Below are 56,871 nucleotides of genomic sequence, written 5' to 3'. Positions count from 1 at the left end.
CGCAGGCCTATCTAGTGTGACGGGCATGCTGGTTCAGACGAGGGGGCTCGGCGTCACGGCGGGTCCGGCGGTGTTTTTCGAGCAGCTGGACCTGGCCGTCGACGCCGGCGAGTGCCTGGTCGTGACGGGCGCGAACGGTTCCGGCAAGTCGACGCTGCTGCGCTGCCTCTACGGTGCGCAGGCGCCGACGTCCGGCACCGTCTCCGTCTGCGGGCGCGCGCCGGACGAACGGTCGGCCCCGTTCCGGCGGCGCGTCTCGGCGGTGCTGGACGACTCGGCGTTGTTCGACGAGCTGACCTCGCGGCAGCACCTGGACCTGGTGGGCCGTTCGTTCGGCGGGCCGTGCGCGGTGCCGCCCTCGCTGGCCTCGCGCGCGGACGTGCCCGCCGGCGACCTTTCCGCGGGCCAGCGCCGGCGGCTGCTGTTGCACGCGGCGGTCGCGCGGCCGCATTCGGTGCTGCTGCTGGACGAACCGGAGCGTGCGCTGGACTCGACGGGGCGCGCCGGGCTGGCCGACCTGGTGTCGACGAGCTTGTCGTCCGGCGCGGCCGTGGTGGTGGCGAGCCACGACGCGGCGTTGGTCGAGGCTGTGGCTGATTACGTGGTCGAGCTGTGAAGAGGTCGGGGGTCCTCGCGCTGGTGACCGGCGTGGCCCAGTGAAACGGTTGGGCTCCCGGCCGCTGCGTGTTGGTGTCCGGCGCGGCAACCTCGCCGCCTCGTTGAAACGGCCCGACGTCCTGCTCGGCCTGTTCATCGCGCTGGGCCTGCTCGGCTCGCCGCTCTACAACACCGCACTCGTGCGGTCGCAACTCATCGGCGACGCGGCGGTCGGGCCGCACGGCAGCGTCGCCGTCCTGTGCGCCGGCCTCGCCCTCGCGTGGCGCGCGACCCTGCGGCGCGGCCACGTGTGGGCCGACCCGGCGTCGCTGACCTGGGCGGACTTCGACGGCGGCCGCTCGCGTGAGCTGCGCCGGCGGGTGGGGGCGGGCTGGGCCACGCGGTTCGCGACGGCTGCGGACCTGGACGGCCACCGCGAACGCGTGCTGCGCCGGCGGCTGCTGGCGGGTTGGGCCACGCGATTCGCGACGACCGCGGACCTCGACTACCGCCGCGAGAACGCGCTGCACCGACGGCTACTGGCCCGCCGGGCCACGCGGTTCGCGACGGTCACCGACTCCGACGGCCGCCGCGAGGGCCCGCTGCACCGACGACTGCTCGCAGGCTGGGCCACACGATTCGCCACGGTCACCGACTCCGACAGCCACCGCGAGCGCGTACTGCGCCGACGGCTACTGGCCGGCTGGGCCACGCGGTTCGCGACGGTCGCGTACTTCTTCGTCGTCGCCGGGGTGCTCATCGGCTTTCCGCCGGACGTGGTGGGACCGCTCGCGCTGTCCGTCGCCGTGGCGGCGCTGGCTCTGGTGACGGCCCGCCGCCGGCCCTTGTGCGGCGAGGCCGTGCTGCCGCTCGCGCCGGCCGTCCTGGGCGTTTTCCCTGACACTCCACTGTGGATATTCGCGGCGGTGGCCGCGGCCGCCGCCTTCCTGCTGGCCTGGTCACCACCCCTTTCCCCGAGGCGCGACACCCTCGTGCGCCACTTCCGCGAACGCCTGGTGCGCCGCACGTCGACGGCGTTCCTCGACGTGTGGGCCCTGCTGCCCGCCGGCCGCCCCGTCCGCTGGCGCCGCGCGTTAGACGGTCGCTTCATCCTCACGCGATACGTCGTGACGGGGACTCTCGCGCGCCGCCACGCGCTGGGCCTGCCGGTGCTCCTGGCACTCGCCGTGACCGCGACCCACACGACGTTCCCGGGCGTGACGTCGGTTTGGCTGCTCGGGCTCGGCTCCTACCTGGCGTTGCTGCCGTTCGCCGCGCCGATCGCGCAGCTGCACCGCGTGCCGGGCCTGCGCCGCTGGCTCGACGCGTCGGAGCCGCGCCTGCGGCTGGTGATGGCTTCGGTGCTGGTCGCGCTGGCGGCCTGCTGGACGGCCGCGGTGACGCTGCTCGGCGTCCCGGTGACACTCGGCTCGCTGGCCGCCGTGGTGGTGGCCGCGTACTCCGTGGTGCGGACCGTCACGCGCGGTCCGCTCGAGTTCTCGTCGATGGGGCTGGTGCTCTACGAGGGCGTCCTCATTCCCACCGGTTTGCTGCGACAGCTCGCCCGTGGCCCTGACCTGCTGATAATTGGGCTGCTGCTCTGCGGGCTGCTGCCTTAGGATTCACGCGGTGAAGCGGCGCGTCCTCGTCCTCGGCCCCTCCGGCAGCGGCAAATCCACCCTCGCCCGGCGCCTCGGCGCGGTGCTGGACGTGCCCGTCACCCACCTCGACCAGCTGTACTGGCGCCCCGGCTGGGTGCCGGCGCCGCCCGAGGAGTTCCGCGCCGCGCAGGCCGCCGCCGTCGCCACGGACGGCTGGATTATCGAGGGCAACTACAGCTCCAGCTTCGACCTGCGCCTGCCGCTGGCCGACACCGTCGTGTTCCTCGACGTTCCCCGCACGACCAGCCTGCGCCGCGTCCTGCTGCGCCATCTGCGCGAACGCGGCCGCGACACCCAGGCCCCCGGCTGCGTCTCGAAGCTCGACGGCGCGTTTGTCAGGTGGATCTGGAACTGGCCGCGTACCCACCGCAGCCGCCTCTTGGCGTCGATGGCCGCGGACGCTCCGCAGGCCCGCCACCACCTGTTGAGTACTCGCGCGGACGTCGCGGCTTTCCTGGCTTCGGCCTAGCCGTCTCGCGGACCGGGAGAAAATCGGACAGCTCGTTCGTTGAGAGGGTATGGCTGTCGCGTTCCTGCTCTACGTCATCGCCGAGGTCGCCGCGATCTGGGCCGTCGGCTCCCTGGTGGGCGTCCTCGGCACGATCGCGCTGCTCATCGCGGGCGCCTTCGTGGGCTCCTGGCTCGCCCGCCGCGAGGGCGGCAAGGCCATGCGCGCCTTCGTCACCAAGGCCCAATCCGGCCGCCCCGCCGACAAAGAACTGACCGACGGCATGCTCATCGCGGTGGGCGGCATCCTGATCATGGTGCCTGGGTTTGTGAGCGACCTGCTGGGGCTGTTCGTGCTGCTGCCGCCGTCGCGGGCGCTCGTGCGCCGGTGGTGGCTGCGTCGGGCTGAGAAGCGCGCGGTTCGGTTCGCCAACCAGCGCCGGGGTCCGGTGATGGTGGTGGACAGCGAAGTTGTGGCGGAGGATCCTCGGCCGACCACCCATCCGGTGATCGAGGGGCGGATCGTCGAGGGCTGACGTACGCGCGAGCCGGCCGGTGCCACAATGGCCGCCGTGGAGAGTCTGAACACCACCTCCGCGGTGCGCGCCCGCATGAGCAAGCAGAAGTCCCGCGACACCGGGATCGAAATCGCCTTGCGCAAGATCCTTCATGCCGCCGGCTACCGCTACCGCGTACACCGCCGTCCGATCACCGGCGTTCGCCGTGAAGCCGACCTGGTGTTCGGCCCCGCCCGCGTCGCGGTCTTCGTGGACGGCTGCTTCTGGCACGGCTGCCCCGACCATGCCACGTGGCCCAAGAACAACGCCGACTTCTGGCGCACGAAAATCGAAACCAACCGCCGCCGCGACGCCGACACCGACAGCCGCCTCCACGACGCCGGCTGGCTCTCCGTCCGCATCTGGGAACACGAAACCGCCGAAAGCGCCGCGGACCGCGTGATCACCACAGTCCGCGACCGGCGCTCGAAGCCTTAGCCCGGTCCTTGGCCAAGCCTTCAACGCCCTTACGGGTTTCCTTCCAACTCTGCTTGACGCACCAATCCAGCACCGCGTCGTCGAGATCCTTGTCCAGCGCGGCCGCAAGAACGTGGGCTGCCAGCCGCGGGGGGATCGCGTTACCGATCTGCTGAGCGACGCCACGCCCCGACCACGGGTAGTCATAGGGGAAGGTCTGCAGCTTGCCTGCTTCGTGATCGGTGAAGCGTTCCGGCAGTCCCTTGCCCCGGCCGACCAGACGGTTGCGTGAGACCTTTCCAGTGACGGTGAAGGCAGGCTGAGTCGACAGCCTCTCCCCCGCAACTTCGGATCGCCGCCTGTCCCGTAGTTGGACACGACTTTGAACTGCTCCGACCAGCCGAGCGCCTCGCCCATGGTCTTCCACTGACGCAGGCGCTGATCGCCTTCCCCGCGGGCTTTGCCCTTGTAAAAGCGCCGGTGGGTGGGCTGGGGCAGTTTCGCCTCGCCGTTCAGCTGCGCGATCATGATCGCCCTGCGACGGGTTTGTGGAACGCCGAACTCCTCGGTGTGAAGGATCCCGCAGGCGACACTGTAGTCGCGTTTCCTCAACACATCGGCGAAAGCCATCCACACGGGCAGCACCGCCGGGACCTGCTCGAGCACGATCGCGTCGTAGGGGACACCGGCATCAAGGGCCCATCTGAGTGGCACCAGGACCAGACCGGTGCGCTCGTCGTCCAATGTTTCGAGCTCGCGAGTCACATCTTTGCCGTCACCGATCTGGCGAACGAACGACAGGACCTGGTCGAGCGCCTTCCGCCCCTTGCCGTTCCCTGCCACGGTGTACGTCTGACAGGGCGGCCCGCCGGTCAACACTCGGGCCTGCGGGTAGTTGGCAGGCTTCGATTCGCGCACGTCGCACTGCTTGGTGAGCAGGCCGGCGCTCTTGCGAGTGGCGCAAGCGTCGTCGTCCCATTCGACGCCGGCCACAGTGACGTTCAACCAGTGCGCGGCTACGTCGAGACCACCAGGACCGGCGAAGAGGTCCACCATCTCGACCTGCTCAGACGAAGGCGAGGGCGGCTGTCCGTCGGTCATGAGACGGAAGTCTATAAGCCGGGTACGACAGTTCGAACGAGTGCCGAACCCGACACGCCGGCCAGTGCTTCACTCCGCGCTCATGCCGGCGTGACACGTTCGTGACCACACGGAGTAACAAAGGCGGCCGCCCGTGCGACGACCCGTCACGGAGCGCGTTGCGTTGCGAAGGGCGCCACCCCTGTCAGGGGTCGCTCTTCGAACATTCCTGACGGGGCCGCCGACAGGTCCTACCGTGGATCAAGTCGGCGCGGACCGTCGGCGCGACCGGACACGCAGATGGAGGATCGGTGACCGACAAGTTCGACCAGCAGTACGCGACGTTCCTCGACCTGGTGGACACGGGCACCCCGGAGAGCGCGCTCAAGAGGATGGAGCTGGTCGGAGCTCCCGAGGACCTCCTGCAGCAGATCGCCGAACGACACGAGCAGGAGACGATCAGAGTCAGGGAGCGGGAAGAACCGCGAAGCGTCGTCGTCGACAACCGGCTTACCTGGTATACGGGTCCGCGGCCGAAGGACCGGTGCTGGCCGGCGCTGGAAGATCTGTTGCGGGACTCGGGCTGGTCGGACAAGAGTCTCGAAGACCTCGACGGCGCCTCGACCAAGGTGGTGTCGCTGCTGAGCCATCCGCGGGAGCGGACGTTTTCGACCAAGGGTCTGGTCGTCGGCTACGTCCAGTCGGGCAAGACCACCAACTTCACCGCCGTTGCGGCGAAAGCGGCTGACCGCGGCTACAAGCTCTTCATTGTCCTCGCCGGCATCCACAACGGTTTGCGCAGGCAGACTCAGCTTCGGCTCGTCGAGCAGCTGGTAAAGCCGAACCCCTCACGGTGGCACCAGCTAACCGACCCGGACAAGGACTTCACGCCACCCGCCAACGCCGCGTCCTACTTGGCCGACAGCAGCAAGCAGTACGTCCTGTGCGTGATCAAGAAGAACCCCCGAGTCCTCGAAAAGTTCTCGGCGTGGCTCGAAACGGCCTCGGAGTACTTGGCCGACTGTCCTGCATTGATCATCGACGACGAGGCCGACCAGGCCACGGTCGCCACCGAAACGATCAACCCGCTCATCATCGAGATCCTCGGCCGGCTACCGAAATCCGCGTACGTGGGCTACACCGCGACTCCGTTCGCGAACCTCCTGATCGATCCGTCGGCCCAGAACCTCTACCCCGAGCACTTCATCGTCAACCTGCCCAAACCGCAGGGACATTTCGGCACCGAGGTGCTGTTCGGCCGAGACGTGATGGACGGGGAAGACCCCGAGGACGTCTTCGACGGGTACGACATGATCCGCGAGGTCCCCGACTCCGAAGTGGACCTGGTGCGCCCGAGCTCGCGCGCCGACGCCGACGGCTTCCACCCGATCATCACAGAATCGCTGCGCACCGCGATCCGCTACTTCTGGCTCAGCACCGCTGCGCGCCGAATTCGCAAGACGGGCAACCCGCACTCCACGATGCTGGTGCACACCAGCGTCAACACCGCGGTCCACAACAGCTTCGAGCGCCCGCTGGCCAAGCTCCGCGACGAGAACGAAACGCTGCTCCGCGGGGGCGACACCCGGCTTCTCGACGAACTGCGCGAGCTCTGGGAGAAGGAAACTTCGAGGGTGCCGGCAGAATTGTTCGGCGAGCAGCAAGTACCGTTCGACGAGCTGGTGCCGCTGCTGCCCGGCGTGCTGCACGACTGCCGGATCATCATGGACAACTCGGGCAGCAAGGACCGTCTGGACTACGAGAACGGCTCGGTCGTCGCGATCGCGGTCGGCGGCAACACCCTCTCCCGAGGCCTCACGCTCGAGGGTCTGACCGTGAGTTTCTTCGTGCGTTCGGTGTCCGCGTACGACACGCTGCTGCAGATGGGGCGGTGGTTCGGCTTCCGCAACGGCTACGCCGATCTACCCCGGATCTGGATGACCGACGAGCTGCGCGACTGGTTCCGCCACATCGCGACGGTCGAGAGCGAGATGCGCCGTGACATCGACGTCTACATGGTCGAGGACAAGACGCCGACGACATTCGCCGTCCGCCTGCGCACTCACCCATCGTTGCGCGTGACGGCTGCCGCCAAGATGACCAACGCGGTGCCGTCCGCGTCGGCGTACGGCGGCAAGCGGGTTCAGACCCGGTACTTCCACACCGACCACGAGTGGCTTGCCACCAACCAGGCGGCAGCTCGTAAGCTGGTCGAGAAGGCCGCGCTGGAGGCCGGCCCCGACACGTCGGTGACCGACGGAAATCATCTTGTCCGCGGAGTTCCACACGACCTTGTGACCGATTTCCTCCGCGAGTACCAGTTCGACGCAAGGTCGCAGGAGTGCGACTCGAAGCTGCTGACCGAGTACATCGCCAAGCGCATCGGCAAGTCGGGGGCGCTGCGAAGGTGGAACATCGCACTGATCGGTGGGTCGGCGGGCAAGGGCTCTACCCCAAAGGCGTTCACTTTTGCCGACCACTTCACCGTTCGCATGGTCACCCGTTCAGCGTTGGAGGGCGACGACCCCACCTCTGTCGACATCAAGACGCTCATGAGCCGTCGAGACGCTGCAATCGATCTTGACACTTCGTCGGTACGTGGTGAGTTGACCGAGCAGATGATTTTTGCGCTCCGACTGCAGCAAAGCCCCGAGACCGCATTGCTGGCGCTCTACGCGATCGACAAGGACTCCCAGCCGAAGGAATCGAAGGCTGAAGCCCGCGTCCCTCGCCGCGCGCTGAACGCGGCGGCCGATGTCATCGGCGTCGGGCTCGTCTTCCCCGCGCCCTCGTCGACGGATTCGACGGTCGAGTGGCAGTACGTGGCCACGAACCTGTCGAAGGTCCGCATCGAAGAGGAAGACCTGAGCGCCCTCGACGCGGTGGACGACTGATGTCCGCACTGTTGCGGAAGGTCGTCGACGACCATTGGGAACACCTCGAAGAGAAGCACGTGTCCGGCCCGGAGCACGTGCGCACATCCGATCTCCCGGTGGCGACGCCGCTGGGCCCGGTACTCGCGGCCGTGGACCACGTGGGAAACCGCCATGTGCTCGTGCCGTTGACCGCGCACCAGCACGTCCGGCCGGACCGAGGTGGAGCTGCGCTGACGGTTCGCGAACGGCCGCTCGAGAACGGCGAAGTCTACGAGCGGTACGCCGATCTCGGTTGCCTCCGCAGGGATCTCGACGAGGTGTTCACCGGCCTCGTCGCCGACATCCTGGCCGCCGTCGAAGAAGCGCCCGAGCGACCGCTGAAAGCGCTCTACACGGTCCTGGCCCGGTGGCGGGCCCTGTTCCAGCATTCGCCGGCACCGCTGACCGCCGACCGGCTGGCAGGGCTATTCGGCGAACTCGTGGTGCTCAACGAGTTGCTCGCCGGAGAGAGCACGGCGGTCGACTTCTGGACGGGCCCCTCCGGCCACCGACACGACTTCCTGGTCGGGACGCAGGGCATCGAGGTGAAGACCTCCACCGCCACGACCGACCGGAAGGTCCGCATCCACGGCGTCGAGCAGCTCCTGCCCCCGCCGCACGGAGACCTCGACCTGGTGTGGGTCCGGCTCGAACGAGTTGCGGAGCAGGGTCGGACGATCGCCGATCTGGTCGAGGATGCGCGCCGGGCCGGCGACGACGACAACGCGCTGCTCTTCAAGCTCGCCGAAGCCGGCTACCGCCCGGCCGACGCGGACCTCTACCGGGAAGTGCACTTCACCGTTCGCGAACAACGCTGGTACGAGGTCGGCGAAGACTTCCCGCGCATTGACCCTTCGTCGGCGCCGGCGGGGATCTCCGATCTCGACTACACCCTCGACCTCGATCAACAGCAGCCGCAGGTCACGGACGACCCCGGCATCCGCGATCGGATCATTCGGATCACCCAGGAGAACAAGTGACCGAACCAGCCTGGCACTCCCAGACGTTCCCGCCCGAAGGCGCGAGCGCAGCCGAGGGGATCCGCAACCAGCTCGGCAGGCCCGAGCTGGACCTGCTGACGATCCTCGTGCGCGAGTCCGCCCAGAACAGCTGGGATGCGCGAACCGGCGACACCACGGTCGACTACCACCTCGACCTGAAGGTCGTGAGCCCGGCGCACGCGCCGGCGTGGCGGGAACTGCTCACCCGACGCGTCCCCGCCCACGAGAACCTGCCGCTCCGGCAGGCGATCTCGAGCCCGGCGATCCGCGTCCTGACGGTCTCGGACCGCGGAACGACCGGCCTGGGCGGCCCGACCCGCGCGGACAACGCGGTGGTCGAGAACCACGACTTCGTGTCCTTCATCCGGAACATCGGCGAGCCGCGGGACACAGAGCTCGGCGGCGGTACCTACGGCTTCGGCAAAGGTATCTTCTATCTCCTGAGCAAGCCCGGGACCGTGCTCGTCCACACGCGATGCAAGGTCCCGGGCGGGTTCGAGACGCGGTTGATGGGCTGTGCGCTCTGGAAGAGCTATGCGGAGGGCGAAGGTCTGTCCGGACGGCGGTACACCGGTCGCCACTGGTGGGGCGCTGCCTCTGCGGACGGCGTGGTCGAGCCACTCGTCGGTGCGGAAGCCGACGCCGTCGCGGAACGACTGGGGCTGCGCGCCTTCGGCAGTCAGGAGACCGGTACGACCGTCGTCGTCATCGACCCCGACCTCGGTGAGCGGGAAATCCAGGAGGCCGGGGAGTACCTCGCCGAGACGATCGCCTGGAACCTCTGGCCGAAGATGCTGACCGGATCCGACGGTGGCATTCCTCCGATGCGGTTCTCGGTGCAGTGCGACGGAATCACTGTGCCTGTCCCGGATCCCCGCGAGACCACGCCACTGGACATGTTCGTCGCGGCGCACGAGGCGATGCAGTCGGACGCGGACCACAAGGAACTGCGCTGCTACAACCCCAAGGCGAAGCTCGGCAACCTGGGGCTCGAGAAGCGCTTCGTTTCGCCGTTCGCCGAAACTCCGGCCGGTGTGGCCGCGGGCATCGGCAGCACCGTGCACCACGTCTGCCTGATGCGGACCGCGGAGTTGGTGGTCACCTATCACGCCGGTCCCAAGCCACCTGCGGAATACGTGTCGTACGCCGGTGTCTTCCGTGCCGACGCCGAGCTCGACAGCGCCTTCGCCGCCTCCGAACCGCCGACGCACGACGCCTGGCACTGGCAGTCCCTCGAAGGACGAGACAAGACTTTCGTCAAGACGACTTTCACGCGCATCAAGGAACACGTCGAAGAACTGATCGATGTGGACGGCCGTGTCAAGACAGGATCGTCCGAGATCGCTTTGGGCGCAGCCAGCCGCACCTTCTCGGACCTCGTCGCGGGCTCCTGGGGCATCGGCGGCGCGTCCGACTATCGACAGGAGTTCAAGCCGGTCGCTCCCGCCGCCGAGACCGGCGCCTCCCAGCGTTCCGGCGACCTGTTCGACTCCGGTGCAGGCGGAGACGCCGGGGCGAGCTCGACACAGGGTCCGGGCGTCGATCCTGAGCCCGGCTCGTCGAACGGACGGCGGCCCCGGGTGGAGTACCTCGATTCGCCGTCTTACGAGATCCGAGCCGGGCACCTCGTGTTGATCCAGGCGTTCCGGATCGCCACACCCGGCCTGCATCGGTGCGTCGCCGATCTCGGTGTCGCGTTGGCCGGCACCAGCAGTCGCGAAACTGATCCGCCGCGGGGAGCCGACGAACCGCAGTTCTTCGGTTGGGAAGGTCCGGACGGTGCGCTTCGCACCGAGCCGAGCCAAGTCCTCGAAGGCAGCGACGACGTATGGCGCGTCTTGGTCCGACCGGCACCGGACACGACTACCGAGATCACGGTGACCGCCCGGCGTGAGGAGGCGCTTCGATGAGCACCCAGGCTCCGCCGTACCGCACGGCACCGTATGGCTCGGTCGTTCCCGGACCGTGGCAGTGGCTCATCGACGACGTCCCGACTGAGTTGCCGGACGCCTTGCCGGACTGGGACTACCGGACGGACCTCTCGTTGCGGCAGTCGGTCACCGTCGACGTGGGTCTCGTGCGGCAGGCCACCGGCCTCCCGCCCTCGGCGAAGCTCACGCTGGCCATGGTCTGGACCGCATCCGGGTCAGGGCTGAAAGCCGCCGGTGACCGCATCACCCTTCCCGAGTCGGGTATCGCCAACGTGGAGCTCGGCGCGGTGCTGCAGGGAATCCAGCTCGGCGGCGTGCTCAAGCTGGAAACGACGTTGGTGCTCGCCGAATACTCCGAGGCCGGCGCCCTGGCCTCGCCCCGACGGGCCGGCTCCATCCTGTGGTCGAGTGACTACAGCACGCGCCTCCAGGGCGACGCACCGCTCTTCCCGATCGCTGTGGTCGATTTCTCCAAGACCCAGTACCCCCAAGGCGCCGGCTGGCACGTGGAAATCGGCGGTGACTTCGAGACGGCCACCATGGGCGCGCTGCTCCTGCTGGTGAACGAACGCAAACAGGTACTCGTCGACGCCCTGCGGAACGCGGCCAAGCCGCGGGCCGTGGATCGCGTGGTGCTCTCCACGGTCCACACTGACGTCGCACGCACGCTGATCGAATACGCGCTTCAGGACCAGGACTTCAGTCTGGAGGCCGACTACGGTGAGGAAAGCATCGGCAGCACGCTGCAGGCTCTCGTCGCGCGGTTCTTCCCCGGCCAGAGCGTGACCCACCTGCGCCGGACCCGGGACCAGTCACCGACCACGTTCGCCACCGAGCTGCAGCACGCCGTTCGGATCTTCGAGGAGTCCTGATGAGCGTCCTGTTCCCGCGCTTGCTGCCCCGCCAGGCGCAAGCGTTGTACGACCAGTACAAGTCGCTGACGATCGAGGAGCTCGAACAGCAGGTCGCGCTGCGCCACGACTCCGCCGTCTACGCCGCGACAGGCGGTGACCGCGTCCGGGAGAAGGACCTCGAGAAACTCCGTCAGACCATCGTCGTCGCGGCGCGCGAGGCGGGATTCCCGGGCCGATCGACGACGAACGATCGAACGGACTTCGATCGGAAAGTCGCGGAGCTGTTGCACCGGACGCTGGGGCTGGCGCCTGCGGAAGCAGCCGCACGGGACATCTGGGCGTTCCTCGCGCTCGTCGTGCTGCCGGACATCTCCTTCTGGCGGTTCGAGAAGCGGACCGACGAGCGTTTCTTGGCCAAAGACCTCACGCGGCATGTGTTCGGCCGCCTCTGGTGGCGTGCGCACCTGGTCCACGACCCCGACGGCGCCAAGCCGTACGCGGCCCTGAGAATCCTCGGAGAAGCTGCGTTCGACCAGATCTACGCGCGCCGGCGATCACTCGGCGGCAGCCCCCAGCTGGTGCGCTCGATCCTCCGGGTGTGGCACGAGATCGACACCGCCGGAGTGAACGAAACCGATCTGCTCAAGGACTTCCTCAAGCGCTTGCTCCGGCTCGGTGCCTTCATGTCCTTCGAGACTCTCGAAGACGAGCAACTCGCCATCGAAGTGCGCCGCGCCGCGCGCGATTCGCTCCACGCGTTCACCGCGGACCGCGGACCCCGACACGCGCTCAGTTGACGGCTACTCACCAGCTGGGCTTCGGGATGTCGAAGTAGCTCGAAAACCGCACCGCCGGCGCGTACTCGCCCTTGACCTTCACGCGGCCCGTCACGAACATCGCCGCGGGGGCGGAGGTGCCGGTGGCCATGCGGATGAAGTCGTCGACCGAGAGGGTGAGGGTGGTGTCCGGGGTGCGGGACAGGTCGGTGCTGGAGACGCACGCGCCGGATTCGATGACGGTTTGGAAGCGGTCGTAGCCGTCGGCGCCGGTGCCGCCGGAAAAGCGCCAGGAAACGACGAAGTCGACGTGGCGGGCGCGGTCGGCGCGGAAATGCTCGGACATTCTGCGGAAAATTTCGTCGAGGAAGACCGCGCGTAACTCGGGGTGGTCGGCGAGCGCTTTGAGTTGGTCGCGGGAGGCGCGGTGGACGACGTCGACCAGGGCCTGGGTGGTCAGGCTGCTCAGTTCGATGCCGGCGCCCGCGTTTCCGAGCATGTGCAAGGTTTCCAGGACCTGCACGAACTGCGCGGGCGTGAGCTTGCCGACGTCCAGCTTGCGGGCGAAGCCGTTGACCGCGTGCCCCTCGGAGGCGGCGGAACGGGAACGCGAGAATCGGGACACGAAAACGGAGTCTAACGGCTCAGGCGGGCTTCGGGAGGTCGAAATAGCCGATCAAGCCGGCCCCGAATGCGAGGTCGCCTTTCACCTTGATTTTGCCCGTCACGAACAGCACCGCCGGGGTCGCCTGGTGTGTGATGAGGCGGAAGAAGTCGACCGGGGACAAGGTAATCGTGACGCGGGGGCGGGCGCCTTCGACCGTTCGCGAGACCGTGCACGAGCCGCCGGAGATGGCGGTGGCGTAGCGGTCGTAGCCGGCGGCGCCGGCGCCGCCGGAGAGGCGCCAGTGGACGACAGCGTCGAGCGAGCGGGCGCGGTCCTCGCGGAGGTGCGCGCCCATGCGGGCGAAGATCTCGTCGAGGAGGCGTTCGCGCAGGGGGCGCGAGGCGACGACGGCCTCCAGCTGCGCCCGGGAGGCCCGCGAGACGAGCGTGGCGAAGCGGGTCGGGTCGACCTTGGCCAGCGAGAACGCCGGGGAGTCTTCCGACAGGCGCAGGAGCGATTCCAGCAGCCGGCGGAAGTCATCACGGCCGAGTTCGCGGGGGTCGATGGCGTCGGCGACGTTGTTGACGTCGAGGCCGTCGAGCGCGACGCGGTCGAGGGCGTCGAGCAGGGCGGCGCCGCGCAAGCCGGCCACGTCAGAACCGTCTGCCATCACAAGCCCCTTCCGTGATCTTCCAGCAAAGGCTACCCATGAGTAGGTAAGCGGGCAAGCACGCGCCGACCACGGCGGCAGGTACCGTCTCCTGCTGGCGAGAGGGAGGTCGGAGAGTGCCCGACGAAGATCAGCGCCCGCCCGAGCGGGCCCGGCGGCTGCCGCGCGCGGTGCGTGAGCGGCAGATCCTGGACGCCGCCGTGCGCGTGTTCTCCCGCCACGGCTACCACGCGGCCTCGATGGACGAGATCTCCGAAGTCGCCGGCGTCTCCAAGCCGATGATCTACACCTACCTCGGCTCGAAGGAAGACCTCTTCGGCAAGAGCATCCAACGCGAGGCGACGCGCCTGCTCGAGGCCATCCAGGCGGGCGTCCAGCCGGATCTCCCGCCTGACATGCAGCTTTGGCACGGGCTGCGGTCGTTCTACCGCTTCGTCGCCGAGTACCGCGAGTCGTGGACGGTGCTGCACCGCCAAGCGCTGACGGTCGGCGGCACGTTCGCCGCGGAGATCACGGCGATGCGCGGGCGGGCGATCGAGCTGGTCGCCGCGCTGGTGGTGTCCGCGGGAACGCGGAAGGGGCTCGGGGAGCAGGCCGAGTTCTCGGGCGCCGGGTTGGCCGCCGCGCTGGTCGGTGCGGCGGAATCGCTGGCCGACTGGGCGCTGGACCACCCGGAGATCTCCGACGGCGTGCTGGCGTCATGGCTGATGAACCTCGTGTGGCTGGGGTTCAACGACCTGGTCGAAGGCCAGGTCTGGAAACCGCTGCCGGAAACGAACTCAGAGAGCTGAGACCACGCCGTCCAAGTGCGGCTTGGGTTTCCGGGTATTCCACAGCTCGAAAGCCCACCCCTGATCCGTCGGCCAGGCGGTGAAGGCCGCGCGGGCCGGCAGGAGCACCGGCTGCTTGAAGCGGACGTCCACCGTGTACGCGTCGGGCAGGCGGCCCTCGAAGGACGCCAGGGCGTGGGCCTTCGTCCACATGCCGTGGGCGATGGCGCGGGGGAAGCCGAACAGGCGCGCGGTGAGCGGGTGCAGGTGGATGGGGTTGCGGTCGCCCGAGACGTCGGCGTAGCGGCGGCCGGTGTCGCCCGGGACGGTCCACACGGCGGTCGGCGTCGGGGGGACCAAGGCGGCACGCACTCCCGTGGAACCAGCAGAACCACCGCGGCGCAGATAAGTCGACACCTCCGACCACACCAGCTCCGTGCCGACCCAGAGCTCGCTCACCATGTCGAACTGCCGGCCCTTCTCGTGCGGCCGCAAGTTCTCCGCCCGTACGCGCGTGGAGAACGTCTCGCCCAGGGACAACGGGCGCCGGGCCGTGATCGAGTTCGCCACGTGCACCAAGCCCAGCAGCGGGAACGGGAACCCGGGCTCCGTCATCAACGCCATCTGCAGCCCGAACACCAGCATGTGCGGGTAGGTCGCGGGCAGCACATCCGAATACCGGAACCCGCACACCTCCGCGTACGCAGCGACGTGTGCAGAGGAAACCGTGACCGACGGCCGCACCAGCTCCGTGTCCGGCAGCGTCGAGCCGCCGCCGCGGCGCAGCAGAGCCTTCGGGTACAGCGTCGCCAGGCTGGGTGCGCTGGTCAGCTCGCGAACGGACATCGTCACGCCCCCAGCAGGGCCTGGCCGCACACGCGGACCACGTTGCCGTTGACCGCGGCCGACGCCGGGTTGGCGTACCAGGCGATCGTCTCGGCGACGTCGACCGGCAGGCCGCCCTGGCCGAGGCTCGAGAGGCGTCGCCCGGCTTCGCGGATGAACAGCGGGACGGCGGCGGTCATCTTGGTCTCGATGAAACCCGGCGCGACGGCGTTGATCGTGCCGCCGTACTCCGCGAGCTGTGGCGCGCCGACGTTGACCATGCCGATCACGCCGGCCTTCGACGTCGCGTAGTTCGTCTGGCCGACGTTGCCGGCGATGCCCGCGATCGACGAAACGCCGATGATGCGGCCGTTTTCGCGCAGGACCTTGTCGGCCAGCAGCTTGTCGTTCACCGCGAGCTGCGCGGCGAGGTTCACGGTGAGCACGGCGTCCCAGCCGCCCTCGGTCAGGTTGCCGAGGGTTTTGTCGCGCGTGATGCCGGCGTTGTGCACGACGACGTCGACGCCGCCGTGGCGCGTGGTGAGGTACTCGGCGAGCTTGGCCGGCGCGTCGGCCGCCGTGATGTCCAGCTGCAGTGCCGAACCGCCGACGCGATTGGCCACTGTGGACAGCTCCGCGCCCTGCGCCGGGATGTCCAGGGCGACGACGTGGGCGCCGTCGCGGGCGAGCGTCTCCGCGATGGCCTCACCGATGCCGCGCGACGCGCCGGTGACCAGCGCGACCTTGCCGTCCAACGGCTTTTCCCAGTTCGACGGGGCCGCGGCGGAAGTGCCGTGGGTGCCGACGTGGATCACCTGCGCGTCGACGAACGCCGACTTCGCCGACAGCAGGAACCGCACCGTCGACTCGGCCGCGGCTTCGGCGCCTTCGGCCACGTAGACGAGCTGCGCCGTCGCGCCGCGCTTCAGCTCCTTGCCGACGGAGCGGACGAAGCCCTCCAGCGCCCGTTGCGCGATCCGCTCGCGGCCCTCGACCAGCTCGGGCGGCGTGCCGAACACGACGACCCGGCCCGACGGCCCGACCTTGCGAATCACCGGGTGGAAGAAGCGGTAGACCTCGCGCAGATCGGTGGGGTCCTTGATGCCGGTGGCGTCGAAGACGAGGGCGGCGTGGCGTTCTCCCGCGACTTCGAGGACCTCGATCCCCGCCGCGGAGAGCTGACTCTTCAGGGTCTTTTCGAGCCGTCCGCCCGGCGCGGCGCCGAGGAGTGCGGGACCCTCGAGTGCGGGCTGGCCGGCGCGGTAGCGACGCAGCGTGGCGGGGGTGGGCAGGCCGAGCTTCGGCACCACGAACTTCCCCACCGGGGTTTTCGTGAACTGCTGGTACCTGTCAGCCATCGAGCGCCTCCCGTGCCGTCTGCGTCACGTCGCAGTCTAACCTACTCGCTAGTAGGTTACAGTGTGAAAGGGACGACTCAGAGAGGTGGACGCCATGGCGACCAGGAAAACCGCCGCGGTCCGCAAGGTCGCGATCATCGGTGGCAACCGCATCCCCTTCGCGCGGTCGAACGGCCCGTACGCGAAGGCGTCGAACCAGGACATGTTCACCGCCGCGCTCGACGGCCTGGTAAGCCGCTTCGCGCTGCAGGACGAGGTGATCGGCGAGGTCGCCGCGGGCGCGGTGCTCAAGCACTCCAAGGACTTCAACCTCGCACGCGAGAGCGTGCTCGGCAGCCGGCTTTCCGCCGCGACCCCCGCGTCCGACGTCCAGATGGCGTGCGGCACGGGGTTGCAGGCCGTGATCAACGTGGCGCACAAGATCTCGCTGGGGGAGATCGACTCCGCCATCGCGGGTGGCGTGGACACGACGAGTGACGCTCCGCTGGCCGTGAACGCCGACCTGCGCAAGATCCTCGTGCAGCTCAACTCCGCGAAGACGCTGGGCGACCGGCTCAAGCTCCTCACGAAGCTGCGGCCGGGCCAGATCGTGCCCGAGATCCCGCGCAACGCCGAGCCGCGCACCGCTCTGTCGATGGGTGAGCACGCGGCGCAAACGGCGAAGGTCTGGGACGTCACGCGCGAGGCGCAGGACGAGCTCGCCGCCGCCAGCCACCAGCACCTCGCCGCCGCGTACGACCGCGGTTTCTTCGACGACCTCGTGACGCCGTTCCTCAAGCTGGCCAAGGACCAGAACCTGCGGCCGGATTCCAGCGTCGAGAAGCTCGCCAAGCTCAAGCCCGTCTACGGCGGCGCCGACGGCACCATGACGGCCGGCAACTCGACGCCGCTGACCGACGGCGCGTCGACCGTGCTGCTCGCGACGGACGAGTGGGCGAAGGCGCACAACCTGCCCGTGCAGGCGTACCTGACGTTCTCGCAGACGGCGGCCGTCGACTACGTCCACGGCGCCGAGGGGCTGCTGATGGCGCCCGCGTATGCAGTGCCGCGGATGCTGGAGCGCGCGGGACTTTCCTTGCAGGACTTCGACTTCTACGAGATCCACGAGGCGTTCGCGTCGCAGGTGTTGGCAACGTTGAAGGCGTGGGAGGACCCGGCGTTCACCAAGGAGAAGCTGGGTCTCGACACGCCGCTGGGCTCGATCGACCGCGCGAAGCTGAACGTCAACGGCTCGTCGCTCGCCGCCGGGCACCCGTTCGCCGCGACGGGCGGTCGGATCGTGGCGACACTGGCGAAGCTGTTGCACGAGAAGGGATCCGGGCGTGGTCTGATCTCGATCTGTGCGGCCGGGGGCCAGGGTGTGACGGCGATTCTGGAGAAGTGAACCCGGGCCCCCGGATCCGCTGTTCAGCTGAGCTGCTTTTCGGCCTTCTTGCTGAGCTTTTCGGCTTGCTTGCCGGCCTTCTTCGCGGCACGGCGGGCGCGCCAGCCGAGCGACGGCTTGCCCGCCGTGTCGCCAGCGGCCAGCAGCAGACCGCCGGCGATGCCCGCGTTCTTGAGAAACTGCACCTGCTGCGCCTGCCGCTCGACGGGGTCCTTGATCTCCCAGAACCGGTGCGCGGCGGCCGTCGTGGGCACGAGCGTGCCCAGCAGCGCGAGCGACGCCAGCCGCGGCGCCTTGCCCGACGCGAGCGCGAGGCCGGCGCCGATCTTCACAGCGGCGTCGATGCGGACGAGCGTCGCGGGGTCACGCGGCACCTGCTCGGGGACGAGACCCTCGACCTTGTCGAACGTCTCGGTGAGGAACGGCTCGATCGCCTTCGCGTGCCCTCGGGTGTCGCGGAGCATGCCGATACCGCCGTAGATGAACATCGACGCGAGCAGTGGACGGGCCACCCGGCGCAGTATCACGGTCGTCGCCTTTCCTGCGAGGTCTTCGGTGCTGGTCGAACCTACAACCGGGATTCCCCGCCGGCCGGTCGCCGAACCGCGCTAGCTTTGCCTAGGTGTCTATCGTGTTTTTACTAGATTTACTTAGAGGGCTTTAGCGGCTCTGGTGACTGTGGCGGCTCTGGTCACTCTGAAGCTTGACTTTGACGCTGCGTCAACTTCTACCGTTGACGGCATGGAGTGGTCGATCCAGGACATCGCCCGAGCGGCGGGCACGACGAGCCGGACGCTGCGGCACTACGACGCCGTCGGCCTGCTCGCGCCCAGCCGCATCGGCGGCAACGGCTACCGCTACTACGACTCCGCCGCCCTGGTGCGGCTCCAGCGGATCCTGTTGCTGCGCGAACTCGGCCTGGGGCTGCCCGCCATCGCCTCCGTCCTCGACGGTGAACGCGACAACGTTGTCGCTTTGTCGACACACCTCGCGTTGCTGGAACAGGAGCGGGCGCGGATCGGGCGGCAGATCGACTCCGTGCGGACCACGTTGAGGAAATTGGAGGGAGGTGAACCACTCATGGCGGAGGAAGTTTTCGACGGCTTCGATCACACGGTGCACGAGGCTGAGGTGACCTCGCGTTGGGGCGCTTCGGCTTACCGCACTGGTGATCAGTGGTGGCGGTCGTTGTCGGCCTCGGAACGTGCGGCGCACCAGCGGGAGCAGGGCGACATCGCGGCTGCTTTCGGGGCGGCGCGGGCTGCGGGGTTGCCGGTTGAGTCTGCCGAGGTGCAGGCCGTCGTGGGCCGGCTCCACGCCTGGTTGCGGCCGGCGGTGAAGACGGTGACGCGCGGGTACTTCGTGGGGTTGGGGCAGTTGTATGTCGACGATCCGCGGTATGGGACCTACGACGCTGATTTCGGCCCCGGCACCGCGGAGTTCATCCGGGACGCGATGCGGATCTACGCAGAACGGAACCTTACGGAGTAGTGCGGCGTCGTAGTGCAGCGGAGTGAGCGCTGGGGGTGGGGATGGTCGGGGCTGCAGACCCGCCCATCCCTCTGGCTTGGGTTGTTCGGTGTGGGTTGGCGAGTGGTCCAGTCGTGCCTGTCGGACTGGCACCAACGGTCCCTTCGCGACAGGTCCAGTGGTGCCCTCGGGCCCGGCGCGAACGGTCCACTCGCGCGGCGCTGTGCCCGCGAACGGTCCACTCGCGCGCCGGGATAGGGGCGAATAGTCCAGTCGTCCCGAGCGACCGGGCACGAACAGTCCATTAGCGCCCGCAGCTGGGAGCGAAGAGTCCGTTCGCGCGGCGGAACCGGTGCACAAGGACCGGTCGCGCAGCGGCGCGGGCGCGAAGAGTCCACTCGCGCATCACACCCGGCGAGAGGAGCCCGTCGGGGACGGCACCGTGCGAACGGCCCAGTCGCACGCGGCTTGGTGTGAGCGGTCCGTTCGCATAGCGGAGCCGGGGCAACGGGACCGATCGCGGAGTCCGGCAGGGGTGAGGGGACCGGCCGTGGGGCGCGCAAAAGCCAAAGCGCAGCGACACGCGCTAGCGGGATATGGCGCAATATCGGGCCCACGCTAGATAGCCCGATACGGTGGCAGAGTGGACCCCATCCGCAATCCGTTCGCGCCCGGGGCCGGGCAGCGGCCGCCCGAGTTGGCGGGGCGGGAGCGTGAGCTGGGGGCGTTCGAGGTGGTCCTGGAGCGCGTCGCGAGGGGGCGGCCGGAGCGGAGTCTGGTGTTGACCGGGCTGCGGGGGGTCGGCAAGACCGTGTTGCTGGGGGAGCTGCGGTCGATGGCCATCCGACACGGGTGGGGCGCCGGGAAGATCGAGGCGCGGCCGGATGCGGAGCTCAGGAGGCCGTTGTCGGCCGCGTTGCACAGGGCGATTCGGGATCTCGCGGTCAGGCACCGGGCGCCGGATCGGGTTGAAGAGGTTCTGGGGGTGCTGAAGGCGTTCGCGTTGAAGGCGAACAAGGCCGATGCGAAGCTGAGGGACCGGTGGCAGCCGGGGATCGAGGCGCCGGCCGCGCAGGGGCGGGCCGATTCCGGGGACATCGAGATCGACCTGGTGGAGCTGTTCACCGACGTCGCTGAGCTCGCGGCCGATGTGGGCACCGGCGTGGCGCTCCTGATCGACGAGATCCAGGACCTGCAGCCCGACGACGTTTCGGCTCTGTGCGCCGCGTGCCATGAGCTGTCGCAGTCCGGGGCGCCGCTCGTGGTGGTCGGGGCGGGGCTGCCGCACGTGCCGGCCGTGCTGAGCGCGTCGAAGTCTTATTCGGAACGGCTGTTCCGCTACGCGCGCATCGATCGTCTCAGCCGTGCGGACGCCGACTTCGCCGTGATGGCGCCGATCGAACGCGAGGAAGCCGGCATCGAGCCCGAGGCGCTCGACGCGCTGTTCGACGCGTCCGGCGGGTACCCGTACTTCATCCAGGCCTACGGCAAAGCCGCGTGGGACGCCGCGCCCTCGGACCCGATCACGGTGAAGGACGTGCAGGTCGCGGCGCCCGAGGCGGAGTCCGAGCTGGCCGTGGGGTTCTTCGGCTCGCGCTACGAACGCGCGACGCCCGCCGAGCGCGAGTACCTGCTCGCGATGGCCGAGCTGACGCAAGGCCGCGACGAGGCCGCCGGGACCGCCGACGTGGCCGTTTACCTGGGGCGCAAGCCCTCCTCGCTGTCGCCGGCGCGCGACAGCCTCATGAAGAAGGGCCTGGTCTACTCCGCCGAACGCGGGCAGATCGCCTTCACGGTGCCCCACTTCGGGCACTACCTGCTCGGCCGCGACTGAGCGCCGCCTTCCGTTCGCTACCGCTCTATGACGCTGCCTAGCGTTTTCTAGCAATAAAGCTATAGATATAGATACACCGCTAGCCCGTTACCTCAAAGTGACCCGGGACACGCGATCTGTCCGGCGTAAACCAGGGTTCTGCCGATGATTCATCGGCAAGTAAGCCACGTCACCGCTGATTCGTTGGCATCCTTGTGAAAAAAGGCGCATACTAGAGACACAACCACCGAGAACCTCCAAAGGGGATGCAGAAACAATGAGCAACATCGCCGCCAAGCTCCGTGCTCGTCGCGCCGAGGCTCGTACTCGCCGGGCACTGAACCGGGCGATCGACACCGCGGCCACCTCGACGGTGCGCCAGGAGCTCATCGCCCTCGCCCAGGCGCGTCAGCCGTTCATGCGCTGACCCAGCCGCAACTGGTTAGTGGGTCACTCACATGAGTGACCTAGACCACAAAGAGCTGTGGGTGTAACGCCGCGCGTCGCGGCATCGATACCCACTACGACCCCGTGATGCTGGCGGACCCCCGACCTGGCAGCATCACGGGGTTTCCATATGTCTGGACCTTTTGTCCGATTCGGCAAAGCCCTTGCGCGAGCCAGCTTGCGGCGCGATGCTTGACTCCGTCAACGAGTTTGTTGAGGTGGTCAATGAACGACGTGAGCCTGGCGGAGCGCGTTGCCACCGTGCGCGCGTTCAACCGCCTGTACACCGGGGTGATCGGCGTCCTCGACGAAGGACCGGCCAACGCCGAGTACTCGCTGAGTGAAGCGCGGGTGCTGTTCGAGGTCGCCCAACAAACCGAGCTCCACGTGAGTGACCTGCGAAAACGCCTTGATCTCGACGGCGGCTACGCGAGCAGGCTGCTCAGCCGGCTCGAAAGCCGCGGCCTGGTCGTCCGGGAACGCAGCGGCGAAGACGCCCGCCGCCAGATCGTCCGCCTGACCGGTGCCGGCCGCGAAGCGTTCGCCGACCTCGACAGCCGCTCGGTCCGCCAGATCGGCGGCCTCCTCGAACGTTTCCCCGACGAAGACCAGCGCCGCCTGCTCGGCGCGATGGGGACCATCACGCAGCTCGTCGGTGAGAAACCCGCCGACCCCACGCTCGTGTTACGCACCCCGCGACCGGGTGACCTCGGCTGGGTGGTCCACCGCCACGGCACCCTCTACGCGCGCGAGTACGGCCTCGACGAACGCTTCGAAGCCCTCGTCGCCCGCGTGGTCGCCGATTTCGCCGACCACCGTGACGACCCGCGCCAGTCCGCCTGGATCGCGGAGCTCGCCGGCGAACGCGTCGGCAGCATCTTCTGCATGCCCAGCGCGGACGAACGCACCGCCAAACTGCGCCTCCTGCTGCTCGAACCGGCCGCGCGCGGCCACGGTGTCGGCAAACGGCTCGTGCACGAGTGCGTCGAGTTCGCCCGCGGCCGCGGCTACGCGGCCATGGAGCTGTGGACGCTCTCGGCCCTCGACGCCGCCCGCGGCATCTACCGCAGCGCCGGGTTCAGGCTGGAACGCGAGGAACCCACCCGCGAGTTCGGCCCGCCGGTCACCGGCGAGATCTGGCGGATGGAGCTCTAGATGTTCGTTGTCTACTGCGCAGTCTGCGACCGCCGCACCCTGCTCGGCGTCGACGAGGTCGAGTGGGTCGAGAACCTCACGCGCGGCGTGATCTCCGTGTCCGGCCACTGCCCGCGCGGCCACGACGTGGTGCTCCTGACCGGCGACGCGTTCACCCCGCACGAGGACCCGCGCTACTTCGGGCCGGCGCCGCGCATCTGGACGAAGCCGATGAACAAGCTGCGCGCCTGGCTGCGCGGCCACTTCGAGGTGAGCCGCGACCTGCCCGGCCCGTTCTACCGCTTCTGACGCCCCATCAGGAAGAACTCCGGGTTCGGCTTCAACGCGGTGAGGTGCGCCAGCCGGTTCGACATCGCGAACAGCGCCGTGATCGCGCCGACGTCCCAGATCTCGTCCTCGGTCAGCCCCGCGTCGCGCGCCGCCTCGAGGTCGGCCTCGCCGAACAGCGCGGAATCCTGCGCGAGCGCCAGCGCGAGGTCGACGATCGCCCGGCCGCGCTCATCCAGCTCCACCTGCCACGGGTTCGCGGCGACCCGGTCGGACAGCTCCGGGTCCTTTGTGCGGATCCGCAGGATCGCCCCGTGCGCGACGATGCAGTAGGTGCAGTGGTTCGCCCCCGACGTCGCGACGACGACCAGCTCGCGCTCCGCCTTCGTCAGCCCGTCTTCGCGCTCCATCAACGCGTCGTGGTAGTCCATGAACGCCCGCAGCTCCGCCGGCCGGTGGCCCAGCGCGCGGAAGATGTTCGGCGTGAAACCGGATTTCTCCGCGATCGCGCCCACGCGGTCACGCAGGTCTTCGGGCAGGTCTTCGAGTTCGGTCACGGGGAACCGGCTGTCGCTCATACCCTCACGGTAACGGGAAATCTGCCACCCGCGGCACCGCGCGTTCACCCGGGTGGAGTTTGCTTACCCCGTGAACTGGACCGCATACGTGGACGGTTACTGCGAACGCCTCGCGCCCGGGCTGTGGGGCGAGCCGCTGAACGACCTCACCAACCTGGCGTTCCTCGTGTCCGCCCTCGCGGTGTGGTGGCGCGCCGACGGGCGGCGGGCCGGGCGGACGCTCGCGGTGCTCGTCGGGCTCGTGTTCCTGGCCAGCACGGTGTTCCACCTGCTCGCGACGCGCTGGGGCGGGGCCGCCGACTCCGGCTTCATCCTCGTGTTCGTGCTCTACTACGCCGCGAAGTTCCCCCAGGTTTTCCTGGGTGTGAGGCCGAAATGGTCCTGGCTCGCGGCGCCCGCGTTCGTGGTGCTCACGGCCGCGCTGGCGGCGCTCGGCGGCGGGCTGTACCTGCCGGCGTTGATCGGGCTGGCGGTGTTCGCGGGCGTGCTCGCGTATGCGCGCGACCCGTATTGGACGCACTTCGCGGTGGCGGGCGCGGTGTTCGCGCTGTCGCTGGCGTTCCGCACCATCGACCGTGTCGTGTGCGGGGACTTCCCCATCGGCACGCATTTCCTGTGGCACCTGCTCAACGCCGTGGTGCTCTACGTGGTGTCGAACGCGATGATCGGCAAAGAGAAAGCCCCCGCACCGAACCCGGTGCGGGGGCCGTCCACAGTGGGCTAAACCGCAGAACTCAGTGCACGCCGATCGGCCGCAGGTTCTTGTCGTGCTCGTCCGCGTGGTAGTCCTCCGGCTGGGTCTCGTCGACGCCGGGGTTCCACTTCGCCGCGTGCGCGATGGCCGAGACGATCACGGCGACCAGCACGTTGGCGATCAGCGCCACGAAGCCCGGGTAGATCTGCACCGTCGCCAGGCCGGTGCCCGACAACGGGTGCCAGCCGAAGATCGACAGGTTGCCCATCGCGAGCGCCGAGCCGCCGAAGTGCAGCTTTCCGTTGGCGGGGTTGGGGATTCCGTACAGCATGATCAGACCCCAGCCCATGCCCACGACCCAGCCGGCGATGAGGCCGGCCTTGTGCAGCCACCGCGTGTACAGCGCGAGCGCGACGGCCGGCAGCGTCTGCAGGATCAGCACGCCGCCGATGAGCTGCAGGTCGATGGAGAACTGCGGGTCGATCAGGATGATCACCAGCACCGCGCCGAGCTTCACGATCAGCGACGCGAGCTTGGCCTGCTTGGCTTCCTGCTTGGGCGTCGCGTTCTTGCGGATGTACTCCTTGTAGATGTTGCGCGTCCACAGGTTCGCCGCGGCGATCGACATGATCGCGGCCGGCACCAGCGCGCCGATGCCGATCGCGGCGAACGCGATGCCGGCGAACCAGTGCGCGAACTGCGAGTCGAACAGCAGCGGGACGATGGTGTTGCCGTCGGGCTTGCCGGTGGCGTTGTTGGTCAGCGGCTTCACGCCGGCGCTGATGGCGACGTACCCGAGCAGCGCCAGCAGGCCGAGCACCAGCGAATACGCGGGCAGGGCGACCATGTTGCGCTTGATCACGTTGCGGCCGCGCGAGGCGAGCACGCTCGTGAGCGAGTGCGGGTAGAGGAACAGCGCGAGCGCCGAGCCCAGGGCCAGCGTGGCGTACTGCAGCTGGTTGGCCGATGTCAGCAAGATCGAGCCCGCCGGCTTGCCCGTGGCCGGGTTCGGCTTCGCGAGCGTGGTGGCCGCCTGGTTGAAGATGTGGTCCCAGCCGCCGAGCTTCGAAGGCAGGTACACGATCGCCACGATGATCACGATGTAGATCAGGATGTCCTTGACGAACGCGATCAGTGCGGGCGCGCGCAGACCCGACTGGTACGTGTACAGCGCCAGGATCAGGAACGCGACCAGCAGCGGCAGGTGCCCGACGATGCCGGAGCCGTTGATGCCCATCGTGCGCAGCACGGCCTCGAGGCCCACCAGCTGCAGCGCGATGTACGGCATGGTCGCGACGATGCCGGTGACGGCGATGAGGAACGCGAGCGTCGGCGAACCGAAGCGGCCGCGCACGAAGTCGGCCGGCGTCACGTAGCCGCGCGAGCGGCTGACGGACCACATGCGCAGCGCCGGCAGCAGCACGATCGGGTAGACGACGATCGTGTAGGGCAGCGCGTACATGCCGAGCGCGCCGGCGCTGAACACCAGCGCGGGCACGGCGACGAACGTGTACGCCGTGTAGAGGTCACCGCCGAGCAGGAACCACGTGATCCACGCGCCGAACTTGCGGCCGCCGAGGCCCCACTCGTCGAGGTGGTCGAGGTTCGCGCCGGCCTTCCAGCGCGACGCGACGAACCCGAGCACGGTGACGAGCGCGAAGAGGATGATGAAGATGGTCAGCTGGACCCACTGGATGGTCATCGGCTCTCACCCTCGTCGAGGTCGTCCACGCTCAGCTTGTCCGGCTCGTCGGTGGTCGGCTCCTTGCGGGTCGCCCAGTAGACGATGCCGGTGCACAGCACGCCGGCGGCGACGAACACGAGCTGGAACCAGTAGAAGAACGGCATTCCGAAGAGCCGGGGACCGTCGAAGTTGAACAACGGCGTGACCAGGATCAACAGCGGGACGATCAGCAACAGGTTCCACGGGCTGAACTGGAACCCGCGCACCCGCCCGTCCGGTTTTGTTGTGGACATCGGGACCTCACCTAACACTCACGCAACACGCGACGGGCCTGACCCTAGAACTTCGGCCACACGGCCGTCACGTGAACGGGACAACGATTTGATCAGCCCAGGTCAACGGCTTGGGAACGGTCTTCGGGGCAGTTTCCAGGGCACTTGCGCCGACGCGGTCAATCCGGCCTTCGGGGAGGAAGTGTCCGGATCCGAGCTGTGGACAACCTCGTGGACAGCTGCCTGGGGGCGGTTTCGGTGTTGGTCTAGGGGCTGTGGGCGGCCGCCTCGGCGTCGCCCAGGTGTTGTGGTTGCGTCGCCCGCGGCGGTTTCCACACCTTGTGCACAGAGTTGTCCACAGGCGGTGGACAACTTTCGACTAGACTGCGGGGCATGGTTCGGGTGCCGTTGACGGACGAAGAGCGCTCCCGCGGTGAGCGCCTCGGGGTGGCGCTGCGCGCGGCCCGCGCGAGCCGCAGCATGGTCGACGTCGCGGCGGAAGCCGGGATCTCGGTGGAAACGCTGCGGAAGATCGAGACCGGGCGCATCCCGACGCCGGCGTTCTTCACGGTCGCGGCGATCGCCGACGCGGTGGGGGTGCCGCTGGACGTGCTGCGGACGGCGTGCGAGGACCCCGAAGCGGACCCGGCGTTCAAGATGTCCCAGGCCAGTTAGGCGCGCAGCTTCGCCAGGATGTGGTCCCGGTCGTTGATGAACGCGCACGCGCGCACCGGGAGGTCGAAGGAGTTCAGGAGCTTCTCGAGGTCCGAGGTCTCGTCCGGGTTGAGCGGCACGTCGGCGATGGTGATGTGGGCGGCGAGGGTGTCGGTGAGCTCTTCCCATTCGCCGGCCCACTGCAGCGTGCGGTAGTGGGCCAGGTCCTCGGGCGGGAGGCGGTCGGACAGCAGGTCGAGCAGGCTGTCGGTGAAGTAGCTGATGCGATTCTCGGCGCGGTCGGCCACCGTGGGGTTCGCGGGGTCGCGCGCGGTGTCCGGGTTGCGGGTCACGCCGTCGCCGGCGACGGGGTATCCCGTGTGGACAAAGCCTTCCGGGTCGACCAGCACCACGACCTGCACGCCGTAGCGTTCGCCGACGCAGCGCCAGCGGCCGTTGTACTGCCGGGTGCGGGGTTCGCTCGGATCGTTGGCGACGTCCTTGATGACCGCGATGATCTGCTCGTCGCTCCAGCCGGATGGGAACTCGCTGGTTGCCCGGCGGCCGGTGCCCGGAGCGTGTCCACCGCCCACGTCAGCTCCTCTCGTCCGGTGGGAGCCTAACCCGCCGGGCGCGGGTCAGCCGAGCAGTGCGAGGGCCGCGATTCCGAGCACCAGGAGGTCGGGTCCGCGGAAGAGCTGGCGGGCGAGGTTGGCGGGCAGCGGACCGGCTGGGGTGTCGACGAATCCGGCGCTGCTGTAGTCGACGGGCTTGCGTGTGACCGTGCGCAACACCGACAGCACAGCCAGTGCGACGGTCACCCACGACAGCGCGTCGACGGACGTGCCGAGCGCCGCGAGCGCGGCCGCGAGCAACGCCGACCACACGACGGCGACGACGGTGAGCACCACACCGTGGGCGACGACGAGCTCGGAATCCGTGGAGCCGAGCCAACGCCGGCGACCAGGGTTGCGCCACAGCACGCCGAGGCCGGCGCCGAACGGGGTCAGCGCGACGTAACCCCCGAGGCCGACGAGCACCGAGCCCGGCAGCGTCGGCACAGCCACGTGCCCCACCGCGACGGCGAGCGCGACGAGCAGCAGCATCCCCGCGTAGCGCGAACGCCCGGCGATGCCCGCGACGGCCAGCCTGAGTGGCGTCGGCCGGCCCAGCGACCACCGGCCCGACGCCGTGGCCTCGGGCAGCATCATCATCGGGTCGAGGAACGTGACGGCGACCGAGCGCAGCACGCGCGCGTTCCAGCCGTCCAGCAGGATCGCGCGGCCCGCGCGGGTGACCGGCTCGCCGCCGAACGACAACGCGACGGCGCACAACAGGATGCCGCCGCCCGCGTACTGCACCGCGATGGGCCCGAGGTCCGCGCCCGCGATCACGATGCCCAGCACGGCCAGCAGCACCGGCCCGGCGGTGTCGACGCGCAACGCCGTGCGCCGCGCGGTGGCGAACACGAGGACCGCACTGCTCACGACCAGGGCGAGCGCCGCGCGCCACAGGTCCAGCGAGCTGCCGCCCACGGCCAGCATCAGCCCGGCGAGGTAGGCGACGACGATCACGAAACCCGTCAGCCCGCCCGCCAGCCGGCTCGCCACCACGCGGCGGCGGTCTACGCGGGCGAAGTCCAGCCAGGTGAGTTCGGCCGGTTCGGTCCAGACGAAGCCCCGCCTGAGCAGGCTTCGCCAGCCGACCGCGCAGCAGAGCGTGACCAGGCCGAGCACGGCGGGGTAGTCCACAGGGGACGGTCCGAAAAGGACTCGGTGCCACGCGTCGGTGCGGAAGAACGCGGTGAAGAGGAAGCCGACACCGAAGATCAGGACGAAGGTGGCGCTGTCGCCGCTGAAGATCCCACCGAAGCGCTTCCGGCCGGGCACGCGGAGGCGGGTACCGAGGGCTACCACGGAAGGGCCCCGCTTTCGGCCGTGTCAACGCTTGCCCGCGCTCGCTCAGCTGTGCGGCGGGGCGGGACGATGAGAGTGGTGGGGTCGCTGAACTGTCGGCCGCGGAGCCGGTGGGAGTGGGCGGCGGCGGAAGCCGACGCACCGACAGCACCGCGCCCGGTAACGACCTGCCTGGCAAGCGCAGCCGCGTAGTCCGGCCTCGATGCGGTCGGCAGAGCAAGGCGACGCCGCGGCAGGTGGGGCACCGCAGTGCGGCGCGAGGCTGCGGTTCCGGCGGCCGGGGGCACCACAGCTCGCGGACGCTGTCGGCCGCGGAGCCGGTGGCAGTGGGTGCCGGCCGAAGCCGACGCACCGACCGCACCGCGCCCGGCAACGACTCGCCCGGCGAGCGCAGTCGCGAGGCGCGAGGCCGCGTGCCAGAGGGACTGGGTCACCACAGTTCGAGGACGCTGTCGGCCGCGTCGAGGAGGGGTTGGTGGTGGGTGGCGACCACGACGGCGGCGCCGGAGGAGGTGGAGCGTTTGATGAGGTCCACGAGCCAGTCCTTGCCCGCGGTGTCGAGGGCACGTTCGGGTTCGTCGAGGAGCAGGACCTTGTGCGGGCGGGCCGTGACGCCGAGGAGCAGGAGGCGGCGGCGCTGGCCGGCGGAGAAGTGGCCGGCGGTGACGCGCGCGCGGTCGGCGAGGCCGGCGTCGGCGAGCAGTGCGTCGAAGTCGCCCAGATCGACACCGAAGGAGCCGGCCAGGAGTTCCAGGTGCTGCATCGGCGTGAGCTCCGCGAAGAAGTCGGAGTCGTCGAACAGCACGGAGACCTTGCGGCGGAAGGCGACGCTGCGTTCGTCGGGCTTCTCGCCGTCGATGTGGACGCGGCCGCGCTGGGGTTCCTGCATGCCGTACAGACAGCGGAGCAGGGTGGACTTGCCGACGCCGTTGGGGCCGACGAGCACGGCGCACTCACCGGGGTCGACGGAGAAGTCCAGGTCGTCGAGCAGCCACAGGTCGCCGGCCTTCACGCCGAGGCCGCGGGCGTCGATGATCATCGGCGGGACCACCGTTGCGCGAAGGCTTGCATGCGGCTCACGCTACCGGGCACCCCCGACGATCTTGGGGCCACCGCAGCACGAAGGGGACGTTCGCACCACAACGGTGCGAACGTCCCCTTCGGACAGAACGTCAGCTGAGGCGCTGGGCCAGCGCGTCGAGCTCGTCACGCAGCGAGGTGGGGACCTCGCCGATCTTCTCGAACCACTCCTCGATCAGCGGCAGCTCCGCGCGCCACTCCTCGGGGTCCACAGCCAGCGCGGCCTCGATGTCGGCAGCCGGCTCGGTGAGGCCCTCGGTGTCGAGGTCCTCGGCGCGCGGCACGAAGCCGATCGGCGTCTCCACGGCGTTGCCCTTGCCCTCGACGCGCTCGAGCACCCACTTGAGCACGCGCGAGTTCTCGCCGAAGCCCGGCCACAGGAAACGGCCGTCGTCGCCGCGGCGGAACCAGTTGACGTAGAAGATCTTCGGCAGCTTGTTGGCGTCGGCGTTCTTGCCCAGCGTCAGCCAGTGCTTGAAGTAGTCACCCGCGTGGTAGCCGAGGAACGGCAGCATCGCCATCGGGTCGCGGCGCACGTTGCCCACCGCGCCGGCCGCGGCCGCCGTGGTCTCCGACGACATCGTGGCGCCCATGAACACGCCGTGCTGCCAGTCGCGAGCCTCGTTCACCAGCGGCACCGTGGTCTTGCGACGGCCGCCGAACAGGATGGCCGAGATCGGCACGCCCTGCGGGTCGTCCCACTCCGGCGCGAGGATCGGGCACTGCGACATCGGCGTGCAGTAGCGCGAGTTCGGGTGCGCGGCCTTCTCCTCGGACGCCGGCGTCCAGTCCTGGTGCTTCCACGACGTGGCGTGCTCGGGCGTGTTCTCCATGCCCTCCCACCAGATGTCACCGTCGTCGGTCAGGGCGACGTTCGTGAAGACCGTGTTGCCCTTCTCGATGGTGCGCATGGCGTTCGGGTTGGTGTGCCAGTCGGTGCCCGGCGCGACGCCGAAGAAGCCGAACTCCGGGTTCACGGCGTAGAGACGGCCGTCTTCACCGAAGCGCATCCACGCGATGTCGTCGCCGAGGGTCTCGGCGCGCCAGCCCGGGATGGTCGGCTGCAGCATCGCGAGGTTGGTCTTGCCGCAGGCGCTCGGGAACGCCGCCGCGACGTAGTGGACCTTGTCCTCCGGCGAGATCAGCTTGAGGATCAGCATGTGCTCGGCGAGCCAGCCCTCGTCGCGCGCCATGACCGAGGCGATGCGCAGCGAGTAGCACTTCTTGCCCAGCAAGGAGTTGCCGCCGTAACCCGAGCCGTAGCTCCAGATCGCGCGCTCCTCGGGGAAGTGCGAGATGTACTTGGTGTCGTTGCAGGGCCAGGCGACGTCCTGCTGGCCCGGCTCGAGCGGCGCGCCCACGGAGTGCAGCGCCGGCACGAAGTCGCGCTCGGTGCCGTCGGGGTTGATGAACTTGTCCAGCGCCGCCTTGCCCGCGCGGGTCATCACGCGCATCGATGCCACGACGTAGGCGAAGTCGGTGATTTCCAGACCCAGCTTGGGGTTCTCGTCGGAGAGCGGACCCATGCAGAACGGGATGACGTACATCGTGCGGCCCCGCATGCACCCGCGGTACAGCTCGGTCATCGTGGCCTTCATCTCGGCGGGCGCGACCCAGTGGTTCGTGGGGCCGGCGTCCTCCTCACGCTGCGAGCAGATGAAGGTCCGATCCTCGACACGAGCGACGTCGCCCGGGTCGGAAGTGGCCCAGTAGGAGTTCGGCTTGGCCTTCAGCTTCACGAAGGTCCCGGCCTCGACCAGCTCGTCGTTGATCTTCGCGGCCTCTTCGTCGGACCCGTCGACCCACACCACGCGGTCCGGGGTGGTCAGCTCGGCGACCTCCCGGACCCAGGACAGCACGCCACTGTGCGTCGTCGGCGCATTGTCCAGTCCGGGGATGGCGACTGCGGTCATCTCTACTCCTGACTTCCGACGACAAATAAGCCCACACGCCGGACCGCGGTGTCCGGGTGCGGGCCTCGTTGCCGGCGACCGAATGGCTTCGCACACCGGGGGTGAGCCGGTGTGCGGGTTTTTGGGATTCCTCGACTGTAGCCGGATGACCGGCAGGTAACCGAGAGCTGACCTGTCGGTTCTCTCACAAGAACGATAAGGGAATCGATTCAGTTGTCACCGGATTGGTCCAGCGCCGGAAATCCTTTCGATGCGGGGTGCCCAATTCGGGCGAAGGTCACCGCGTCCGGAAACGACAACGGGCCCGGCGAGTGCCGGGCCCGTTGTGACGTGAGTTACAAATGGGTCAGTTGGGGCTGATCCATTGTCCGGTTCCCGAATCGATCTTCGCGACACCCGAAAGCAGCTGCGTGCCGTCGCCGCCCCAGATCGAGTCGCTCGCCGGATCGGCCGCGCGGACGCCGGCGCTTTCGGCCTCGGTCCACTGGCCGGCGCCGGTGTGCTCGTAGGTGGTGGTGCTGCCGTCGGCGCCGATCTCCACCGCGACGTCGGCCTCGCCGTCGCCATCGGTGTCGGTGAACGCCATCGTGCCGCCGTCCTTGGTCTCGACGATGGCGGTGTCGTTGTGGCCGTCGTGGTCGGTGTCGATCGTGGCGACGCCGGCGTCGACCTCGCCGTCGGGCAGGTCGGCGTGAATGTGGCCGGTCGTGGAGTCGTCCTGCGAGTGGGTGTCGGTGCCGCCCGGGTGCTCAGCACCGCCGGACTGGACCCACGAGCCGCTCGATTCGTCGTAAACCGCCTGGTCCACGACGTGGCCGGAGCTGTCCAGCACGGCGTACTGGTCGGCGACGCCGTCGCCGTCCGAGTCGATGAACGCCTGCGCTGAGCCGTCGTCGTGCTCCACGATGGCGGTGTCGTTCACGCCGTCGGAGTCGACGTCGTAGTTGACCTCCGCCTGGTAGTCCTGGCCTTCGACGTGGACCGTCATGGCCTCGGGTCCGCTGGCGTCGGTGTCGGTGCCGCCACTCTCGTCGACCCACATGGGAAAAGCCCCCTTTTAGGACCGGGTCTCGCCGGCTGCGTTCTGCTGTCGATCGGTAGGACTCACGTTAGGCCGGTTCGGTTCCGGTCCACAAGCTGATCAACCCCGGTCACGCAGCGTTCGGATGCGCCCGAGCAGCGATTCCGCCCTCGCGTGGCCGTCGGTGGCCTCCTTCAGGCGCTTCGAAACGATCGCGATGTTCTTCGCCCGCTCCTGCGCGCCCATCTTGATCGTGCGGTCCACGTCCTTGAGCTCGGCTTCGATCGCCTCGATGCGGCGGCTCAGCGCCTCGTCGAGCGCCATCGACAGCTGCTGCTCGGCTTCGATGAGCTGCTCGGCCACGAGCTGGTCGAGCGTGGAGCGCGCGTCGGCGATGGCCTCGACCAGCCACTGCTTCATGTGCTGCTTGTCGGCGGCGTGCTTGCGCGTGCGGGCCATCCACCAGCCGGCGCCGAGGCCGATGATGATCGTGGCCGGCAGCACCACCGGGTTCAGGATCGCGACGCCGGCCAGCGGCAACGCGGCGATCTTGCCCGCGCCGACCCCACCCGAGATGCCCATGAACACCAGCAGCTTGTCCTCGGCCGTCGGCGGCTTCTTGTCCGGCGGCCGCAGCACCACGGGCGGCCCGCCGGCCCGCGCGAACTGCGCGCGGATCACGTCGAGCTCCTCGGGGGAGAACAGCTCGGACAGCGCCACGTTGGTCACGTGGTTCAGCCGTTGCGAAAGCAGCATCGAGACCCGCTGCGACGTCGTCTGCAACGCGAGGTCCACCTGCTGCGGCAGCGCGGCCAGCTCGTCTCGCTTCGCCGAGTCGATGCGCTGGCGGAAGTGGGTCTGGGCGTCGCGCATTTCGCGGCTGCTCTCGTGGCCGACCTCCACGCGGGTGCGCTGGATCTCGCCGCGCAGCTTGAGCTGCCAGCCGCGGGTGGACGAACGGCGTTCGGCCTGCAGGTGGTCCCGGCGTTCGCGCAGCTGTTCCGCCTCGGCCTCACCCGCCGAGAGCGCCCGGCTCTCGGCCTGCAGTTTCGCCTTGATCCCGGCCAGCGCGCTCGACAACGCGCGCAGGGTGTTGGCCTCGGCCAGCATCATCGAGCGGCCGACGAGCATTTCCTGCAGCGCGACCTGCACGGCCGCGATGCCCGACTTCTCGCGCAGCATGGCCGCGACCTGCTCGTTCGGCGCTTTCGCGGCCGTCTCGAACACGCGGGCCGAGACGGGGTGGAACACGGCATCGGCGAAGCGCGGCGCGTGCTGAGCCAGCAGCTGGCGGTCGGCCTCGAGGATCTCGCGCCAGCCGCGGTACGCGTCGGTCTTGGCCAGCACGAAGAGCACCGTTTCGACGCGGTCGGCCACGTCGCGGAGGAACTGCAGCTCGGTGGAGGTGAACGGTGCCGACGCGTCGAGCACGAACACCAGCGCCGTCGCGCTCGCCGCCGCCTCGCGGGCCAGTTCGCCGTGCAGCGAGTCGAGGCCGCCGACGCCCGGGGTGTCGACGAGCGTCACGCGCTCCAGCAGCGGCACCGGGCCGGAGACCTCGACGTAGCGCGGCGGGATCTGGCCGGGCGGCAGCTCGTGGGCGGCCGAGACCCAGTTGACCAGCTCGCCCAGCTGGATCGGCACAGGCGCGAGCTGCCCGGGGTAACAGGCCTGCGCGCCCCACTGCTGCGCGTGCTCGAAGACGAGGTACGTGGCCGTGGCGACGTCGGCGTCCACAGGGGACAGTCCCGGGGTCGCGAGCAGCGCGTTGACCAGGGTGCTCTTGCCCCGGTTGGTCTCGCCGACGACCACGACCGACGGTTTCGCCGCGCGCGCCCGCCGCACGTCGTCCACCCACTTGGCGGCCTGCGGGTCGGCGTCGCGGACCACGGCGAGCAGCTGCTCACGCGCGGCCTGGACCTGGGCGGGAAGGCTGGGAGAGGTCACTGGGCTCGCTTCGCGTAGACGGTGACGACGGGCGCGCGCAGCAGCCGCTCGCCCTCGGCGAACCCGATCACCTCGGTCTCGGCGACCACGCCGTCGAGCGCCGGGTCGTCGGTGGGGATCGCGCCGCCGGCCTCGTGGCACGAGGGGTCGAAGCGCTCGCCGTCGGGGCGCAGCGCGGTGACACCGATGTCGGCAAGGCCGTGTTCGAGCCGCTGGACCACGCCGCCGCTGCGGGCGCGGTCGAGCGCGTAGAGGCAGAGCTGGATGAGCGCCTGACGATCGGCCAGCGCGCGTTCGAGATCACCGGGGGCAGCTACGACGTCCACATCCGTGTTCGACGCGGACGTGTCGGTGGTGGTTCCGAGCTCACCGTCGGCGGGTTCCGTGCCGCGGTCGCGGAACCAGGCCACACCCCTCACCCCCAGCTCGACCCGCGGACCACCCGTTCGGCCCGCCGGGATCCCACCAGTCTGGAGCAGATCTTCGCTCCTCGGGCGCGAATCCGGGAGCGCAAACGCTTGCGCACGCCGTCAGGCGAGGTCGCGGATCACCGAGCGCATCGCCTGCTCCAGCGAAGGCACGTCTTCGGCGAAGCGCGACGACACGAGGATCTGGTCCTCGGCCGTCCGGAGCCACACGCGGCCCGCCACGGAGATCTCGATGACCGACAGCCGAAAAGGCCGCGCTCGCCGGCCCAGGTCGACCTCGGTCTCGCGGACGAGCTGCCCCAGCCGGTCGCCCGCCACGATCTGGCGCCGGTAGAACCCCGCGGCCCCCAACGCGGCGTGCAGCGCGGGCCGCCGGGCCTCGGTGAAGTGGCGCGCGGCGGCGGGTGTGAAGTGCTGGATGGCCAGGTCGATGGCCGAGCCGTCGCCGGGAGCGGGCCGGCCGAAGCGGCTGCGCGGCTTCCGCGAACCCGACTCGCCGCGAACGCGGATGAACTCCAGCAGATCGGTCCACCAGTCCGCCCACTGGGCCTGCACGGCGGCGCGGTCGATGGCCGGCGGCACGCGCACCGGCACGGCGGGCTCCACCGGCGGCAGGAGCTGGCCCTCGGCGACGGACAACGCGAGCACGTCCCGGAGGTACAGAGCGATGTCGATCTCCTGCTCGCTCCCCCAGGACGCCCGCCACGAGGTGGTGTTCTCCAGCCGCACGAAATCCACCCTACGCGTGAACGCCGACATTCCTAGGGCATGCGGATCTGTTGCCAGATCAGGAAATAGGCCCGGTGGACCACGTGCGCCACGCGGCTCTGCGCCGGCGTTGCGCCGAATGAGGCAAAGGAGCGCCACCAGCCCGCGCGTTCGAGGGCGTGGGCGGCCAGTTCCGGCCGGGCGGCACCGGGGAGGCCGAGCTGCGCACCGAGGTCGGCGTTGCTGCCGACGCGCAGCACCTCTTCGGCGAGGTCCTCCGGCATGTCGACGGCTCCGGAGGCCACCAGCGTCAACGCTTCCAGCAGCCGCAGCTGGTGCGCCTCCGGTTTGGCGAGCAGGACTTCGATCGCGTCGTGCACGCGCTGGCGTTCGCCGGGATCGCCCGAAGCGTGGGCCAGCGCGGTCACTGACGCGAGCGCCGCGGCGGCCTTGATGCCGTCGGCGCGCGCGGCGAACACGATGGCCAGGCGCTGGCGCACCGCGTCGAGGCCCGACGCGTCGAGCAGCACCCGCCGCAGCGCGCCGGCGGTGATGGCCGGTTCGGCGCGGATCGCGTCGACGGCGCGGCGGACGCCGTAGAGGTCGAGCTTCTCCAGCAGCCGCAACCGGACGCCGGCGGGGACGTCGCACTCCCAGCTGGTGAAGATGTCGGCCGAGATCAGCATGGTCTCGAGGACGTCGTCGTCGAGGTCGGCGAGCTGGTGCAGCACGTCGGCGTCGGCCGAGGTGAAGCCGCCCGACTCGGCGGACTCGGCGATCAGGCCGATCACCGGCAGCACGTCGGCGACGCGCGGCTTGAGCGTGCTCGCCTGCTTTTCCGCCAGCAGCTTCGCCGCCAGCCAGATGTCGCCGCCCGAACCCTCGACCGTCTCCGCGACGATCGTGTCCGCCTTGTTCAGCACCGCGATCGCGTTCACCGGGCCCGCCTCACGGCTCGCGGTAGCGGCGGTGAACGCGGCGAGCGCCTGCTGGTCGTCGGCCCGCACGCCCTGCGTCACCACGTAGAGCACGGCTTCCGCGCCGGCGACGGCGTTGCGGGAGGTGTCGTCGAGGTTGTCCGAACCGGTGTCGTCCTGTGCGGCACCCAGCAGCTGTTCCGTGCGCGAGACGGACGCGGCGTCGAGCGAGCCCAGCCCCGGGGTGTCGATCACGGTCATGCCCTGCAGCACCGCGTTGGTCAGGTACGCCTCGAGGTGCGAGACCTTCTTGATGTCCACACCCAGCTCGGCCGGGATCGACCCGTCGGCGGCGAACGGCAGCACCTGCTTGGTGCCGTCGGTGAACACGACCTCGACGCGGTCGACCGTGCCGTACTGGAAGCGCGTGACCAGGCGCGTGCACTCACCGACATCGGTGGGCGCGACCCGGCGGCCGATCAACGCGTTGACCAGAGTGGACTTGCCCGACTTGATCCGCCCGGCCACGGCCACCTGCAGCGGCGCTGCGAGCCGGCGCTGCACTTCGGCGAACCCGGCGGCCGTGCGCGGCGAGACCTGCGAGGCGAGCCGGTGGCACAAGTTGGCGACCGACATCGACAGCGGGCCCGCGAGGCGCCCCTGCTCCGTCACGGCCCCGCCCCTCTCGTCCACTGGTCCCGCCGGGAAATCGTGCCATGCCACACCACCGCGAGTACGACCGACAGTGCTACCGGAGGATGACGCGATTTGCCCGGCCGCGGACCTAATCTTGTCGGGTGCGACGGCTGAGCCTCTGGATGCGTGCCCACCCCATGGCGGGGGACACGCTGCTCGCCGTGGTCCTGCTGTTCATCGACTTCGTGCTGTTCGTCGGCGGCAGTGTCGGGACCGAGAACCACCCGCCGCCGTGGTTCATCTCGCTGCCGATCGACGTCGCCATGGTGGTGCCGCTGGTGTTCCGGCGGAAGAAACCGCTGGTGTCGGCCTATGTCGTGTACTTCGTCGCCATCGCGCACGGGGCGCTGTCGCTCGGTTTCTCCTCCGCCGCGGCGCTGGCGATGAGCCTGTACTCGATCCTGGTCTACATCGGCCGCAAGCAGGGACTGATCTACGTCGGCGCGCTCGTGCTGCTGACCGGGGTCGAGGTGTTCACCGACAAGTCGACACCGTGGCTGGGCAACGCGCTGTTCACCGCCTTCGGCATCGCGCTGTGCTGGACGCTCGGCGAGTTCGTGGGGGCGCGGCGCGCGTACCAGCTGGAGGTGGAAGCGCGCCTGCACCTGCTGGAGACCGAACGCGACCAGGCCACGCGCATCGCCGTGGCCGAGGAACGCGGCCGCATCGCGCGCGAGCTGCACGACGTGGTCGCCCACTCCGTGAGCGTGATGGTGGTGCAGGCCGACGGCGCGGCGCTCGCGTTGCCGACGAACCCGGAGCTGGCCGGCCGCGCGCTGCACACGATCTCCGAAACGGGCCGCGGCGCCCTCGGCGAGCTGCGCCGGCTGCTCGAGGTGCTGCGCGGCGACCACGGCGACGGCGAGCCCCGCGTGCCGCAGCCCGACGCCAACGCGCTGGGCGAGCTGGCCGAACGCATGCGCGGCGCGGGCGTGCCCGTCGACCTCGAGGTGGGTGAAGGCCTCACCGACCTGCCCGCCGGCGTCTCCCTCGGCATCTACCGCATCGTGCAGGAGTCGCTCACCAACACGCTCAAGCACGCCGGCACCGGCGCGCGGGCCGAGGTCCGCGTGCACCGCAAGGGTGACAGCAAGACTGGCGACGTGGTCGAGGTGCTCGTCCGCGACGACGGCGCCGGGCGCGCGCGGCAGCTCGAACAGGTGACGGTGGGCGCCGCTGCGCCGTCGAAGAAGGCCCCGCGGCTGCAGGTCGCGGGCGGGAACGGGCTGATCGGGATGCGGGAGCGCGCGAACGTGTACGGCGGAACGCTGGAGGTGGGCCCCGCGCCCGCCGGTGGGTGGCAGGTGCGGGCCGTGCTGCCCGTTAAGTTGGCGCCGTGATCAAAGTGGTGGTCGTGGACGACCAGGAACTGATGCGCGTCGGCTTCCGCATGGTGCTGGGCGCGCAGGCCGACATCGACGTGGTGGGCGAGGCCGGCGACGGCGCGCAGGCCATCCGCCTGGCCGACGAGCTGCGGCCCGACGTCGTGCTCATGGACGTGCGCATGCCGGTGCTCGACGGGGTGGAGGCCACAAAGCAGATCGTGGCCGCCGGGACCGCGCGCGTGCTGGTGATGACCACCTTCGACCTCGACGAGTACGTCTACGCGGCCCTGCAGGGCGGCGCGTCGGGCTTCCTGCTCAAGGACACCCCGCCGGATCACCTCGTGTCGGCGCTGCGGTCCGTCGCTTCGGGCGACGCGGTGGTGTCACCGTCGGTGACCAAGCGGCTGCTCGACCGCTTCGTGGGCGCCGGCGGCTCCCCGGTGCGCGACGCGAGCGAGCTCGAGGCGCTGACCGACCGCGAACGCGAGGTTCTCGTGCTCATCGCGAAGGGCATGTCCAACCTGGAGATTGCCGAAACGCTCTTCCTCTCCGAAGCCACGGTGAAGACGCACGTGGGCCGTATCCTGGCGAAACTCGACCTGCGCGACCGCGTGCAGGCCGTGGTGCTTGCCTACGAAACCGGCCTCGCGCGCCCCGGCCTCGGCTGAGCGCTCGATCCACTGTGTTGGTCTGTGTTGGCTTTCGGACTCTGAAGCTCAGGGTCGTCTCAGGGGTTTCACCGATCGCACATCAACCGCCGAGCCGGTTGAGTACTACTCAGGTCGGGTGATGAGTTCGACCCACAGGATGACGCGAAGACCGGTGCGGCTCAGTCACGATATTCCGGGTAAAGCGGCACAGCCGTCAACGAGGGAGCAGGGATGATCGAGGCATCAGGTCTCACCAAGCGTTACGGGAACACGCTGGCGGTGAACAACCTGTCGTTCAGCGTGGCCACGGGGAAGGTCACCGGCTTCCTGGGCCCGAACGGCGCCGGCAAGTCCACCACCATGCGCATGATCCTGGGGCTCGACAACCCCACCGGCGGCGAGGTCCGCATCGGGGGCAAGAAGTACCACGAGCTGAAGGACCCGCTGCGTACCGTCGGCGCGCTGCTCGACGCGAAGTGGGTGCACCCCAACCGCTCGGCCCGCGCGCACCTGATGTGGATGGCGAAGTCCAACCGCATCCCGGCGTCGCGTGTGGACGAAGTGCTCGACGTCGTGGGTCTCACCAGCGTGGCCGGCAAGCGCGCCGGCGGGTTCTCGCTCGGCATGTCGCAGCGGCTGGGGATCGCGGGCGCGCTGCTGGGCGACCCCGAGGTGCTGCTGTTCGACGAGCCGGTGAACGGCCTCGACCCCGAGGGCATCCTCTGGATCCGCAAGTTCATGCACCGCCTGGCCGAAGACGGCCGCACGGTGTTCGTGTCGAGCCACCTGCTCTCCGAGATGGCGCTGACCGCGAGCGAGCTCGTGGTGATCGGCAAGGGTGAGCTGATCGCACAGTCGTCCACCGAGGAGTTCGTGGCGCGCGCGGCGGAGAACACCGTGAAGGTGCGCTCGCCGCAGCTGCCCGTCCTGCGCGAGGCGCTGGTGCGCGCCAGCGCCCAGGTGACCGACGCGGGCGAAGCGCTCATCGTGTCCGGGATGGACAGTGCCAAGATCGGCGAGCTCGCGGCTTCCGCGAACGTCGTGCTCCACGAGCTGAGCCCGCAGACCGGTTCGCTCGAACAGGCCTTCATGCAGATCACCGGCGACTCCGTCGAGTACCACACCGGGCTCGAGGCCGAGGCGCAGCAAGCCCTCCAGCCCACCGCCCGCTGACGACTACTCGTACAACAAGGATTCCGGGGAAAAGAACCATGACTCTGCTCGCGGTCGAACGCATCAAGCTGTTCACCACCCGCTCACCGTGGTGGTGTGCCCTCATCGCCATCGTCCTCACCGCCGGCTTCTCCGCCCTCGTGGCGGGCGCGGCGCCGAGCACGGCGGCCATCGACGTCGCGACGACGCAGTTCGGCTACCAGTTCGGCATCGCCGTGATCATGGTGCTGGCGGCGCTGTCGGTGACCACCGAGTACCGCTTCGGCACCATCCGCACCACGTTCCAGGCCGTGCCGGGCCGCACGTCGGTGCTCGTGGCCAAGGCCACCGTCGTCGCCCTGCTTTCGCTCGTGATCGGCGAGATCGGCGCGTTCGGCGCCTGGGCGCTGGGCTACGCCATCCGCCCGTCGGACGCGCTGGCGCTCGACACCTCGGCCGAGTGGATCAACGTCGCCGGCGTCGGCGTGCTCTTCGCGCTCGCCGCGGTGATCGCGGTCGCCATCGGCATCCTGATCCGCCACAGCGCCGGCGCGATCGCGCTGCTGCTGATCTACGTGCTGGCCGTGGAAAGCCTGGTGCAGCTCATCCCGACCGTCGGCTCGAAGATCCACGAGTGGCTGCCGTTCAACGTCGCGGAGAAGTTCCTCCGCGGTGCGGGCGGGGTGGTGCAGGGGCCGCCGCCGTCGGACGCGGTGCTCTCTCAGGGCTGGTCACTGGCCTACTTCGCGGGCATCGCGGTCGTGCTCCTGGCCGTCGCGATCGGCGTCGCGAAGAAGCGCGACGCCTGACAAAGACCCACCACAGGGACGTTCGGGCGGAGGCGGCGGGGGCCGAAGCCGGCTGAACGGGGGAAAAAGGGGAGAGGAAAAAGATCCGGGTCGCCAATTCGGGGGGCGACCCGGATCTTTTCGTTTTGCCGGCGGCCGCACCGGGCACACGGCGAGCCACCGGACGCCGACCTCGCCTCGCACTCCGAGGGCGACCGGCCAGACGGTGACGTTCGCGCTCACCGGGCCGCTCGGCGTCGGCGTCGGGCCGCCGCGGCGGAGCACCGCGCCCGCGTTGACACTGGTGAGAATTTCACGACGGCGGCGCTGAACGTGACGCCCGCTTTCGGCCCGCGGGGCTGCCTCGCGTATTTCGGTGGCATTTGTCTCGCGTTCTTCGTCGCCGACGTGGTGATCGCGAACCGCCGCGGCGCCCGACGAGAGCACATTCGCGTTAATCTGCACGTGCAGAACAGGTGTCCACGAGGCAAACGGATTAAGACCGCGTTAAGTCGTTGTGGCTTCTCTCACAGGGAGCGGACATAATGGCAAAGTCCCCAGGATATTCGAGATCAAGAGCGTGCTCGTCCGTCTCAGCTCCCCGGAGGTGAACCTTGACGGTGGACGCTGGTCAGGGGCTCATGAGTCCCATTCCCACGGCCCGCAGCGAAGCGGCCCCCAGAAGTCACAGCGAAGCGGCCTCCCACAGCCGCAGCGAAGCGGCGCCCCAACCCCGGCTCGAGCCGATGCTGGACCTCGAATGGTCGCAGGCGATCGAGCTGCCGCGGTTCGCGCAGCCCGCGATGAAGCCCGGCGACCTGCGCCAGGCGTGGGTGCACCGCGCGGCCGAAGACCTGGTGCTCGCCCTCTACCGCAGGGCCAGTGGCATGGAGGGCCCGCTGCCCGCGCCCTGGTGGCTGCGCGCCGTCGCGAACGGCCGGCTCGAGTCCCGTGAGCTCGGGTTCCGCATCGAAGACCGCATCCAGCAGCTGGCTTTCCCGCCGCTCCGGCTGGGAGTTCGTGCCGTGGGCCGCCGACGGCGAGTCGGGCTATTGGGAGTTCATGCCGTCCGAGCGCGGGAAGTCCGGGCACTCCGTCCCGACGACCGTGCTGAACACCGACCGCCACCCCGGCTGGATCGACGTGCTGCCCGCCCACACGGGCACGACGCCGCACCCGATCGCCGTGTCCGGGCTCGCCGGACTGCGCTCCCGGCTCGGGGAGTTCGAAGCCGTCCGCTGACCCGCCAGTACTGTGCCGATCGTTACCAATCCGACCACAGTCACGGCCGAATGGCTTCGTAGCAACGGTTACGTGCCACGTGGGGGGTCGGCCTACTTTTGGCCGGATCAGTATCTTGTCCGGGTGGAGAACGAGGACCAACCCCGGTTGCGCAGCGTGGTCAGCTTTGTCAACCGCGGCGGCCGGATGACCGTCGGCCAGCAGCGCGCCTGGGACGAACACTGGCCGCGGCTGGGCCGCACGGTCGCCGACCTGCCGGCCGGACCCGTCGACTTCGCCGAGTGGTTCGGCCGCGAGGCGCCGGTGCTGCTGGAGATCGGCTCCGGCATGGGCGAGACGACGTCGCAGCTCGCGGCGGCCGCGCCCGAGCTCAACTACGTGGCCGCCGAGGTCTACGACCCGGGCCTGGGCCAGCTGATGTTGCGCGCGGAGAAGCTCGGCGTGGAGAACCTGCGGCTGATGCACGGCGACGCGGTGGTGCTGCTGACCGAGCACGTCGAGCCCGGCGCGCTCGCCGGCGTGCGGCTGTACTTCCCGGACCCGTGGCCGAAGAAGCGCCACCACAAGCGCCGGATCGTGCAGCCGGACTTCGTGGCTCTCGTCGCGTCGCGGCTCGCGCAGGGCGGCACGTTCCACCTCGCCACCGACTGGGAGCACTACGCCGAGCAGATGCTGGAAGTGTGTTCGGCCGAGCCCGCATTGCGCAACCGCTACGCGGACGAACCGGGCGGCTGGGCGCCGAGGCCCGAATGGCGGCCGCGGACGAAGTTCGAACAGCGTGCCGACGTCGAAGGCCGCGTGTCACACGACCTCATTTTCGAGAAACGCTGACAATTTGTCTGAGAAAAGACGGCCGTGAAAAAGGGCCGCTGCCGGGTTCCCATCCCCGGCAGCGGCCCTTTTTCTCCCCTTTTTTCACCCCCGGCGTCCGCCCCACCCCGTGAGGGGCGGACCGCCCGCTACTCGTCGGCCAGCGGTTCCGCCTGCACGCGCCGCAGGGCGGGCGTGCAGATCGAGGCTCCGAGCAGCGCCACCCCGACGCCGAGCACGACCGGGGCGAAGATCCACGGGCTGAACACGACCGAACCTTCGCCGGCGGTGCTGAACAGCCCGATCCCGACGAGGATGCCGACCACGCCGGCGCCGATCGTCGCGACCAGCGCGGGCAGCGCCGTCTCCATCCGCAGCGCCCTCGACAGCACCTTCACCGGGGTGCCGGCCGCCATCAGGGCCCCGAACGTCCGGCGCCGGTCCATGATCGAGCCGGCCGTGGCGACGGCCGCGCTGCAGCCGGCGAGGATGCCCGCGGCCACCAGGCCGATCACGGTCACCCGGCGCAGGTCCGACAGCTGCGTCTGCTGGTCGTAGAGGTACTGGTCGCGGCTGCCGACCTCCGCGCCCGTCGCGGCCGAGGCCAGGGCGGTGCGGACGATCTCGCGGTCGGCGTCCGTCGTCGGGGCGATCACCGTGGCCGCGCCGAGCTTCACGCCGGCCGGCACCGCCGCCGGGTCGAGCAGGTACGAACTGCTCACGTCGTTGCTCATCTTGAACGTCCCGACCGGCACCGAACCGAGCGGCTGGCCCGGGTCGGTGGGCTCGGGGTCACCGACCACGTGGTACTCGGCGGCGTTCAGCTCGTACGGTGCGTACAGCCCGACGCCGGGCTTGCAGTCGGCCGCGGTGATCCCCAGCCGGGTGAGCCGGGCGGCGTCGGCGCACGACATCACGAGGGCCCGCTGGTAGGACCGCTCGTCGCCGGTGCCCTGCACCAGGTAGACCTGACCCACCGCGATCGCGCGTTCCTGCTGGCCGTAGCGGGCCAGCGTGGAGTTGGCGTGGTCCACGACGGCCGCGGCCTTGTCCGGGCTGCTGTCGGCGTAGAGCACCGAGTCGGCGTACGTCCGCCCGCCACCGGCGAGTGACTCGAACGACGGCAGCAGCGTGAGCGCCATCGAGCCGGTGAACACCGCGAGCACGATGCCCGCCGTGGCGCGGTAGGCGCCCTTCGGGTCGTCGCGCAGCCGGCGCCCGGCCAGCAGCGCCGACGGTCCGCGCCAGCCCCGCACGAACGTACCGCCGACGGCCGAGGTCACCCACGGCCCGACCACGATCGCCGACGCGACCAGCAGGAACAGGCCGACCAGCACCATCCTGGGCCCGCCGCTGTCACCCATGCTGGTCACGGCGTAGAGGAAGAACAGGCCCGCCACCGGCAGGACGAGCAGCCGCCACCAGCGCAGCGGCTTCACGCTGTGGCCGCCGGTCGCGAAGAGCGGATTGCGCAGCACGCGCCGCAGACCGAGCACGCCGGCCAGCACCACGAGCGCCGGGATGGCGATCACGATGAACACCGCGAGTGCGACCGGCAGCGTGAAGTCCGTGGCCAGCCACGTGCCGCCGCCCCACGGGACGAAGGTCACCAGGCCGTGCAGCGCGGGACTGATCGCCAAGCCGAGCAGGGCCCCGACACCCGCCGACAGGATCGTTTCGCCCGCGACCATCGACGTGACCTGCCCCGGCGTCGCGCCGGCCAGCCGGATCGCGGCGAGCCGGCGTTCGCGCCGGGCCGCGGTGAGCCGCGCCGACGACGCGACGAGCACCAGGCTCGGCACCAGCAGCACGATGATGCCGACCCACGCCAGCAGCGTGAGGATCGGATCCGCCTTCGCTTCCTGGTCGGGGAACGCGCTCACCGGCTGCGCGACGGCCTCCGTCGCCCGTTCGGCCTCCGTCGCGCTGAGTTCCTGCTCGCTGTGGCCGACGAGCGCCACCAGCTGTTCCGGGTACTTCAGCGCCTGGTCGCCGAGCGCGGCCACGGGCTTGCCGAAGCGGTCGCCGAGCTGGTTGGCCGGCGTGTTGTTCAGCAGCCGGCCCAGCGCGGGCGACACGAGCGTCTCGCCCGGCCCGGGCAGCTTCGAGATCCCGGCCGGCAGCTTCAGCCCGGCCGTGTTGCCGGTGACCGCGACGTCGACGCGGGTGATCTCCTCGCCGTGGAAGTAGTCCTTGGCCCCGGTGACGAGCATGACGGGCGTGCCGCCGGTGTCGAAGTTGTAGTACGACTGCCAGATGCCGCGCTGTTCGCGCACCTGCGTCGCGAAGGGCAGTGACGCCAGCAGCAGCACGAGCCCGGTCGCGACCGCGACGCCGACCGCGGTGAGGATCGCCGAGGTGCGGGTCCGCCGGTCGACGCGGAGCACGCGCAGGGCGAGCTGGAGCGAGTTCATGCGGCCAACCTCGTCGCGATGAGGCCGTCGCGGATGGCCACGGTCTTGGGCATCGACTCGGCGAGCTCGCGGTCGTGGGTCACCACGATCACGGCGGCGCCGGACTCCTGCGCCGCACCGAGCAGCGCCTGCATGGTCTCGCGGCCGGTGCGCGTGTCGAGGGCGCCAGTGGGCTCGTCGGCGAAGATCACCTTCGGCCGGTGCGTCAGGGCTCGCGCGATGGCCACCCGCTGGGCCTCACCGCCGGAGAGCTCACCAGGGCGACGCTGCTCCTTGCCGGCGAGGCCGAGGCGCGCCAGCCACTCACGGCCCGCGGCGATCGACTCGCGCCGGGCCTTTCCCGCGAGCAGCGACGGCAGCGCCACGTTCTCCTCGGCCGTCAGCTCGGACACGAGCATCCCGGACTGGAAGACGAACCCGAACTCCGTGCGCCGCAGCTCGCTGCGCTTCTTCTCGTTCAGGTTGTCGATGCGCCGGCCCATGAGGTGGATCTCGCCCCCGTCGGCGCGCAGGATGCCGGCCAGCACGTGCAGCAGCGACGTCTTGCCCGACCCGGACGGGCCCACGATGGCCACCGCGTCCCCGGGCTGGATGTCGATGTCGATACCGGCCAGCGCGTACTGCCCGCCGTACCGCTTCACCAGCCCCCGCCCCGACAGCACCGGGCCGGAAGTCCACTGTGGATTGCTCATCCGGGTGCTTCTCCCTCATTGGTCTGCGACTTTGTTGGGAACCACCTTCACGGATCGGGGCCGGTGTCCACTTCGGGCAGACGGCCAGTCCGACGATCACCGGCATCGGCCGATCGGCCGATGCGGCTCGAACCACCTGGCCAAGGTGCGCGCGGCCCGAGATCCTCTACCGTTCGGTTGTGTCCCAAGCTCCGCCGTCTTCCTCCTTTTCCACGCGCGTGACCGAAGTCGTGCGCCGCCTCGGCATGCCCGTGGTGGTGCTGCTCGCGGCGCTGCTGTTCGACCTCGTGTTCGTGACCGACGCGGCGCTGGACAACCACGGCCCCAAGTTCGTCGACTTCGCCCTGTTCCCCGGCATCTTCGCGATGGTGGGGTGCGCCATCTGGGCGCGCCGGCGCGCGGCGGTGGCGGCGATGGTCGCGGCCTTCGCGCTCGCGTTCTTCACGATCTTCCAGCGCTACCTGCACACGCCGGCGTATTCGAGCGTGCTCGCGAACCTCTCGATCACCGACGTGGTGGCAGGCACGGAGATGGTCTACTACCTCGCCCGCCGGGCCCGCCCCGGCGTCGCGTTCGCGGCGATCTCGTCGCTCGTGGTCGGCGCGCTGATCGCGGTGTTCGGGCGCTACAGCTACGGGGACATCTCGTCGTCCTCGATCGTGTCGGCGATGCTGTTCGGCTGCGCCCTGCTCACGGGGGCCGTCGTGATCGGGGTGGCGGGCCGCACGCAGTCGGACGGACCGCGCGGAGTTCGCGAGCAGCGGCTGCGCAAACTGCGTCGCGTCAACGCGCTGGCAATGGGGCAGTGGCCGCTGATCGGCGCGCTCGCGATCACGCTGCTGTTCGAGTTCGGCTTCACCTACGACAGCGGGGCATCGGGCTTCCCGGTGCTGTTCTGCTCGATCGGAGCCGGGGTAGCGGCGGTGCTTTCGCCGCGGCGGCCGGGCGACGCGATGCTGGGCGTGGCCGGGCTGATGCTGCTGTCGGCGCTGGTGATGCCGTTCCTGAGCTTGGGCTACGACTACCAGCTGGCCGGTGGGATCCCGCCGGCGCAGATGGCGGCCGGGATCGGCGTGGTGGTGAACCTGGTCCGCGCCGTGCCGCTGGTGAAGGCGTGGCCGCGCATCGCCGTGCTGTCGGCCGTGGTGGCCGTCGGGACCATCCTCAACACGCGTCGGTCGAGCTTCTCCCCGCTCACCGATCCGCAGGAGATCGGCTCGTTCGCGGTGGGCGCGGGCCTGGTGCTGGGCATCTCCATCGCGGTCGGCATGTTCCTGCGGTCCCGCGACTCCGAGCGCACGCAGGTGATGAAGGCCGCGGTCACCGACGCACAGACCACCGAGCGGATGGCGCTCGCGCGCGAGCTGCACGATGTGGTGGCCCACCACGTCACCGGCATCGTGGTGCAGGCGCAGGCCGCGCGGATGATGGGCGAGAAGAACCCGCAGCTCGCGCTCGAGGCGATGGGCCGGATCGAGGACGCCGGCACGGAAGCGCTCGCGGCGATGCGCCGGCTCGTGCGCAGCATGCGTGGCGACGCGCCCGCCGGCGCGAGCGACCTGAGCGAGCAAGCCACCACGGATCTGGCCGCCGACCTGCGCAAGCTCGTTGACGGCGCCAACCACGGCGTGAAGACCGCGCTCGTGCTGGACCTGCCGCCGAACCTGCCGCACGAGGTCGGGCGTTCGGCGCTGCGGCTGGTGCAGGAGTCGCTCACCAACGTCGGCAAGCACGCCGCCGACGCGACGGAAGCGCTGGTCCACGCCGAGGTCACCGGACGCGAGCTGCACCTGTCGGTGCGCGACGACGGCCGCGAGCAGGCTCACCGACCGGCCGGCGGGTCGGGCGGCTACGGTCTGGTCGGCATGCGCGAGCGCGTCGCCCTGCTGCACGGCCGGCTCACGGCCGGGCGCGGGCCCGACGGCGGCTGGCGCGTGGAAGCTTGGCTGCCACTCGAGGCGAACGGGGATGACGGGTGATCCGGGTACTGATCGCGGACGACCAGGAGATGGTGCGGATGGGATTCCGCATGATCCTGGACGCGCAGGACGACATCGAGGTGGTGGCCGACGTCGCCGACGGCGTCTCGGCCGTCACCAAGGCGCGCGAGCTGCGCCCGGACGTCTGCCTGCTCGACATCCGCATGCCGGGTCTCGACGGCCTCGAGGTCACGCGGCAGCTCGCCGGCCCGGACGTCACCGACCCGCTGAAGGTCGTGGTCGTGACCACGTTCGACCTCGACGAATACGTGCACACCGCGCTGCGCAACGGCGCGAGCGGCTTCCTGCTCAAGGACGCCGGCCCGGCGCTGCTGATCGAGGCCATCCGCGCGGCCGAGCGCGGCGACGCGCTCGTGTCGCCGCAGATCACCGTGCGGCTGCTCAAGCACTTCGACGGCGCCAACGGCCATAAGCGCAATGTGCCCCCGCCGACCGAGCCTCTCACCGCGCGTGAGCTCGACGTGGTGAAGGCCGCCGCTCGCGGTCTGACGAACACCGAGATCGGCGCGGAGCTGTACTTGTCGCTCTCGACGGTGAAGACGCACCTGGCTTCGGTGCAGGGCAAGGTCGGGGCGCGCAACCGTGTGGAGATCGCCGCGTGGGCTTGGCGCAGCGGGGTCGTGGACTGAGTCTCCCGTGACGGAAACCGGGGGCCGGCTGGTGAGCCGGCCCCCGGTTTCGTTGCCGGCTCAGAAAAGCTGGCCACGCGCGGCGCCACCGGGGAAGGCGGCGTCGTGCAGGTTCGCGTAGTACGACAGCGGGTGCCGCGCGATGTCCTTCACCAGAGCGGAGTCGAGGCCGGTCGCGGTGCCGGACACGGCGAACACGCCCGCGGGCACGGTCGTGCCGATGAGGGGCACCACCACGGCGCCGTTCTTGCCGAAGGTGCCCTTGTGGATGTGGGCGAGCGTCGGCTGGAAACCGAACCAGGCGAAGGAGAACTGCACCTGCGTGCCGGTCGGGCGGACGAAGCCGACGGCGTTGGCCTTCGGGTCACCGGCCTTCGGCTCGCCCGGGGCGGCCTTGACCTCCTGGTTGCCGGACATGAACGCGTGCAGGCCACCGCCCTGCAGCAGCTTCAGCATGTCGACCGAGGAGCGCAGCGGCGTGAGCTGCCCGCGGACGGCACCGCCGGGGAACTCCTTGGTGTGCAGGTTGAGGTAGAAGCCCGACGGGTTCTTGCGCAGGCCGTCGGCCGTGGCCTGGTCGGTGATCGTGGCATTGCCGGCGGCCGCGGTGACGGTGTCGGGCATCGCGGTGCCGAACAACGGCACCTTCACGTCGCCGTTCACGCCGGCGGCGCCCTGGTGGATGTGGCCGAGGGTGGGAGCGCTGATGCCCTTCCACGAGAACGCGTAGGTGACCTTGTCGCCCTGCACCTCGACGATGCCGGTGGCGCTGCCCTTCGGGTCGCCGACGGCGGGCTGGCCGGCCACCGGGACCTCGTTGGCGCCGGTCAGCTTGGCCTGCAGGAAGATCGGCTTCTGCTGGGATCGCTGGATGGCCGTCGACAGGCTGGCCGGCGCCTTGGCCGGGGTGTCCATGGCGCCGGTGCCGGACATGTCCATCCCGGGCATGTCCATGTTCATCCCGCTCATGCCGGGCATGTCGGGCGTGGTCGGAGTGCCGGGCAGGGGGCTGGCGGTGGCGGTGACGGCGCCGAGCAGGCCGAGGCCGGCGGTCAGCGCGGCCAGTGCCGCGATTCGTGCTCGCATCAGGTTCGTCCTTTCACATCGGGTTCCGCAGCCGACACGGAATCCGGCGTTCGGTGGTTCAAGAAAAACTCGGTTGAACCGGTTCGCCGCGCCCGCCGTGTCTCGTCGCGAATTCGACGTGAATCGGTGGAGGAGTTCTCATGCGTGTCTCGATCGTCCTGGCCGGTGTCGCTCTGCTCGGCACCCTCGCGGCCTGCGGAAGTACCGCGACCAGCGGATCTGCTTCCGCACCCGAAGGTTCGTCACCGGCCTCCCCGGCTTCGTCAGGTGACGTGAAAATCGGCCAGTCCGGCCTCGGCCCCATTCTCACGGACTCGTCGGGGAGGACCCTTTATGCCTTCGCCGATGACATTTCGGGCACCAGCACGTGTGGCGACGACTGCCTCGCCACGTGGCCCGCGCTGACCGGCGGCAAGGATTTCCAGGCGGGCGCGGGCACGGATCAGAAATTGCTGACGGCGACGGAACGCACCCCGGGTGTCGAGCAGGCGAAGTACGGGAAGTGGCCGCTGTACTACTACGTCGGCGACCAGGGTCCGGGCGACGTCGACGGCCAGGGTGTGGACAATCTGTGGTTCGCCGTGGGCGCCGACGGCAAGCTGATCAAGAAGACACCCTGACCACGGCTGTCTGGGACGCCCGTACTATCTCCGCATGTCGCACCGTTTCCACGCGCCAGTTGTCCTGCCCGCCGATCCCGCCTGCTCGCTGCTGCGCGACGCCGTCGTGGACGTCGACGACAGCGGCCGGATCACGTTCGTGGGCCCGGTGGCCGAGGCACCCGAGTCCACCGGCGAGGTGACGCGGCTCGGTGGGATCCTGCTGCCCGGCCTGGTGAACACCCACGCGCACAGCCCGATGACGCTGCTGCGCGGCATGGGTGGTGACCTGCCGCTGCTGCGGTGGCTGCGCGAGATCATCTGGCCGACCGAGGCGAAGCTGCGGCCCGAGGACGTGCGGACCGGCATGCTGCTGGGCTCCGTCGAGATGCTTCGCCACGGCGTCACGACCAGCGCCGAGATGTACTTCGAGGGCGAGCAGATCGTAGACGCCGTGCTCATCACCGGCGGGCGCGTGCTCGTGGCGCCGCCGGTGATGGAGCTGCCCGGCCTGGACTGGCGGACGTCGCTGGCGGCCATCGACCGCTGGATCGACACCGACGGCCTGCGCTTCGGCCCCGGCGACCGCGTCGAGCTGGGCTACGGCCCGCACTCCGCGTACATGCTGAACCCCGACGGCCTGCGCGCCACCGCGGAATCGGCGGCCGCGCGCGGCGCGCTGGTGCAGATCCACGTGGCGGAGGCCGCGAACGAGGACCTCGCCCAGCGCAAGGAGTACGGCTCGGTGCCGGCGCTGCTCGACTCGCTCGGCGTGTTCGCCGGCCGCACGCTCGCCGCGCACTCCATCCACTTGTCCGACGAGGACATCGCGCTGTTCGCCGCCCGCGGCGTCGGCATGGCCCACTGCCCGGGCTCGAACGCGAAGCTCGCGTCCGGCATCGCGCGCATCAAGGACCTGCGGGCGGCCGGCGTCGCCGTCGGCCTCGGCACCGACGGCCCCGCGTCCAACGACGACATCGACCTGTGGGAAGAGCTCCAGCTCACGGCGATGCTCGCCCGCCTCGCCAACGACGACTCCACGGTCCTGACCGCCGCCGACGTCTTCGTCATGGCCACCCGCGGCGGCGCTGACGCGTTGGGCCGCACCGACATCGGCGCCCTCGAGCCAGGCCGCTGGGCCGACCTCGTCCACGTCGACCTCGACGACCCGGCCTTCGCGGCCGGCCTGGACGTGCCCGACGAGCAGCTGCTGTCGAACCTCGTGTGGGCCGCGGGTTCCCGCCGCGTGCGCGACGTCTGGGTCGCGGGCGAACAGGTCGTCGCCGACGCCGAGCCGACGCGTGTGGACCGCGCGAAGATCCAGGCGTCCGTCGCCGACACCGCGGCCCGGCTGCGCGCCTGAGCCCAGGCCCGGGTCAGCGGGGGCGGAGGATCACTTCCGTCAGGTGCGCTTCCGGGCTCGCACTCACCGCGGTGAGCACCGCCGTCGCCACGGAGTCGGGGCGGAGGAAGCGCGCCGGGTCGTATTCGCCGCCTTCGTGGGCGATGACCGCGCGCTGCATGTCGGTGTCGGTGCGGCCCGGGTAGACGGTGGTGACGCGCAGGTCCGGTTCTTCCTCGCGCAGCGCGTCGGCGAAGGCGCGGACCGCGAACTTGCTCGCGGCGTACGGGCCCCAGCCCGCGCGGGAGGTGCGACCGGAGCCGGAGTTGATCACGACGACGTGACCACGGGCGGCGCGCAGGGCGGGCAGCAGCAGACGCGTGAGCTCGGCGACGGCGACGACGTTGACCTCGTAGTTCACGCGCCAGTCTTCGGCGGTCGCGTCGGCGACGGTGTTGATTCGGGCGGCACCGGCGGAGTGGACGAGGACATCGAGCCGGTCGATCCGCGCGGCGGCGGCCGCCAGCGAAGCCTCGTCCGTGAGATCGACGCGCCACGGCTCGGCGCCCGGCAGCTCGGCGGCCACCTTCTGGAGCGCGGCCTCGTCGCGGCCGCCGAGGAGCAGGCGGTGCGTCGGAGCGAGCTGGTGGGCGACGGCGGCGCCGATGCCACGCGAGGCGCCGGTGACCAGGGCGAGCGGAAGATCGGTCATGCGATTCACCGTAAGCGTCAGCAGGACGCCGCCGCGCGGGGGTCGCGGTCGAATCGGATGCCCGTACGGCTGAAAGATCCCGCGAGATTGTCCATGAATCGACCAAAGGTCAACGGGCTTCGCGTCGAAGTGAGCACGTTCTGCTCACCTTGGCAGCGCAGCGCCTGCCGGGCGGCATCGATCTCGGCCGGGGTGAAGACGTGCAGCTGCCCGTCGGTCGCGACGTCGCCGCGGCCGGCGTCCGCGATCTCCCACGCGGCGGTGAGCCACTTCGAGTGCCCGGGCCGTCCGCCGGGGATCGACGTGGAATGCGAACCGAGGTCGCTGGCCAGTCCGTAGCCGTCGTGGACCCGCACGTCGAGCGACACCAGGTTGCTGATCGCGCCCATGCTGTCGGCCGCGAGCGTGACGTACGGGCGGTCCGTCGGAAACGTGTACCAGCGCTTTTCCCCGTAGCTGTACACGAGCACGGCCGGCGCACGCGTCGCGTCGGTGCCGTCGACGGCCGCGCGCATCACCGGCTCGCCCAGGAAGTCCGACGCCAGCACTGGGTGCTCGTGCCCGGTCACCCACGACCAGTACGCGCGCTCGTCGGTGACACCGACGGCCGCGTGGTCGTTCGCGTACGGCACGCGCAGCCACCCGGCCGCGGCCACCGACCACACCGCGACGCCCGCCAGCAGCGCGAACGTCTTGCGCGTCAACGGCAGCGCCATCACCGGCAGGAGGAGCGCGAACAACGCGGGCAGCAACATCCGGCCGTGCATGAAGTCGCCGCCGACACGCACCACGTACGCCGCCAGCAGCACCGCGCCCGCCACCGGCGTGAGCGTGAGGATCCGCGACTTCCGGCTCAGGAACGCGGCGACCGCCAGCACCGGGATCGGCAGCCAGAGGTAGTACGGGTCGACGAGGTCGAGCAGGTAGTCGAACCCGCGCGACCAGTTGCTCGTGCCCGCTTCCTTCGCCAGCGCGGTGTTCGGCACGAGCAGGCCGTAGTAGCCCATGCGGAAGACCTGGTACGCCACCGGCAACGTGAGCCCGACGCCGAGCCAGCCGAGGCCGGCGCGCAGCCGCGGGCGTTGCCGCAAGACCAGCGCGGCGAACGCGACGATGCTGAACAGCGCCAGGTCAGGCCGCACCAGAACGCCGAGACCGATGACGAACGCCGTGGCCTTGGGGGCCTTGCCGCGCACGAGCAGCCACCACGTCAGGCCGATCCACAGCATCGCCAGCCCGGTTTCGAGGCCGGACGTCGCGAAGTCCCGGAACGGCGGCAGCGCGCACACGATCAGCGCCCCCGCCGGGACGACCGGGCTGTCGTAGAGGCGGCGGGCGCCGTCCATCGCGAAGAACAGCCCACCGACGGCGCAGATCAGCCCGGTGAAGACCGACAGCCACTCCAGCGCCGGGCCCGGGATCGTGCCGAGCGCGGCCAGCAGCCAGGTCCACAACGGGCTGGTGCTGGCCTCGACGCGCTCGCCGACGTTGAACACGGGCCCGTGTCCGGCGAGGATCTGCCGGACCGTGCGCAGGACGAGCAACCCGTCGTCCGACATCCAGCGGCGGCGCCACGAAAGGTACGCGTAGAGCGCCAGCGTCGCGAAGGTCAGCCAGGTGGTGGGGGACTTGAGCCACGGCGTGGGCGCCGCCACGGATTTCGTCGTGACGGTGGTGGCTGTGGTCATGGCCCCTCTCCCCGGTGCTCTGTTCCCAGTCTCGCATCCGGGGGTTGGACGGCAAGCGTCCCAATGCGGCGTTGGTTGCGCTCAACGCACCCAATGTGGCGTTCGGTGCGTTCAACGCAACGAACGCCACATTGGGGTGGTCGAGTCACGCCGAAGGTGACGGGCTTGCAGAGGGGGGCGGCGGTGCGCTCGGGGAAGGAGGTGGCGAGGGCGGCGAAGGCGGTGGCGGAGTCGAGCTCGATGTCGGGGCCGGAGCCGGAGGCGGCGGGGGCGGGGGCGGGGGCGGCGGTGCCAGCCCCAGGTCCGCGTTCAGGTTCTCGTGCGTCCCCCCGCCTAGGGTGAACGCCGCCGTGCAGCCCGTGGCCGGGTCGACCGCCGAGCCGGCCGCCTGCTTCGTCACCGTGAGCCCGTCCGGCAGGTGCGAGACGTCGAAGCAGACCTGGTAGGTCCCGTCCTTGCGCTTGTCGAACAGGTACGAGCCGTCGGCCGCGGTTTTCGCGGTGGCGAGGATGCCGCCGGCGCCGTCCTTGAGCGTCACGGGAATGTCGGCGACGCCGGGCTCGCCGTCGTGCTGCCGGCCGTTGCGGTCGGTGTCGCGCCACACGCGGTCGCCGATCTTGTCGATCAGCGGCAGGGGCGTCACGGTGATCGACGCCGTGGCCGACTGGTCGGCCAGCGTGCCGCTCGGCGAGGCGACGCCGGTGATCCGCACCTTGTTCACGTGGCCGGTGTCGTTCTCGGCCAGGTTCGGGTGGTCGCAGGGAACGGCGTTCGACGCGCCGGGCGCCAGGCTGAACGCGCCCGGCAGCGACGAGCACCACGAGTCCTTCAGCAGGACGCCGGTCAGCGGCAACGATCCCGAGTTCGTGACGGTCGTGCGGTAGTGCGCGATCTCGCCGGCCGGGATCGTGGCCGACGGGCCCCACTCACCGGTCGCGGGGTTCTGCACCTCCAGCTTCACCGTGTAGGCGGCGAGCTGCAGGTTCACGCAGTCCCACATCACCCAGTTGCGGTTGGTGGTCGCGAAGAACACCACCGACGTGGTCTTGTCCGGCGCCGTCTGCGCGGGGAAGTCCTGGTGCGCGAGTTTGCCGTCGGACTGCACGTCGTGCGTGACGTTCTGCGACTTCTCCAGCAGCGTGCGGCCGGCGGAATCGGTGAAGCGCAGGCCGGTCGCCTGGGCGTTGGCGCGGTCGGCCAGCGCCGAGCCGACGGAACCCGTCGCCGCCGAGAGCGTGTAGATGCCGCCCGGCGCCGCGGGCAAGGTCTGGGTGGCGGAGCTGACGCGGCCGTCGGGCGTCTGGATCTGCGCGTTGAGCTTGCCGTCGGCCGCGTGCGCGGTGTCGGTGACGAGCTTCGGAACCTTGTCCGGCGGCGTGCTGCGCGGCACGGGTGCGGCGGGTGTGAACACGTAGCCCGCCGGTGCGCCGCCGGGCGCGTTCGCCTGCTCCACGCTCGGGTTGGGGGCCGCTCCGCCGCACGCCGGGGTGTCGGCTGCCGGAGCGGAACCCGGGAGGACGACGAGCGCGCCGGCCAGCACCAGGGTGCAGGCCGACGCGCCCGCCGAACGTCCGATCGCGACTTTTCCTGCCCGCCTCACCCATCGAAGCTATTACTCCGCCCGGGTTCGGCGCAGCGGAAGCCACTCCAAAGAGTTACCGCACGCCGACGCGGCCGGCGAGCCCGAAGCGGCCCTTCCGCCTGGCTCTTCGGGAACCCGCCGAAGCAGGGTTCAGAGTTCCTCGTCGCCCACCAGAGCGGCTTCCTTCGGCACGGCGTGCGGGTCGGCCTTCTTCTCCCGCAACGACAGCAGCACCGCGGCGATGAGGCACAGCGCGGCCGCGATCACGAACGGCCCCTGCTCCCAGCCGAGCCAGTCGGCGACGTGGCCCACGAGCGTGGCCGCGACGGCGCCGCCGAGCCAGCGGCAGAAGTTGTAGCCCGCGCTGGCGACCGGGCGCGGCGCGGTGCTGATCGACATCGCGGTGCCCGTGAACAACGTGTTGAGCAGCCCCGAAACCAGGCCGGAGAGCACGATGCCGATCACCACGACCGTCTTGTTCGGCACGGCCAGCACCAGCATCAGCACGGTGTAACCGACCACGGCGAGCGCGGCCGCGTGCCGTTCGCCGAACCGCGCGGCGAGCTTCGGCGCCAGCGCGACGCCGGCCACCGCCACGCACAGGCCCCAGCCGCAGAAGATCAGCCCGACGGCGATCGCGCTCCAGCCCA

At 69.9% G+C, this 56,871-nt stretch carries 54 protein-coding genes and 2 pseudogenes (2 of these 56 only partly in view); 30 read left to right on the top strand and 26 right to left on the bottom strand.

Features of this window, described 5'->3' with window-relative positions; all coding sequences use genetic code 11:
- The 6 genes in view from QRX50_RS08815 to QRX50_RS08790 are tightly spaced (at most 49 nt apart) and all read left to right on the top strand, a layout consistent with a single transcriptional unit that may run on beyond the window.
- Positions 1–20, top strand: partial view of an ABC transporter ATP-binding protein gene (locus QRX50_RS08815; RefSeq protein WP_285974400.1) — the 3' portion only. Its footprint begins 1,912 nt before the window's first position; only the last 20 of its 1,932 coding nucleotides appear in the window; the start codon falls outside the window, past its left edge; it ends in the stop codon at positions 18–20.
- Between the two features lie 5 nt (positions 21–25).
- Positions 26–616: an ABC transporter ATP-binding protein gene (locus QRX50_RS08810; protein ID WP_285971461.1), complete on the top strand. Its 591-nt coding sequence runs from the start codon at positions 26–28 to the stop codon at positions 614–616.
- Positions 617–656: 40 nt separating this feature from the next.
- Positions 657–2,216, top strand: coding sequence for a hypothetical protein (locus tag QRX50_RS08805; RefSeq protein WP_285971460.1), 1,560 nt, complete (start codon positions 657–659; stop codon positions 2,214–2,216).
- Between the two features lie 10 nt (positions 2,217–2,226).
- Positions 2,227–2,727: a P-loop NTPase family protein gene (locus QRX50_RS08800; RefSeq protein WP_285971459.1), complete on the top strand. Its 501-nt coding sequence runs from the start codon at positions 2,227–2,229 to the stop codon at positions 2,725–2,727.
- Between the two features lie 49 nt (positions 2,728–2,776).
- Positions 2,777–3,241: an FxsA family protein gene (locus QRX50_RS08795; protein WP_285971458.1), complete on the top strand. Its 465-nt coding sequence runs from the start codon at positions 2,777–2,779 to the stop codon at positions 3,239–3,241.
- A gap of 27 nt (positions 3,242–3,268) precedes the next feature.
- A complete protein-coding gene (locus tag QRX50_RS08790; protein ID WP_285971457.1) occupies positions 3,269–3,700 on the top strand; it encodes a very short patch repair endonuclease in 432 nt (143 codons plus the stop codon).
- On the opposite strand, the gene QRX50_RS08785 is transcribed toward QRX50_RS08790, so the two are convergent.
- Complete coding sequence (locus QRX50_RS08785) at positions 3,666–4,106, bottom strand: DNA cytosine methyltransferase (RefSeq protein ID WP_285971456.1); 441 nt, start codon at positions 4,104–4,106, stop codon at positions 3,666–3,668. The genes QRX50_RS08790 and QRX50_RS08785 overlap by 35 nt on opposite strands.
- Before the next feature lie 92 nt (positions 4,107–4,198).
- Positions 4,199–4,735, bottom strand: a pseudogene (locus QRX50_RS08780) (DNA cytosine methyltransferase); the annotation flags it as partial.
- A gap of 335 nt (positions 4,736–5,070) precedes the next feature.
- Here QRX50_RS08780 and QRX50_RS08775 point away from each other — a divergent pair.
- From QRX50_RS08775 to QRX50_RS08755, 5 genes are read left to right on the top strand one after another with little or no spacing between them, the layout of a single operon-like run.
- On the top strand, positions 5,071–7,653 hold the full coding sequence (locus tag QRX50_RS08775) for a Z1 domain-containing protein (RefSeq protein ID WP_285971455.1): 2,583 nt from the start codon (positions 5,071–5,073) through the stop codon (positions 7,651–7,653).
- Complete coding sequence (locus QRX50_RS08770; RefSeq protein ID WP_285971454.1) at positions 7,653–8,654, top strand: PD-(D/E)XK motif protein; 1,002 nt, start codon at positions 7,653–7,655, stop codon at positions 8,652–8,654. Before QRX50_RS08775 ends, QRX50_RS08770 begins: the two co-directional genes overlap by 1 nt.
- Positions 8,651–10,585, top strand: coding sequence for a hypothetical protein (locus QRX50_RS08765; protein ID WP_285971453.1), 1,935 nt, complete (start codon positions 8,651–8,653; stop codon positions 10,583–10,585). Before QRX50_RS08770 ends, QRX50_RS08765 begins: the two co-directional genes overlap by 4 nt.
- Positions 10,582–11,478: a hypothetical protein gene (locus QRX50_RS08760; RefSeq protein WP_285971452.1), complete on the top strand. Its 897-nt coding sequence runs from the start codon at positions 10,582–10,584 to the stop codon at positions 11,476–11,478. Before QRX50_RS08765 ends, QRX50_RS08760 begins: the two co-directional genes overlap by 4 nt.
- Positions 11,478–12,257, top strand: a complete 780-nt coding sequence (locus tag QRX50_RS08755; RefSeq protein WP_285971451.1) for a DUF6339 family protein — start codon at positions 11,478–11,480, stop codon at positions 12,255–12,257. Before QRX50_RS08760 ends, QRX50_RS08755 begins: the two co-directional genes overlap by 1 nt.
- Before the next feature lie 7 nt (positions 12,258–12,264).
- Here the strand turns inward: QRX50_RS08755 and QRX50_RS08750 are convergent, their stop codons facing one another.
- Together QRX50_RS08750 and QRX50_RS08745 are read right to left on the bottom strand one after the other, a co-directional pair.
- Positions 12,265–12,861 carry an SCP2 sterol-binding domain-containing protein gene (locus QRX50_RS08750; protein WP_285971450.1) on the bottom strand — a complete coding sequence of 199 codons (597 nt, stop codon included), beginning with the start codon at positions 12,859–12,861 and terminating at the stop codon, positions 12,265–12,267.
- A 19-nt stretch (positions 12,862–12,880) separates the two neighbouring features.
- A complete protein-coding gene (locus QRX50_RS08745; RefSeq protein ID WP_285971449.1) occupies positions 12,881–13,513 on the bottom strand; it encodes an SCP2 sterol-binding domain-containing protein in 633 nt (210 codons plus the stop codon).
- Between the two features lie 116 nt (positions 13,514–13,629).
- Here QRX50_RS08745 and QRX50_RS08740 point away from each other — a divergent pair, with 116 nt between their 5' ends.
- Positions 13,630–14,304, top strand: a complete 675-nt coding sequence (locus QRX50_RS08740; RefSeq protein WP_285971448.1) for a TetR/AcrR family transcriptional regulator — start codon at positions 13,630–13,632, stop codon at positions 14,302–14,304.
- Here the strand turns inward: QRX50_RS08740 and QRX50_RS08735 are convergent.
- A complete protein-coding gene (locus tag QRX50_RS08735; protein ID WP_285974399.1) occupies positions 14,293–15,129 on the bottom strand; it encodes a MaoC family dehydratase in 837 nt (278 codons plus the stop codon). The genes QRX50_RS08740 and QRX50_RS08735 overlap by 12 nt on opposite strands.
- 2 nt (positions 15,130–15,131) lie before the next feature.
- On the bottom strand, positions 15,132–16,466 hold the full coding sequence (locus QRX50_RS08730; protein ID WP_285971447.1) for a 3-oxoacyl-ACP reductase: 1,335 nt from the start codon (positions 16,464–16,466) through the stop codon (positions 15,132–15,134).
- A gap of 94 nt (positions 16,467–16,560) precedes the next feature.
- Between QRX50_RS08730 and QRX50_RS08725 the strand changes: the two genes are divergently transcribed.
- The gene (locus QRX50_RS08725) at positions 16,561–17,850 is read left to right on the top strand and encodes an acetyl-CoA C-acetyltransferase (protein WP_285971446.1); all 1,290 of its coding nucleotides are present in this window, start codon (positions 16,561–16,563) and stop codon (positions 17,848–17,850) included.
- Positions 17,851–17,873: 23 nt separating this feature from the next.
- Here QRX50_RS08725 and QRX50_RS08720 read toward each other — a convergent pair whose 3' ends face one another.
- Positions 17,874–18,377, bottom strand: coding sequence for a DoxX family protein (locus QRX50_RS08720; protein WP_285971445.1), 504 nt, complete (start codon positions 18,375–18,377; stop codon positions 17,874–17,876).
- Between the two features lie 214 nt (positions 18,378–18,591).
- Here QRX50_RS08720 and QRX50_RS08715 point away from each other — a divergent pair, with 214 nt between their 5' ends.
- From QRX50_RS08715 to QRX50_RS08695, 5 genes are all read left to right on the top strand, one after another.
- On the top strand, positions 18,592–19,341 hold the full coding sequence (locus QRX50_RS08715) for a MerR family transcriptional regulator (RefSeq protein ID WP_285971444.1): 750 nt from the start codon (positions 18,592–18,594) through the stop codon (positions 19,339–19,341).
- Between the two features lie 622 nt (positions 19,342–19,963).
- Positions 19,964–21,154, top strand: a complete 1,191-nt coding sequence (locus QRX50_RS08710; protein ID WP_285971443.1) for an ATP-binding protein — start codon at positions 19,964–19,966, stop codon at positions 21,152–21,154.
- 256 nt (positions 21,155–21,410) lie between these two features.
- The gene (locus tag QRX50_RS08705; protein ID WP_162836041.1) at positions 21,411–21,560 is read left to right on the top strand and encodes a hypothetical protein; all 150 of its coding nucleotides are present in this window, start codon (positions 21,411–21,413) and stop codon (positions 21,558–21,560) included.
- 245 nt (positions 21,561–21,805) lie between these two features.
- Positions 21,806–22,735, top strand: coding sequence for a bifunctional helix-turn-helix transcriptional regulator/GNAT family N-acetyltransferase (locus QRX50_RS08700; RefSeq protein ID WP_285971442.1), 930 nt, complete (start codon positions 21,806–21,808; stop codon positions 22,733–22,735).
- Positions 22,736–23,023 carry a hypothetical protein gene (locus QRX50_RS08695; protein ID WP_285971441.1) on the top strand — a complete coding sequence of 96 codons (288 nt, stop codon included), beginning with the start codon at positions 22,736–22,738 and terminating at the stop codon, positions 23,021–23,023.
- On the opposite strand, the gene QRX50_RS08690 is transcribed toward QRX50_RS08695, so the two are convergent.
- Complete coding sequence (locus QRX50_RS08690) at positions 23,011–23,580, bottom strand: peroxidase-related enzyme (RefSeq protein ID WP_285971440.1); 570 nt, start codon at positions 23,578–23,580, stop codon at positions 23,011–23,013. The genes QRX50_RS08695 and QRX50_RS08690 overlap by 13 nt on opposite strands.
- 70 nt (positions 23,581–23,650) lie before the next feature.
- On the opposite strand from QRX50_RS08690, the gene QRX50_RS08685 reads away from it, so the two are divergent.
- Positions 23,651–24,304, top strand: coding sequence for a hypothetical protein (locus QRX50_RS08685; protein ID WP_285971439.1), 654 nt, complete (start codon positions 23,651–23,653; stop codon positions 24,302–24,304).
- Positions 24,305–24,314: 10 nt separating this feature from the next.
- Here QRX50_RS08685 and mctP read toward each other — a convergent pair whose 3' ends face one another.
- Positions 24,315–25,976: a monocarboxylate uptake permease MctP gene (gene mctP / locus QRX50_RS08680; protein WP_285971438.1), complete on the bottom strand. Its 1,662-nt coding sequence runs from the start codon at positions 25,974–25,976 to the stop codon at positions 24,315–24,317.
- Positions 25,973–26,251: a DUF3311 domain-containing protein gene (locus QRX50_RS08675; RefSeq protein WP_285971437.1), complete on the bottom strand. Its 279-nt coding sequence runs from the start codon at positions 26,249–26,251 to the stop codon at positions 25,973–25,975. The genes mctP and QRX50_RS08675 overlap by 4 nt, the downstream gene beginning before the upstream one ends.
- A 372-nt stretch (positions 26,252–26,623) precedes the next feature.
- Between QRX50_RS08675 and QRX50_RS08670 the strand changes: the two genes are divergently transcribed.
- Positions 26,624–26,905 carry a helix-turn-helix domain-containing protein gene (locus QRX50_RS08670; protein WP_285971436.1) on the top strand — a complete coding sequence of 94 codons (282 nt, stop codon included), beginning with the start codon at positions 26,624–26,626 and terminating at the stop codon, positions 26,903–26,905.
- On the opposite strand, the gene QRX50_RS08665 is transcribed toward QRX50_RS08670, so the two are convergent.
- The 9 genes from QRX50_RS08665 to QRX50_RS08625 all read right to left on the bottom strand — a co-directional run bounded on the left by QRX50_RS08665 (position 26,902) and on the right by QRX50_RS08625 (position 37,450).
- Complete coding sequence (locus tag QRX50_RS08665; protein WP_285971435.1) at positions 26,902–27,477, bottom strand: EndoU domain-containing protein; 576 nt, start codon at positions 27,475–27,477, stop codon at positions 26,902–26,904. The genes QRX50_RS08670 and QRX50_RS08665 overlap by 4 nt on opposite strands.
- A 45-nt stretch (positions 27,478–27,522) precedes the next feature.
- A complete protein-coding gene (locus QRX50_RS08660) occupies positions 27,523–28,773 on the bottom strand; it encodes a DUF6297 family protein (protein WP_285971434.1) in 1,251 nt (416 codons plus the stop codon).
- A gap of 457 nt (positions 28,774–29,230) precedes the next feature.
- Positions 29,231–29,836 (bottom strand): ABC transporter ATP-binding protein, encoded by a 606-nt coding sequence (locus tag QRX50_RS08655; protein WP_220247255.1) that lies wholly within the window; start codon positions 29,834–29,836, stop codon positions 29,231–29,233.
- A 136-nt stretch (positions 29,837–29,972) separates the two neighbouring features.
- Positions 29,973–31,793, bottom strand: coding sequence for a phosphoenolpyruvate carboxykinase (GTP) (locus QRX50_RS08650; protein ID WP_285971433.1), 1,821 nt, complete (start codon positions 31,791–31,793; stop codon positions 29,973–29,975).
- A 346-nt stretch (positions 31,794–32,139) separates the two neighbouring features.
- The gene (locus tag QRX50_RS08645) at positions 32,140–32,835 is read right to left on the bottom strand and encodes a hypothetical protein (RefSeq protein ID WP_285971432.1); all 696 of its coding nucleotides are present in this window, start codon (positions 32,833–32,835) and stop codon (positions 32,140–32,142) included.
- A gap of 99 nt (positions 32,836–32,934) precedes the next feature.
- A complete protein-coding gene (locus QRX50_RS08640; RefSeq protein WP_285971431.1) occupies positions 32,935–34,761 on the bottom strand; it encodes a dynamin family protein in 1,827 nt (608 codons plus the stop codon).
- Positions 34,758–35,171 (bottom strand): nucleotide exchange factor GrpE, encoded by a 414-nt coding sequence (locus QRX50_RS08635; RefSeq protein ID WP_434533250.1) that lies wholly within the window; start codon positions 35,169–35,171, stop codon positions 34,758–34,760. The genes QRX50_RS08640 and QRX50_RS08635 overlap by 4 nt, the downstream gene beginning before the upstream one ends.
- Before the next feature lie 120 nt (positions 35,172–35,291).
- The gene (locus QRX50_RS08630) at positions 35,292–35,918 is read right to left on the bottom strand and encodes a hypothetical protein (protein ID WP_285971430.1); all 627 of its coding nucleotides are present in this window, start codon (positions 35,916–35,918) and stop codon (positions 35,292–35,294) included.
- 32 nt (positions 35,919–35,950) lie between these two features.
- On the bottom strand, positions 35,951–37,450 hold the full coding sequence (locus tag QRX50_RS08625; protein WP_285974397.1) for a dynamin family protein: 1,500 nt from the start codon (positions 37,448–37,450) through the stop codon (positions 35,951–35,953).
- A gap of 197 nt (positions 37,451–37,647) precedes the next feature.
- On the opposite strand from QRX50_RS08625, the gene QRX50_RS08620 reads away from it, so the two are divergent.
- The 6 genes and pseudogenes from QRX50_RS08620 (at position 37,648) to trmB (ending at position 43,498) form a co-directional block, all read left to right on the top strand.
- Entirely contained in the window at positions 37,648–38,850 is a 1,203-nt protein-coding gene (locus tag QRX50_RS08620; protein ID WP_285974396.1) for a sensor histidine kinase, read from the top strand.
- Positions 38,847–39,503, top strand: a complete 657-nt coding sequence (locus QRX50_RS08615; protein WP_285971429.1) for a response regulator — start codon at positions 38,847–38,849, stop codon at positions 39,501–39,503. Before QRX50_RS08620 ends, QRX50_RS08615 begins: the two co-directional genes overlap by 4 nt.
- Before the next feature lie 213 nt (positions 39,504–39,716).
- Entirely contained in the window at positions 39,717–40,658 is a 942-nt protein-coding gene (locus QRX50_RS08610; RefSeq protein WP_285971428.1) for an ABC transporter ATP-binding protein, read from the top strand.
- A 38-nt stretch (positions 40,659–40,696) separates the two neighbouring features.
- The gene (locus tag QRX50_RS08605; protein WP_285971427.1) at positions 40,697–41,446 is read left to right on the top strand and encodes a DUF2705 family protein; all 750 of its coding nucleotides are present in this window, start codon (positions 40,697–40,699) and stop codon (positions 41,444–41,446) included.
- 725 nt (positions 41,447–42,171) lie between these two features.
- Positions 42,172–42,667, top strand: a pseudogene (locus QRX50_RS08600) (hypothetical protein).
- A gap of 123 nt (positions 42,668–42,790) precedes the next feature.
- Positions 42,791–43,498, top strand: coding sequence for a tRNA (guanosine(46)-N7)-methyltransferase TrmB (trmB, locus tag QRX50_RS08595; protein WP_285971426.1), 708 nt, complete (start codon positions 42,791–42,793; stop codon positions 43,496–43,498).
- 128 nt (positions 43,499–43,626) lie between these two features.
- Here trmB and QRX50_RS08590 read toward each other — a convergent pair whose 3' ends face one another.
- Positions 43,627–45,891 (bottom strand): ABC transporter permease, encoded by a 2,265-nt coding sequence (locus tag QRX50_RS08590; protein ID WP_285971425.1) that lies wholly within the window; start codon positions 45,889–45,891, stop codon positions 43,627–43,629.
- The gene (locus QRX50_RS08585) at positions 45,888–46,583 is read right to left on the bottom strand and encodes an ABC transporter ATP-binding protein (RefSeq protein WP_285971424.1); all 696 of its coding nucleotides are present in this window, start codon (positions 46,581–46,583) and stop codon (positions 45,888–45,890) included. Before QRX50_RS08585 ends, QRX50_RS08590 begins: the two co-directional genes overlap by 4 nt.
- Positions 46,584–46,762: 179 nt before the next feature.
- Here QRX50_RS08585 and QRX50_RS08580 point away from each other — a divergent pair, with 179 nt between their 5' ends.
- Complete coding sequence (locus QRX50_RS08580; RefSeq protein WP_285971423.1) at positions 46,763–48,562, top strand: sensor histidine kinase; 1,800 nt, start codon at positions 46,763–46,765, stop codon at positions 48,560–48,562.
- Positions 48,559–49,212, top strand: coding sequence for a response regulator (locus tag QRX50_RS08575; protein ID WP_285971422.1), 654 nt, complete (start codon positions 48,559–48,561; stop codon positions 49,210–49,212). Before QRX50_RS08580 ends, QRX50_RS08575 begins: the two co-directional genes overlap by 4 nt.
- A gap of 60 nt (positions 49,213–49,272) precedes the next feature.
- On the opposite strand, the gene QRX50_RS08570 is transcribed toward QRX50_RS08575, so the two are convergent.
- On the bottom strand, positions 49,273–50,298 hold the full coding sequence (locus QRX50_RS08570; RefSeq protein ID WP_285971421.1) for a CHRD domain-containing protein: 1,026 nt from the start codon (positions 50,296–50,298) through the stop codon (positions 49,273–49,275).
- Positions 50,299–50,438: 140 nt separating this feature from the next.
- Between QRX50_RS08570 and QRX50_RS08565 the strand changes: the two genes are divergently transcribed.
- A complete protein-coding gene (locus QRX50_RS08565; RefSeq protein WP_285971420.1) occupies positions 50,439–50,918 on the top strand; it encodes a COG4315 family predicted lipoprotein in 480 nt (159 codons plus the stop codon).
- Positions 50,919–50,952: 34 nt separating this feature from the next.
- A complete protein-coding gene (locus QRX50_RS08560) occupies positions 50,953–52,260 on the top strand; it encodes an amidohydrolase family protein (RefSeq protein WP_285971419.1) in 1,308 nt (435 codons plus the stop codon).
- Positions 52,261–52,273: 13 nt separating this feature from the next.
- Here the strand turns inward: QRX50_RS08560 and QRX50_RS08555 are convergent, their stop codons facing one another.
- The 4 genes from QRX50_RS08555 to QRX50_RS08540 form a co-directional block, all read right to left on the bottom strand.
- A complete protein-coding gene (locus tag QRX50_RS08555) occupies positions 52,274–52,951 on the bottom strand; it encodes an SDR family oxidoreductase (RefSeq protein ID WP_285971418.1) in 678 nt (225 codons plus the stop codon).
- Positions 52,952–52,968: 17 nt separating this feature from the next.
- Complete coding sequence (locus QRX50_RS08550) at positions 52,969–54,639, bottom strand: arabinofuranosyltransferase AftB family protein (protein ID WP_285971417.1); 1,671 nt, start codon at positions 54,637–54,639, stop codon at positions 52,969–52,971.
- Between the two features lie 145 nt (positions 54,640–54,784).
- Positions 54,785–56,239 carry a DUF7850 domain-containing protein gene (locus QRX50_RS08545; protein WP_285971416.1) on the bottom strand — a complete coding sequence of 485 codons (1,455 nt, stop codon included), beginning with the start codon at positions 56,237–56,239 and terminating at the stop codon, positions 54,785–54,787.
- 132 nt (positions 56,240–56,371) lie between these two features.
- On the bottom strand, positions 56,372–56,871 hold the end of the coding sequence (locus QRX50_RS08540) for an MFS transporter (protein WP_285971415.1). The gene runs 721 nt beyond the window's last position; 500 of the gene's 1,221 nt are visible here — the last part of the coding sequence; its start codon lies off the right edge, out of view; its stop codon occupies positions 56,372–56,374.

This window comes from Amycolatopsis sp. 2-15, from assembly GCF_030285625.1.
GTDB lineage: Bacteria > Actinomycetota > Actinomycetes > Mycobacteriales > Pseudonocardiaceae > Amycolatopsis > Amycolatopsis carbonis.
The sequence above is the reverse complement of the archived record's forward strand: the minus strand, read 5'-3'. Positions and strand labels throughout refer to the sequence as shown.

What these genes read in the sequence shown, in the direction of transcription:
- QRX50_RS08590 (WP_285971425.1), bottom strand. Translation starts at nt 45,891, where the DNA reads ATGAACTCGCTCCAGCTCGCCCTGCGCGTGCTCCGCGTCGACCGGCGG.
- QRX50_RS08650 (WP_285971433.1), bottom strand. Translation starts at nt 31,793, where the DNA reads ATGACCGCAGTCGCCATCCCCGGACTGGACAATGCGCCGACGACGCAC.
- QRX50_RS08645 (WP_285971432.1), bottom strand. Translation starts at nt 32,835, where the DNA reads ATGTGGGTCGACGAGAGTGGCGGCACCGACACCGACGCCAGCGGACCC.
- QRX50_RS08810 (WP_285971461.1), top strand. Translation starts at nt 26, where the DNA reads ATGCTGGTTCAGACGAGGGGGCTCGGCGTCACGGCGGGTCCGGCGGTG.
- QRX50_RS08550 (WP_285971417.1), bottom strand. Translation starts at nt 54,639, where the DNA reads ATGACCACAGCCACCACCGTCACGACGAAATCCGTGGCGGCGCCCACG.
- QRX50_RS08555 (WP_285971418.1), bottom strand. Translation starts at nt 52,951, where the DNA reads ATGACCGATCTTCCGCTCGCCCTGGTCACCGGCGCCTCGCGTGGCATC.
- QRX50_RS08620 (WP_285974396.1), top strand. Translation starts at nt 37,648, where the DNA reads ATGGCGGGGGACACGCTGCTCGCCGTGGTCCTGCTGTTCATCGACTTC.
- QRX50_RS08705 (WP_162836041.1), top strand. Translation starts at nt 21,411, where the DNA reads ATGAGCAACATCGCCGCCAAGCTCCGTGCTCGTCGCGCCGAGGCTCGT.
- QRX50_RS08695 (WP_285971441.1), top strand. Translation starts at nt 22,736, where the DNA reads ATGTTCGTTGTCTACTGCGCAGTCTGCGACCGCCGCACCCTGCTCGGC.
- QRX50_RS08670 (WP_285971436.1), top strand. Translation starts at nt 26,624, where the DNA reads ATGGTTCGGGTGCCGTTGACGGACGAAGAGCGCTCCCGCGGTGAGCGC.
- QRX50_RS08760 (WP_285971452.1), top strand. Translation starts at nt 10,582, where the DNA reads ATGAGCACCCAGGCTCCGCCGTACCGCACGGCACCGTATGGCTCGGTC.
- QRX50_RS08790 (WP_285971457.1), top strand. Translation starts at nt 3,269, where the DNA reads ATGGCCGCCGTGGAGAGTCTGAACACCACCTCCGCGGTGCGCGCCCGC.
- QRX50_RS08585 (WP_285971424.1), bottom strand. Translation starts at nt 46,583, where the DNA reads ATGAGCAATCCACAGTGGACTTCCGGCCCGGTGCTGTCGGGGCGGGGG.
- QRX50_RS08610 (WP_285971428.1), top strand. Translation starts at nt 39,717, where the DNA reads ATGATCGAGGCATCAGGTCTCACCAAGCGTTACGGGAACACGCTGGCG.
- QRX50_RS08770 (WP_285971454.1), top strand. Translation starts at nt 7,653, where the DNA reads ATGTCCGCACTGTTGCGGAAGGTCGTCGACGACCATTGGGAACACCTC.
- QRX50_RS08715 (WP_285971444.1), top strand. Translation starts at nt 18,592, where the DNA reads ATGGAGTGGTCGATCCAGGACATCGCCCGAGCGGCGGGCACGACGAGC.
- QRX50_RS08725 (WP_285971446.1), top strand. Translation starts at nt 16,561, where the DNA reads ATGGCGACCAGGAAAACCGCCGCGGTCCGCAAGGTCGCGATCATCGGT.
- QRX50_RS08730 (WP_285971447.1), bottom strand. Translation starts at nt 16,466, where the DNA reads ATGGCTGACAGGTACCAGCAGTTCACGAAAACCCCGGTGGGGAAGTTC.
- QRX50_RS08675 (WP_285971437.1), bottom strand. Translation starts at nt 26,251, where the DNA reads ATGTCCACAACAAAACCGGACGGGCGGGTGCGCGGGTTCCAGTTCAGC.
- QRX50_RS08700 (WP_285971442.1), top strand. Translation starts at nt 21,806, where the DNA reads ATGAACGACGTGAGCCTGGCGGAGCGCGTTGCCACCGTGCGCGCGTTC.
- QRX50_RS08735 (WP_285974399.1), bottom strand. Translation starts at nt 15,129, where the DNA reads ATGTCCGTTCGCGAGCTGACCAGCGCACCCAGCCTGGCGACGCTGTAC.
- QRX50_RS08755 (WP_285971451.1), top strand. Translation starts at nt 11,478, where the DNA reads ATGAGCGTCCTGTTCCCGCGCTTGCTGCCCCGCCAGGCGCAAGCGTTG.
- mctP (WP_285971438.1), bottom strand. Translation starts at nt 25,976, where the DNA reads ATGACCATCCAGTGGGTCCAGCTGACCATCTTCATCATCCTCTTCGCG.
- QRX50_RS08795 (WP_285971458.1), top strand. Translation starts at nt 2,777, where the DNA reads ATGGCTGTCGCGTTCCTGCTCTACGTCATCGCCGAGGTCGCCGCGATC.
- QRX50_RS08745 (WP_285971449.1), bottom strand. Translation starts at nt 13,513, where the DNA reads ATGGCAGACGGTTCTGACGTGGCCGGCTTGCGCGGCGCCGCCCTGCTC.
- QRX50_RS08565 (WP_285971420.1), top strand. Translation starts at nt 50,439, where the DNA reads ATGCGTGTCTCGATCGTCCTGGCCGGTGTCGCTCTGCTCGGCACCCTC.
- QRX50_RS08560 (WP_285971419.1), top strand. Translation starts at nt 50,953, where the DNA reads ATGTCGCACCGTTTCCACGCGCCAGTTGTCCTGCCCGCCGATCCCGCC.
- QRX50_RS08625 (WP_285974397.1), bottom strand. Translation starts at nt 37,450, where the DNA reads ATGTCGGTCGCCAACTTGTGCCACCGGCTCGCCTCGCAGGTCTCGCCG.
- QRX50_RS08570 (WP_285971421.1), bottom strand. Translation starts at nt 50,298, where the DNA reads ATGCGAGCACGAATCGCGGCACTGGCCGCGCTGACCGCCGGCCTCGGC.
- QRX50_RS08690 (WP_285971440.1), bottom strand. Translation starts at nt 23,580, where the DNA reads ATGAGCGACAGCCGGTTCCCCGTGACCGAACTCGAAGACCTGCCCGAA.
- QRX50_RS08605 (WP_285971427.1), top strand. Translation starts at nt 40,697, where the DNA reads ATGACTCTGCTCGCGGTCGAACGCATCAAGCTGTTCACCACCCGCTCA.